The sequence below is a fragment of the Acidimicrobiia bacterium genome, assembly GCA_036271555.1.
In the GTDB taxonomy this organism is placed as follows: domain Bacteria; phylum Actinomycetota; class Acidimicrobiia; order IMCC26256; family PALSA-610; genus DATBAK01.
The window spans coordinates 1-46,670 of record DATBAK010000090.1 but is presented as its reverse complement, the minus strand read 5'-3'; the positions used below and the strand labels follow the sequence as shown (position 1 = coordinate 46,670).

The 46,670-nt window shown below is 70.2% G+C and carries 40 protein-coding genes; 20 read left to right on the top strand and 20 right to left on the bottom strand.

Annotated features, from left to right (window positions below; genetic code table 11):
• Positions 1 to 371 precede the first annotated feature (371 nt).
• Positions 372 to 3,293, bottom strand: a complete 2,922-nt coding sequence (locus VH914_20870) for a protease pro-enzyme activation domain-containing protein (protein ID HEX4493669.1) — start codon at positions 3,291 to 3,293, stop codon at positions 372 to 374.
• A gap of 266 nt (positions 3,294 to 3,559) precedes the next feature.
• Positions 3,560 to 4,858: a PQQ-dependent sugar dehydrogenase gene (locus tag VH914_20865; protein ID HEX4493668.1), complete on the bottom strand. Its 1,299-nt coding sequence runs from the start codon at positions 4,856 to 4,858 to the stop codon at positions 3,560 to 3,562.
• 118 nt (positions 4,859 to 4,976) lie between these two features.
• Here VH914_20865 and VH914_20860 point away from each other — a divergent pair, with 118 nt between their 5' ends.
• From VH914_20860 to VH914_20810, 11 genes are all read left to right on the top strand, one after another.
• Positions 4,977 to 5,783, top strand: a complete 807-nt coding sequence (locus tag VH914_20860; GenBank protein HEX4493667.1) for a c-type cytochrome — start codon at positions 4,977 to 4,979, stop codon at positions 5,781 to 5,783.
• The gene (locus VH914_20855; protein ID HEX4493666.1) at positions 5,780 to 6,631 is read left to right on the top strand and encodes a Rieske 2Fe-2S domain-containing protein; all 852 of its coding nucleotides are present in this window, start codon (positions 5,780 to 5,782) and stop codon (positions 6,629 to 6,631) included. The genes VH914_20860 and VH914_20855 overlap by 4 nt, the downstream gene beginning before the upstream one ends.
• Positions 6,628 to 7,662 (top strand): cytochrome c oxidase subunit II, encoded by a 1,035-nt coding sequence (coxB, locus tag VH914_20850; protein HEX4493665.1) that lies wholly within the window; start codon positions 6,628 to 6,630, stop codon positions 7,660 to 7,662. The genes VH914_20855 and coxB overlap by 4 nt, the downstream gene beginning before the upstream one ends.
• Positions 7,663 to 9,585 carry a cytochrome c oxidase subunit I gene (ctaD, locus tag VH914_20845; protein HEX4493664.1) on the top strand — a complete coding sequence of 641 codons (1,923 nt, stop codon included), beginning with the start codon at positions 7,663 to 7,665 and terminating at the stop codon, positions 9,583 to 9,585.
• A gap of 157 nt (positions 9,586 to 9,742) precedes the next feature.
• Positions 9,743 to 10,360 carry a heme-copper oxidase subunit III gene (locus VH914_20840; protein HEX4493663.1) on the top strand — a complete coding sequence of 206 codons (618 nt, stop codon included), beginning with the start codon at positions 9,743 to 9,745 and terminating at the stop codon, positions 10,358 to 10,360.
• Positions 10,357 to 10,761 (top strand): hypothetical protein, encoded by a 405-nt coding sequence (locus VH914_20835; GenBank protein ID HEX4493662.1) that lies wholly within the window; start codon positions 10,357 to 10,359, stop codon positions 10,759 to 10,761. The genes VH914_20840 and VH914_20835 overlap by 4 nt, the downstream gene beginning before the upstream one ends.
• On the top strand, positions 10,754 to 11,512 hold the full coding sequence (locus VH914_20830; GenBank protein ID HEX4493661.1) for a cytochrome c oxidase assembly protein: 759 nt from the start codon (positions 10,754 to 10,756) through the stop codon (positions 11,510 to 11,512). The genes VH914_20835 and VH914_20830 overlap by 8 nt, the downstream gene beginning before the upstream one ends.
• Positions 11,509 to 12,891 (top strand): ubiquinol-cytochrome c reductase cytochrome b subunit, encoded by a 1,383-nt coding sequence (locus VH914_20825; GenBank protein ID HEX4493660.1) that lies wholly within the window; start codon positions 11,509 to 11,511, stop codon positions 12,889 to 12,891. The genes VH914_20830 and VH914_20825 overlap by 4 nt, the downstream gene beginning before the upstream one ends.
• Positions 12,888 to 13,670: a DUF72 domain-containing protein gene (locus VH914_20820; GenBank protein HEX4493659.1), complete on the top strand. Its 783-nt coding sequence runs from the start codon at positions 12,888 to 12,890 to the stop codon at positions 13,668 to 13,670. Before VH914_20825 ends, VH914_20820 begins: the two co-directional genes overlap by 4 nt.
• A 112-nt stretch (positions 13,671 to 13,782) precedes the next feature.
• Positions 13,783 to 14,421: a DoxX family protein gene (locus VH914_20815; GenBank protein ID HEX4493658.1), complete on the top strand. Its 639-nt coding sequence runs from the start codon at positions 13,783 to 13,785 to the stop codon at positions 14,419 to 14,421.
• Between the two features lie 119 nt (positions 14,422 to 14,540).
• Entirely contained in the window at positions 14,541 to 14,906 is a 366-nt protein-coding gene (locus VH914_20810; GenBank protein ID HEX4493657.1) for a hypothetical protein, read from the top strand.
• On the opposite strand, the gene VH914_20805 is transcribed toward VH914_20810, so the two are convergent.
• Positions 14,885 to 16,390 (bottom strand): CYTH and CHAD domain-containing protein, encoded by a 1,506-nt coding sequence (locus VH914_20805; protein HEX4493656.1) that lies wholly within the window; start codon positions 16,388 to 16,390, stop codon positions 14,885 to 14,887. The two genes, VH914_20810 and VH914_20805, sit on opposite strands and share 22 nt — an antisense overlap.
• A gap of 11 nt (positions 16,391 to 16,401) precedes the next feature.
• A complete protein-coding gene (locus tag VH914_20800; GenBank protein HEX4493655.1) occupies positions 16,402 to 17,628 on the bottom strand; it encodes a 4-alpha-glucanotransferase in 1,227 nt (408 codons plus the stop codon).
• Positions 17,629 to 17,672: 44 nt separating this feature from the next.
• On the opposite strand from VH914_20800, the gene VH914_20795 reads away from it, so the two are divergent.
• The 7 genes from VH914_20795 to VH914_20765 all read left to right on the top strand — a co-directional run bounded on the left by VH914_20795 (position 17,673) and on the right by VH914_20765 (position 30,475).
• Complete coding sequence (locus VH914_20795; protein HEX4493654.1) at positions 17,673 to 19,490, top strand: alpha-1,4-glucan--maltose-1-phosphate maltosyltransferase; 1,818 nt, start codon at positions 17,673 to 17,675, stop codon at positions 19,488 to 19,490.
• 104 nt (positions 19,491 to 19,594) lie between these two features.
• On the top strand, positions 19,595 to 21,271 hold the full coding sequence (gene treS / locus VH914_20790) for a maltose alpha-D-glucosyltransferase (protein HEX4493653.1): 1,677 nt from the start codon (positions 19,595 to 19,597) through the stop codon (positions 21,269 to 21,271).
• Positions 21,272 to 21,311: 40 nt separating this feature from the next.
• Positions 21,312 to 22,652 (top strand): phosphotransferase, encoded by a 1,341-nt coding sequence (locus VH914_20785; protein ID HEX4493652.1) that lies wholly within the window; start codon positions 21,312 to 21,314, stop codon positions 22,650 to 22,652.
• Positions 22,652 to 24,832 (top strand): 1,4-alpha-glucan branching protein GlgB, encoded by a 2,181-nt coding sequence (gene glgB, locus VH914_20780; GenBank protein ID HEX4493651.1) that lies wholly within the window; start codon positions 22,652 to 22,654, stop codon positions 24,830 to 24,832. The genes VH914_20785 and glgB overlap by 1 nt, the downstream gene beginning before the upstream one ends.
• A 2-nt stretch (positions 24,833 to 24,834) precedes the next feature.
• Positions 24,835 to 26,397, top strand: coding sequence for an alpha-amylase family glycosyl hydrolase (locus VH914_20775; protein HEX4493650.1), 1,563 nt, complete (start codon positions 24,835 to 24,837; stop codon positions 26,395 to 26,397).
• Positions 26,394 to 28,505, top strand: a complete 2,112-nt coding sequence (gene glgX / locus VH914_20770; protein ID HEX4493649.1) for a glycogen debranching protein GlgX — start codon at positions 26,394 to 26,396, stop codon at positions 28,503 to 28,505. Before VH914_20775 ends, glgX begins: the two co-directional genes overlap by 4 nt.
• Positions 28,502 to 30,475: an alpha-amylase family glycosyl hydrolase gene (locus VH914_20765; protein ID HEX4493648.1), complete on the top strand. Its 1,974-nt coding sequence runs from the start codon at positions 28,502 to 28,504 to the stop codon at positions 30,473 to 30,475. The genes glgX and VH914_20765 overlap by 4 nt, the downstream gene beginning before the upstream one ends.
• 4 nt (positions 30,476 to 30,479) lie before the next feature.
• On the opposite strand, the gene VH914_20760 is transcribed toward VH914_20765, so the two are convergent.
• From VH914_20760 to VH914_20745, 4 genes are all read right to left on the bottom strand, one after another.
• Positions 30,480 to 31,097 (bottom strand): DUF2795 domain-containing protein, encoded by a 618-nt coding sequence (locus VH914_20760; protein HEX4493647.1) that lies wholly within the window; start codon positions 31,095 to 31,097, stop codon positions 30,480 to 30,482.
• An 85-nt stretch (positions 31,098 to 31,182) separates the two neighbouring features.
• On the bottom strand, positions 31,183 to 31,452 hold the full coding sequence (locus VH914_20755; protein ID HEX4493646.1) for a hypothetical protein: 270 nt from the start codon (positions 31,450 to 31,452) through the stop codon (positions 31,183 to 31,185).
• Positions 31,453 to 31,504: 52 nt separating this feature from the next.
• Positions 31,505 to 32,074, bottom strand: coding sequence for a type 1 glutamine amidotransferase domain-containing protein (locus VH914_20750; protein HEX4493645.1), 570 nt, complete (start codon positions 32,072 to 32,074; stop codon positions 31,505 to 31,507).
• Positions 32,075 to 32,147: 73 nt separating this feature from the next.
• Complete coding sequence (locus VH914_20745) at positions 32,148 to 33,452, bottom strand: MFS transporter (GenBank protein HEX4493644.1); 1,305 nt, start codon at positions 33,450 to 33,452, stop codon at positions 32,148 to 32,150.
• Positions 33,453 to 33,511: 59 nt separating this feature from the next.
• On the opposite strand from VH914_20745, the gene VH914_20740 reads away from it, so the two are divergent.
• On the top strand, positions 33,512 to 34,603 hold the full coding sequence (locus tag VH914_20740; GenBank protein HEX4493643.1) for a GNAT family N-acetyltransferase: 1,092 nt from the start codon (positions 33,512 to 33,514) through the stop codon (positions 34,601 to 34,603).
• A 66-nt stretch (positions 34,604 to 34,669) separates the two neighbouring features.
• On the opposite strand, the gene VH914_20735 is transcribed toward VH914_20740, so the two are convergent.
• Positions 34,670 to 35,008 carry a hypothetical protein gene (locus VH914_20735; GenBank protein ID HEX4493642.1) on the bottom strand — a complete coding sequence of 113 codons (339 nt, stop codon included), beginning with the start codon at positions 35,006 to 35,008 and terminating at the stop codon, positions 34,670 to 34,672.
• Positions 35,009 to 35,153: 145 nt separating this feature from the next.
• Here VH914_20735 and VH914_20730 point away from each other — a divergent pair, with 145 nt between their 5' ends.
• Positions 35,154 to 38,063, top strand: coding sequence for an EAL domain-containing protein (locus VH914_20730; GenBank protein ID HEX4493641.1), 2,910 nt, complete (start codon positions 35,154 to 35,156; stop codon positions 38,061 to 38,063).
• Here VH914_20730 and VH914_20725 read toward each other — a convergent pair.
• The 11 genes from VH914_20725 to VH914_20675 all read right to left on the bottom strand — a co-directional run.
• Positions 38,027 to 38,584 carry a hypothetical protein gene (locus VH914_20725; GenBank protein ID HEX4493640.1) on the bottom strand — a complete coding sequence of 186 codons (558 nt, stop codon included), beginning with the start codon at positions 38,582 to 38,584 and terminating at the stop codon, positions 38,027 to 38,029. The two genes, VH914_20730 and VH914_20725, sit on opposite strands and share 37 nt — an antisense overlap.
• Positions 38,585 to 38,588: 4 nt before the next feature.
• Positions 38,589 to 39,548, bottom strand: a complete 960-nt coding sequence (locus tag VH914_20720; protein ID HEX4493639.1) for an alpha/beta hydrolase — start codon at positions 39,546 to 39,548, stop codon at positions 38,589 to 38,591.
• Positions 39,545 to 40,243: an RdgB/HAM1 family non-canonical purine NTP pyrophosphatase gene (rdgB, locus tag VH914_20715; GenBank protein HEX4493638.1), complete on the bottom strand. Its 699-nt coding sequence runs from the start codon at positions 40,241 to 40,243 to the stop codon at positions 39,545 to 39,547. The genes VH914_20720 and rdgB overlap by 4 nt, the downstream gene beginning before the upstream one ends.
• Positions 40,240 to 40,977, bottom strand: coding sequence for a ribonuclease PH (gene rph, locus VH914_20710; protein ID HEX4493637.1), 738 nt, complete (start codon positions 40,975 to 40,977; stop codon positions 40,240 to 40,242). The genes rdgB and rph overlap by 4 nt, the downstream gene beginning before the upstream one ends.
• 146 nt (positions 40,978 to 41,123) lie before the next feature.
• On the bottom strand, positions 41,124 to 41,855 hold the full coding sequence (locus VH914_20705; GenBank protein HEX4493636.1) for an MBL fold metallo-hydrolase: 732 nt from the start codon (positions 41,853 to 41,855) through the stop codon (positions 41,124 to 41,126).
• 1 nt (position 41,856) lies between these two features.
• Positions 41,857 to 42,654 (bottom strand): glutamate racemase, encoded by a 798-nt coding sequence (murI, locus tag VH914_20700; protein HEX4493635.1) that lies wholly within the window; start codon positions 42,652 to 42,654, stop codon positions 41,857 to 41,859.
• Positions 42,655 to 42,659: 5 nt separating this feature from the next.
• Positions 42,660 to 43,634 (bottom strand): L-threonylcarbamoyladenylate synthase, encoded by a 975-nt coding sequence (locus VH914_20695; GenBank protein ID HEX4493634.1) that lies wholly within the window; start codon positions 43,632 to 43,634, stop codon positions 42,660 to 42,662.
• On the bottom strand, positions 43,631 to 44,569 hold the full coding sequence (locus tag VH914_20690; GenBank protein HEX4493633.1) for a cysteine synthase family protein: 939 nt from the start codon (positions 44,567 to 44,569) through the stop codon (positions 43,631 to 43,633). Before VH914_20690 ends, VH914_20695 begins: the two co-directional genes overlap by 4 nt.
• Positions 44,570 to 44,594: 25 nt before the next feature.
• Positions 44,595 to 44,888, bottom strand: a complete 294-nt coding sequence (locus tag VH914_20685; GenBank protein HEX4493632.1) for a ubiquitin-like small modifier protein 1 — start codon at positions 44,886 to 44,888, stop codon at positions 44,595 to 44,597.
• A gap of 138 nt (positions 44,889 to 45,026) precedes the next feature.
• Entirely contained in the window at positions 45,027 to 45,464 is a 438-nt protein-coding gene (locus VH914_20680; GenBank protein ID HEX4493631.1) for a M67 family metallopeptidase, read from the bottom strand.
• Positions 45,461 to 46,670, bottom strand: a 1,210-nt coding sequence (locus VH914_20675) for a molybdopterin cofactor-binding domain-containing protein (protein HEX4493630.1), incomplete at its 5' end; no start/stop codon positions are given. The genes VH914_20675 and VH914_20680, both read right to left, overlap by 4 nt.

Here is a 46,670-nt window from a genome sequence, read left to right as displayed (position 1 = left end):
GGATCCATCCGCCGACGCGACTGCGACACCGCCTTGGAGCGCGAGCACTCCCGCGGTCGCGGCAACGGCCACGACCGCGATCACCTTGCGGTAGCCCATCGAAACCTCCGGAATCGGCGTCGCCTGAGGAGAAGCCCTCACTCGGTACCACCGTGCGACGCAAGCTGGTGATCGCCGCACCCCCGCGACGGTCGGCGGCAGCTTGCCCACACCGCGACGCGAAGTCAACGACCGCGTCGGCGGTAAAACCGGTGTCCCGTAACGCTTCAGTCAACGGCGACGCGCGTGTTCCACGTTTCGCCATCGATCTGCGTCCGGACGCGAGAAGGGCCGCGGTCGCCCGCGGCCCCTTCTCGCTCCGAACCGCTTCGCTAGCTGATGACGGCGAAGGCGTCGACGTCGATCTTCGGGTGACCGGCCGTCCCGGAGACCGTGAGCACGAGCGTGTGCGAGCCCGGGCCGCCCGAGAGCTTCACGAACCGCACGATGCCGGGGCCGCCCGTGGCGTGCGTGTTCACCGTCGCCGCGGATCCACCGTCGATCGCGATGGTCGCCGAGCCGTTGGTCGACGCGACGTTCGTCACGAACCCGACCTGGGTGCCCGAGAAGGTGAACGTCGCCTTCTTGCCCGCGAGGCTCGCCTCCTTGACGTGACCAGCGGACGCGCCCGCCTGCGCGATGCGAGTCCAGCCGGTCGTGTACGCGATCGCGCCGTTGTTCTCCTCGTACAGGTTCACATGGAAGGTCTTGCCGAGCTTGTACGTGGACGTGTTGCCGACGTTGTCGGTCGCGCGCACACGGAATCGGTACGCATGGCCGGCGGGCAGGGAGAGCACCTTGCTCGTCGTGGTGAGCAGCGCGCCGACGTTGCTGTACGCGCCGCCGTCGAGGCTCTCCTGGAGCCGGTAGTTCTTCACGCCGCTCTGGCTGTCGCTCCCGGTCCAGGTGATCTTCACCGGAACGTCGTTCGCGGTGACCGTCGAGTTCTGGATGAGCGACACCTTGGGAACGGTGTCGATCGTCGGCTTGGTCGCGTCGACGCACACGGGTCCGTAGGTGCTGACGGCCGACTCACCGATGTTGTCCCACGCGCGGACGTAGAGCGTGTGGCAACCGTCGACGACACCGGTCGAACCGCTCGTCGCGCCGTGCGCCGAGGCGGGTCCGGTGTAGAACGAGTTGCCCGATCCCGGCGTGGCCGCCGACGACGGGTCGCCGGGATCGGCGTCCCACTGGGCGGTGTAGCCGGACACACCCGACGCCGGTGAGCCCTGGTCGACGATGCTCCACGAGATCGTTCCACCGGTGACCCAGCCGCTCGTCGACGGACCCGACAAGGTCACGAGCGGCGCCGACGCCTCGGGCATGTTCCAGTAGTTCATGGCCCACGCGAGCTGGAGCATGTTCGGCGTGCCCCAGCCGCTCGCGCGGTCGTAACCCGGGATCGCGTTGAAACCTGCGCCGATCTCGTTGGTCGTGGAGCCCGAGGTGATGTCGTAGAAGGCGTTCTTGCCCTGCGCGGCGTGCGTGTTCGCGGCGAGGTAGAGCTGAGTACCCGCCTGGCCGATCGGCGAGCACGGCAGTGTGCCGCCGCCACAGATGTTGCCGAGCTCGAGACCGTACGAGTTCACCTGGGCCATGAAGCCCGCGAACATGGGCGCGGAGATACTCGTGCCCCCGTTCCCACTGAAGCTTCCGCCGTAATAGACGTTCTGGGGGCTGTTGAACCAGTCTCCGTTCAGCGAGACGTCGGGTAGCGCCTTGGCGGTCGAGCCGCAGAACGACGAGATGGACGACTGGTATGCGGGAGCCGCGTACTTGGCGCTGCAGCCACCGCCGGTCCCACCGCCGTTGCCCGCGCAGTTTCCGACATCGCCCCACGCGGTCTGCGAGACGTACTGGCTCGAGCTGTTCAGCTCGAGGTTCGTCGCGCCGATCGCTAACCAGTTCGTATCCGACGCGGGGAACGACACGCTCACGTGCGAACAGTCGGCGTACGCACCGCGGTCGCCGGACGAGTTCAACAGCGTGAAGCCCTGGGCGATCATCGAGTTGAAGATCGCGTGATCGGTGTTCATCGTTGCGTCGGGCGTGCAGTAGATCTCCGCGCAACCCCAGCTCGAGCTCACGACCTTGGCGTGATTGTCGGTGAGGACCTGGTTGTACATGCTGTCGAACGTCGAGAACGCCGCGTTCACACCGTCGTACATCCAGATGTGCGCGGTGTCGCAGAAGCAGCCGAAGCTGTTCGCGAGCGACATCGCCCACTCGAAGTCCATCGTGCCTTCGTAGTCACCCGACGTCGGCGTGCCGCCGACGTTGATGAAGTTGCCACTGACCGCGAGGTACGGGTACGCGGCCTGGAATCCCAGGACGTCGCTGCTCTGGACCACGCCGGCGCTGATGATCGCGATCGACGTCTGGGCCGGCGACTGCGTGCTCGGGTTGTGGAACGGGTTGCAGCAGTTGCTCTGCTTGTGCAGCGCGTCCTCGTCGTAGGCCTGGGACGTGTAGATGTCGGTCGGGTCGTAGTTGCCGTTGCTGATCGCGGGGACGTTGCCCTTCTTGGCGCGCATCGCCGCGTCGAGCTTCGCCTGGCTGCCGTTCTTCTGGATCGAGCCCGCGGCCTGCACCTGCGGACCCGCCGAGTACCGCGTCGACGGGCCGGCGCCTCCGGCGGCGGACGTGAGCGTCGCGACGTTGTCGAGACCGCCGACCGACGTGACGATCGAGCGCAGCGCGCTCGGCACCACCGGGTCGCGATCGTTCGAGAAGACGCTGCGCCCGTTCAGCGTGTAGTCGTTGAGCGTCACGCCGAACGCGGACTCGAGCTGCGCCGCGGTGCCGTCGATGTCGACCAGCAGGCGGTTCGGGTAGCGCTTGGTCACGGTGAGCCCACGCGCGCGAACCCAGTCGACGACCTTCTGCTCCGACGCCTTCGTCGGCGAGAAGCGCGAGTTCCACTCCGTGGCCGTCAGGAAGTGGCGGTAGAGCGCTGAGCTCCGGTCCTGCACGGCGCGCGCGTACTGCTCGGCGCCGGCCTCGTCGCTCGGCTCGATCCCGAGCGTCACGCGCAGCCGCTGCGCGCGCGACAGGCGCCCGACGAGCTTGGCGCTGTGATCACGCACCGCCAGCGGCGTCTGCGACTTGTCGACTGTCTGGGCCGTGCGCGCGGGACCGCCGTCGCGCGCGGCCGCCTTCGTGACCGCGACTCCGGTTCCCCCTTGTAACGCGATCACCGCGCCGGTCGCGATCACTGTCGCGACCGCGACGAACTTACGGGCGTACGCCATGGATCCCCCTCCGTGTTCGACGCGCGTGATGGAAGCCCGTTTCCGGGCAACCCTCGTACGCACGCTGGACCTGATCCGCTGCGCGCCCCACAGCGCTTCGGCTCGGCGGGAGCTTGACGACCGCGCGACACATTGTCAACAACTGGTACCAACGTTCGCGTGAACAAGGAGAGGGCCAGCGGCGCGCGTTCCAACTCTCTCGCCACACCGTCAACGCAAGTGCGCGCCCGCATCACCGCTCGCGGCGCGCGAAGTCATCGCGCCGACTACTGCGGCGCGATGACTCGAACCTGACCGTGCGTCGAGTCGGTCGTGTACGTCGTGTAGTAGAGCGCCGTCGACTGCGCGTAGGGGGCGAACCGCATCGCGATCGGTCCGCCGAGTGCGATGCCGCGCGCGAACACGCTCGACTTCCAGCCTCCGCCGCGTTTCGGCACGATGCGATAGATGCGATTGCACACGTAGTCGCCGAGGAGGTAGCTCCCGTCGTACGCCGGGGCCCAGAGGCCGTCGGGCACGAAGGCGCCACCCGTGATCGCGCCGCAATGCGTCGTCGCGTGCTGGTACGCGAACGTGGGGTTGGTCATCCCGGCCGGAGGCGGGCCGCAGTCGGTCGTCGAACCTTGCGCGCACGGTCCTTCGCGAACGTTCCAGCCGAAGTTCGCACCCGCGCTCGCCGCGTCGACCTCTTCCCACGTCGCTTCACCGGTGTCGTCGACGAACAGCCGCGTACCCGAGGCGTTCGGGTCGAAGGCGAAGCGGAACGGGTTCCGCAATCCGTACAGGTAGATCTCGCGGCAGATCGTTCCGGACGCGACCGGACCGTGGTTGCAGCGCGCGGTGCCCGCACCGACGAACGGGTTGTCCTTCGGGATGCCGCCCGCAGGCGTGATGCGCAACACCTTGCCCTGCAGCGTGTCGAGCGACTGCGCGATCGGGTTGTCGGGTTCGCACGCGGTCAGTCCGACGCGGTAGTCGCAGCCGCCGTCGCCGACGCTCGCGTACAGCATGCCGTCCTTGCCGAAACCGAGATCACCCGCGTTGTGGTTGCCGTGGAACGACTTCATCCCGTCGATGAGGACCTTCTCGCTCGCGGGATCGATCGTGTCTCCGGTCATGGTGAAGCGCGCGACACGATTGACGGGAACGTCGGCGATGTCGTTCTTGCACTTCGCGAACTTCTTGAACGTGTAATAGAGGTACACGAAGCCGTTCTTCGCGAAGTGCGGATCGACGGCGATGCCGAGCATCCCGCGCTCGCTGTTCGTCGCGCAGACCTTGGCCGAGATGTTCAGCGCGGGTGCCGGCAACAAGGTGCCGTGATCGATCACGCGCACGAGCCCCGCTTGGTCGACGACGAGGATGCGCCCGTCGGGCGTCGGCGCGAGCGCGACCGGTCGATCCATCGTCGCGACGAGCACGTCGGTGAACCCCGCGGGCAGCGTCTCGGCGCGCGTGCTCGGCACCGCCGTCGACCCACTCGCGCCGTTCGTGCCGATCGCCAGCGACGCCATCACGAGCGCCGCGACGAGCGCGACGCCGGACCCACGAGCTCGCCACCTCATCGCAACCCTCTCCCCCGATTCTCCGACCCGACGGTATCCCGTCGCGACGGCGTTTCACCGGCCCGCCCCCTGGGCACACGTCAGGGGCGAACCGCCCCGGTGGGCCCACGGAGGTTGCATGAACGTGTCGCCCGGCGACCGCCCGAGCCGGCGACGGCGAGAGCGACGACTGCGCGCACCGATCGGCGCCCTTTTCGTCGCGCTGCCGTGCGCGATCGGAGTCGTCGTGCTGCTCGTCGTCCACCCGGCGAGCGCGCGTGAGCAGACCTTCACCAACGAGCCGAGCACATCGATCCAGAGCGTGTTCCTGTCCGACTGCGCGGTCTGTCACGGCGCGAAGGGGACGGGCACCGCGCAGGGCCCGTCGCTCGAGGGCGTCGGCGCCGCGGCGATCGACTACTGGGTCTCGACGGGACGCATGCCGCTCGCGCCGAACCACCGGAGCAGCGGCCGCATCAGCCGGAAGACTCCGAAGTACTCGCCGACGGAGATCAAGGAGCTGGTCGCGTACGTCGCGAAGCTCACGGGCGGCGGGCTGCCGATCCCCGAGGTGTCGACCGCGCACGCGAACCTCGCAGCGGGCGGCGTGCTGTACCGGTTGAACTGCGCGGCCTGCCACGCGTGGGCCGGCACCGGCGGCGCGCTGCAAGAGCGCGAGGCCCCGTCGCTGTTCGCGTCGACGCCGACGCAGATCGCGGAGGCGGTGCGCACCGGTCCCGAGCCGATGCCGGCATTCGGCGAGGCCGCGCTCGACCAGCAGCAGCTCGACGACGTGGTCGCGTACGTCCGCGGTCTCGACCACGCCGACAACCGGGGCGGCAACCCGCTCGGCCACGCGGGCCCGCTCGCCGAGGGCGCGGTCGCGATCATCCTCGGTCTCGGCGCGCTGCTGATCGCGGCGCGACTGATCGGAACCCGCACGTGACTCCTGGCGAGCGCGACGCACGGAACGCCGCGCGCATCGTCAGCGGCTGCTTCCTGTTGAGCGCGGCCGGCGCGATCGCGCTCATCGTCGTGTACTGGCGCGGCGGGCAGCCGCAGCTCGAAGGCACGTTCCTCGCGGTCGCGTTCCTCTCGCTCGGAATCGGCTTCGTCGTGTGGGCGCATCGTCTGCTGCCGAACACGCCGCGTGTCGAACCGCGACCGCCGCTCGGCACGACGCCCGAGGAGCGCGCCGAGCTCATCGATGACCTCGACCGCGGCGGGGTGCTCGAGCGCCGGCGCTTCCTGCTCGGCGCGCTCACGAGCGCGCTCGGCGCGATCGGCGTGTCGCTGCTCTTCCCCATCCGTTCACTCGGGCCGCAGCCGGGGAACGCGCTCGACCACACGCCGTGGAAGAAAGGGATGCGCGTCGTCACGAGCGACGGCGAGGCGGTCACCGCGAAGAGCGTGCCGAGCGACGGGCTCGTCACCGTGTTCCCCGAGGGGTTCCCGGACTCCGCCGACGGGCAGGCCGTGCTCATGCGCGTCGACCCGTCACTGCTCGAGGGCGCGCGCGGCGGATCGGAATGGGCGCCCGACGGCCTCATCGCGTTCTCGAAGGTGTGCACCCACGCGGGCTGTCCGGTCGGCCTCTACCAGTCGTCGATCCACCAGCTGCTGTGCCCGTGCCACCAGTCGGCGTTCGACGTGCTGCGCGGCGCGGAGCCGACGACCGGTCCCGCCGACCGCGCGCTCCCCCAGTTGCCCCTCATGATCGACGGCGACGGCGTGCTCCGCGCGCGCGGCGACTTCTCGTCGCCCGTCGGTCCGCGCACGTGGAACCTCTCGTGAGCCGGCGCGCGCGCAACATCGTCGCGACCGGCGTCGCGCTCGCGCTCGCCGGACTGTTGCTCGCGGGCTGCGGTAACTCGAAGTCGCCGAACATGCTCGATCCGAAGGGCACCGAGGCGCGCGACATCGCGAGCGTGTGGTGGCTGATGTTCGGGCTCGCGGCGTTCGTCTACATCGTCGTCGGCGGTCTGATCATCTACGCGGTGCGCAAGGGTCGGCGCCGGTCACGTGCCGAGCGCGATGCGAACGACTCGGTCGAGCCCGACACACCGCGCTTCGACGACCACATGGTGCTCTGGGGCGGCATCGTCGTCCCGCTCGTGATCCTGTTCGTGCTCGCGGTCGTGACCGTCACGACGACGAACGCGTTGCGCCGGCCCGCGTCCGACGCGCTGCGTATCGACGTCGTCGGCAAGCGCTGGTGGTGGGCCGTCTCGTATCCGACGACGCACTTCGTGACCGCGAACGACATCCACCTGCCCGCGGGCCGCCCGATCGAGCTGCACCTCACCACCGCCGACGTGATCCACAGCTTCTGGGTGCCGCAGCTCGCGGGCAAGGTCGACATGATCCCGAATCAGGACAACCTCCTGCGCTTCGTCGCGAAGACGCCCGGCACGTACCGCGGCGAGTGCGCGGAGTTCTGCGGCCTCCAGCACGCGCACATGGACTTCGTCGTCGTGGTGCAGTCGCAGGGCGACTACGACCGCTGGGTGGCGGAGCACGCGCAGCCGCCGGTCGAACCCGCGTCCGAGCTCGCCGACGAGGGGCAGGTCGCGTTCGACTCGGAGGCCTGCGCGGGCTGCCACACGATCGACGGCACCCCCGCACAGGGGAAGGTCGGCCCGAACCTCACCGACCTCGGCGAGCGCCCCTATCTCGGCGCGGGCGCGCTCGAGAACACGCCCGAGAACCTGAAGCAATGGATCACGAACGCGCAGAGGTCGAAGCCCGGCGCGTTGATGCCCCCCATCCAACTGTCGTCGGCGAAAGCCAGCGCGATCGTTGCCTACCTCGAGAGCCTCCAGTAGATGACGACGCTGCAAGAACCGGAACCGGTCGCACCGATCAGCGAGGAGCTCGTCGAGAGGGCGTGGAAGGACGCGCCCGGCATCCCCGGCTTCTTCACGACCGTCGACCACAAGCGCATCGGCATCCGCTACATCGTCACCGCGTTCTTCTTCTTCTTCAGCGCGGGCGTGCTCGCACTGTTCATGCGCGCGCAGCTGGCGCAGCCGAACAGCCACGTGCTGAGCGCGGAGACGTACAACGAGTTCTTCACGATGCACGGCACGTCGATGATCTTCTTGTTCAACACACCTGTGCTCGCCGGCTTCGGCAACTACCTCCTGCCGTTGCAGCTCGGCAGTCGCGACATGGCGTTCCCGCGCCTGAACGCGTTCAGCTACTGGATCTTCCTGCTGTCGGGGATCTTCATCTACTCGAGCTTCTTCACCGGCCACCTGCCGAACGGCGGTTGGTTCGCGTACACGCCGCTCACGAGCACCAACTTCAGCCCCGGCATCAACCTCGACTTCTGGGGACTGGGGGTGGTGTTCGTCGGCATCTCGACGACGGTCGGCGCGGTGAACTTCATCGTCACAACGTTCAAGATGCGCGCGCCCGGGATGACGTTGAACCGGCTGCCGATCTTCGTGTGGTCGATGCTCGTGTTCTCGTTCATGGTGATCTTCGCGGTGCCCGCGGTGACGGTCGCCGCGGGGCTGCTCGAGCTCGACCGCATCTTCGGGACGCAGTTCTTCAACCCCGCGCACGGCGGCAGCACGCTGCTCTACCAGCACCTGTTCTGGTTCTGGGGCCACCCCGAGGTCTACATCCTCTTCATCCCCGCGACCGGCATGATCTCGATGATCATCCCCGCGTTCTCGAGACGCGCGCTCGCGGGCTATCTCTGGATCGTCACCGCGCTCGTCACGATCGGATTCATCAGCTTCGGCGTGTGGGTGCACCACATGTTCGCGACCGGTCTGCCCCCGCTCGCGCTGTCGTTCTTCTCGGCGGTGAGCCTGCTCATCACGGTGCCCAGCGGGGTGCAGTTCTTCGCGTGGATCGCGACGATGTGGAAAGGGAAGGTGAGACTCACGACCCCGATGCTGTTCGCCATCGGGTTCCTCCTCATCTTCCTGCTCGGCGGCATCACCGGCGTGATGGTCGCGGTGCTCCCGTTCGACTGGCAGGTCACCGACAGCTACTTCGTCGTCGCGCACTTCCACTACGTGCTGAACGGCGCGGTCGTGTTCCCGATCTTCGGCGCGATCTACTACTGGTTCCCGAAGATGACCGGCCGGATGCTCGACGAGCATCTCGGCAAGATCAGCTTCTGGACGATGTTCATCGGCTTCAACGTGACGTTCTTCCCGATGCACATCCTCGGGTTCCTCGGCATGCCGCGCCGCGTGTACACGTACAGCGGCGACGTCGGTTGGAACTCGTTGAACATGATCGTGTCGCTCGCGTCGGTGGTGTTCGCGGCGGGCACGTTGCTGACGCTCTGGAACGTGTGGCGCAGCTATCGCGGTGGCGCGCTCGCGGGCGCGGATCCATGGGGCGCGGACTCGCTCGAGTGGGCGACGACCTCGCCGCCGCCCGACAACAACTTCGACGCGACCCCGGTCGTCGCGAGTCGCCATCCCCTCTGGGACCAGCGCCCGCTTCCCGTCGCGCGCTCCGGCCCGGATGACGCGACGCACGCGCTCGGGCTCGAGGGCGCGGCGAGCCGCACGGCCGCGCTCACCGGCGGCATGCGCGCGGAGCCCGGCGCCACGTTCCCGATCCCCGAGGAGACGGTGCTGCCGCTCGTGCTCGCGCTCGGCATCGCCGCGTTTTTCGTCGGGCTGCTCGTGAAGGTGGTGCTCGTCGGCGCGGTCGGCGTCGCGATCGGCGTGATCGGCCTGCTCGCGTGGGCGTGGAAGACGGGCGAGGAGCCGTCTTGATCCACTCGCTCCTTCGTCGGCTCGCCGGCGAGCCTCGACGCTCGCAGGAGCGGCGAGCATCAGCGAGGCGGGTATCCCGCCGAGCAGCGAGCGCGACCGGCAGACACCGCTCGCGCCTTCGGCCGCGTGGGAGAAGAACACGTACGGAGACTTCGTCGTGACCTCGTGGTCGGCGGAGACGTTCCCCACGGTTCTGGTCGAGCCGCCCGAGCCGGTGCGGCGCGGCTACGACAAGGCGTGGTGGGGCATGGTCGTCGTGATCGGCACCGAGGGGATGATCTTCATGGTCCTCCTCGCGGCGAACTTCTTCCTGCGCGCGACCGCGAAGCAGTGGCCGCCGTCGGGCACCGAGCTGCCCGAGCTCTTCCAGACGTCGATCTTCACCGCGGTGCTGCTCGGCAGCAGCCTGCCGATCTTCTGGGTCGACTGGGCGATCGAGAAGGGCCACATGCGCTCGGTGCGGATCGGGCTCGCGCTGAGCTGGCTCATGGGCACCGCGTTCCTGGTGCACACGATCCTCGACTTCCAAGCGCTGCACTTCGGCTGGCGCGACTCGTCGTACGGCTCGGTGTACTACGTGATCATCGGCCTGCACGCGCTGCACGTGATCGTCGGCCTCCTCTTCAGCCTGCTCGTGCAGCTCAAGATCGCGCTCGGTCGTATCGATCGCGACCGCCACCTCACGTTGACGGTGTTCAGCCTCTACTGGCACTTCGTCGACGTCGTGTGGATCTTCGTGTTCTCGTCGCTGATCCTCTCGGTGCACTGGCGATGAGCGCCACGGGCACGGTGAAGCGCGGGAACACGATCCACTACCCGGAGTTCCTGGTGTGGACGGCCGCGTTCGTCGGCGTTCCCGCGTGGATCGCGCACCTCGTGTTCGAGGCCGCGATGGTGCACTTCACCGACGAGCACCACGGCTGGGAGTGGACGCTGCACGCCGCGACCGCGGGCACCGCGCTCGTGACGGTCGCGGGCGTTGCGATCTGCTGGGACCTCTACCGGCGCGCCGAGCACGCGCGCCGCGCCGCACCGCCGCTCGCGGAAGACGACGACGCGTCCGACATCGCGTTGAGCCGATTCCTCGGGATGCTCGGCGTCATCGTCGGCGTCGCGAACGTCGTGCTGATCCTCGCCGAAGGCAGCTACGTGCTCTTGGTGAGGCACGGTGGCTGACCTCGGCGCGCTCACTCCCGTCGGCGTGGTCGCCGTCCTGTACGCGATCGGGCTGACGCGCGCACACGTCGACGCGGGTCGCCGGTGGGCGGGGTGGTCCGGCATCGTCGCGCTGGCGGTCGCGCTCGGACCGCCGATCGACGTCTGGGCGGCGACGAACCTGAGCGCGCACATGGTGCAGCACGTCGTGCTGTTGACGATCGCGCCGCCGTTGCTCGTCGTCGGGCTCGCACCGGAGACGATCCTCGCGGTGTCGCCGCGGGCGCAGGAGCTCCTCGCGCCGTTCGCACGGGCATTCCGCCGCGCGCCGCTCCTCGTGTGGACCGCGGCCGCGCTCGCGCTGCAGACCGCCGCGCTCGGGCTGTGGCACGTGCCGTCGATCTACGACGCCGCTGCGACCCACGCGCCGCTGCACGCGGCCGAGCACCTCAGCTTCGTGCTCACCGGCGTCGCGTTCTGGTGGCTGGTCGCGCGCGCCGGCACCGGTGCCGCGGTGATCACGATCTTCCTCGCCTCGCTGCCGGGCACGCTGCTCGGCGCGCTCCTCACGCTCTCGACCGCGACCTGGTACCCGCACTACGCGACCGGATCCCCGACGGCCGCGCTCCAGGACCAGCAGCTCGCGGGCGTGGTGATGTGGGCGGTCGCGGGCATGGCGTACGTGGCCGCAGGCGCGGTGCTGTTCGTGATGTGGTTGCGCGCGCTCGAGCGCCGCTCGCCGGCGCGCGTCACCGTGGAGGCGATCCGATGATCGCCCGGCTGAACCGCTGGCTCGACGAGCGCCTCGGTTCGTCGCGCGCGGTGCGCAAGGCGGTGAACAAGGCGTTTCCGGATCACTGGTCATTCATGCTCGGCGAGATCGCGATGTACTCGCTCGTGGTGCTGATCCTCACCGGCATCTACCTGACGTTCTTCTTCAACGACAGCCAGCACGAAGTGATCTACCACGGCAGCTACAAGGCCCTCGACGGCGTGCGCATGACCGAGGCGTACGAGTCGGTCGTGCACCTGAGCTTCGACGTGCGCGCCGGGCTCGTGATGCGTCAGATCCACCACTGGGCCGCGCTCGTGTTCCTCGCCGCGATCGTCGCGCACCTGTGCCGCATCTTCTTCACCGGCGCGTTCCGCAAGCCGCGCGAGCTGAACTGGATCGTCGGCGTCACGCTGCTGCTGCTCGCGCTCGGAAACGGCTTCGCCGGCTACTCGCTGCCCGACGATCTCCTCTCGGGCACCGGCCTGCGCGTCGCGAACGCCTTCATGCTGTCGATCCCGCTCATCGGCCCCCACCTCGCGTTCTTCGCGTTCAACGGCGAGTTCCCGGGCACGTCGATCATCTCGCGCCTCTACATCATCCACGTGCTCATCTTCCCGGCGCTGATCGTCGCCCTGTTGAGCGCGCACCTCGCGATCCTCTGGCACCAGAAACACACGCAGTTCCGTGGTCCGGAAAAGCGCGAGCGCAACGTCGTCGGCAACCGGCTGTGGCCCACGTACACGGCGAAGTCGATCGGGCTGTTCGCGATCGTCGCGGGCGTGCTGTCGGCGCTCGGCGGGCTCGCGCAGATCAACCCGATCTGGTTGTACGGGCCGTACGACCCCGCGGCGGTGAGCACCGCGGCCCAACCCGACTGGTACCTCGGCTGGACCGAGGGCGCGATCCGCATCTTCCCGCCGTGGTTCCTGCACATCGGCCACTACGGCGTGCCCGAGGTGTTCTGGCCATCGATCGCGCTGCCGGGTTTGACGTTCGCGCTGCTCTACGCGTGGCCGTTCCTCGAACGGCGCTTCACGCACGACACCGCGGAGCACCATCTGCTCGACCGGCCGCGCGACCGCCCGGTCCGCACGGCGATCGGGGTCGGCGTGCTGATGTTCTACGTCGTGCTGCTCGTCGCCGGCGCGCAGGACCTGTTCGCGCAGTGGTTCAACCTGTCGATCCTCTCGGTGACGCGCACGCTCCAGGTGCTCGTGTTCGCGTTGCCCCTCGCCAGCGCGTTGGTCACGTGGAAGCTCTGCCGCGACCTCGGGCGGGCGGAGCCGCGGCCGTGGGAGGAGGACCCGTTCGAGCCGGATCCGCACGAGGACGACCCGGTCGCCCCGGAAGAGTCGCCGATCACCATCGGATCGTGACCCGTCTCGGCGAGGTCCGCATCGGCACGTCGGGTTGGGTGTACCGCGACTGGCGCGGGCCGTTCTATCCGCGCGACCTGCCGACGAAGCAGTGGTTCGCGCACTACGCGACCGAGTTCGACACCGTCGAGATCAACAACACCTTCTACCGGATGCCGGACTTCGAGACGTTCGACCAGTGGAAGCGACAGGCGCCACCCGGCTTCGTGTACTCGCTCAAGCTCGGACAGTTCGGTTCGCACCGCATGAAGCTGCGCGACGCGCAGAGTTGGCTGCCGAACCACGTCGAGCGCGCGCGCCGGCTCGGACGCGCCCTCGGTCCGACGCTCGTGCACCTGCCGCCGCGCTGGCGTGCGAACGTCGAGCGACTCGACGAGTTCCTTTCGGTCGCGCCGCGTTCGATGCGCTGGGCGGTGGAGCTGCGCGACGCGTCATGGCTGCGCGACGACGTGTTCGACGTGCTGCGCGCGCACGGCGCCGCGCTCTGCCTGCACGATCTGCTCCCGCGTCACCCGCGTGTCCTCACGACCGACTGGACATATCTCCGGTTCCACGGGCCCGCGGCGTTGGAGCAGAAATATGTCGGCCGCTACGGCGGGCGGCGACTCACGCGTCACGCCGACCGGATCGCGTCGTGGCAGGCCGACGGCATCGACGTGTACGCCTACTTCAACAACGATTTTCACGGCGACGCGATCCTCGATGCGCACTGGCTGCGCGAGCGGGTCGCGCGCAACGCGACACGTTTGTCGCCGGGAACCGGCGGGCACGCCAGCTAGATCCTGCACTGACGGTCGCACTCGCTACGGGCCGCGATACCCGGCCCGCGGGCGCTCGCCGCTCCTGGGCTCGATCAGGCTCGATCAGGCTCGATCAGAAAGGACCCCGTTCATGCGCCGTTCTCGTACCGATCGGTCCAGCCGACCGAGCGTCGCCTCCGGTCTCGCGCTCTTCGCACTGCGGGGCGTGCTCGGCGGGTCGCTCGTCGCCCACGGCTCGCAGAAGCTCTTCGGAGCCTTCGACGGTGAAGGCTTGGAGAACACCGCGAAGATGTTCGACGACAACCTCGCGCTCGAACCGGAGCCCTTGATGGCCACGGTCGCGGGGGTCTGCGAGATGGGCGGCGGCGCGCTCGTCCTCGCCGGTCTCGGCGGGCCGGTGGGGCCCGCGGCGATCGCCGGCACCATGACCGTCGCCGCGCGCACCGCGCACGCGGGCAAGCCGTACTTCGCGCAGCGCGGTGGTCCGGAGCTCGCGATCACGAACGCGGCGATCGCGACCGCGCTCGGTATGACCGGCTTCGGCCGGTTCAGTCTCGACGGTCGTCACCGCGGGTGGTACCCGGTCGTCGTGCGCGTCGCCGCGCTCGCCGCGGGCTTCGCGGGCGGCGCCTGGATCGTCTCGCGCGCGCGGAGCGAGCAGCTCGCTCGCGAGCGCGCGCAGTCCGACGCGAGCACGGACGCGAACGAAGATTCGTACGTGACCGCGGGTTCTCTCGCGACCGAGCGTGTGCGACAATCAGCGCGCTGATCCGATCGGATTCGGAAGCATCACCAGCCACCCCCCAGCCGCAACGTTCTCGCCTTCGATCGATACGTCGCGGCGTCAACGACTCGCGCGTTCGCGCGCGTGCCACGGAAGGAGTCTCGATGGACGTACAGGTCGCCCGGAATCCTCAGGGCGAGATCGACGTGGACGCGCTCATGCCGCGTGAACAGCGCGCCGAGGTGCGGGCGCTGATCGACGAAGGCCGCGCGCTGCTCCCGACGATCGCCGAATGGGGACGGCGGGCGCGGCCGCTGCTCGACCAGCCGTACCCCGACGAGGTGTTCGAGGACGAGGCGACGAACGCGGCGGTGATGACGGCCACCGGGCTCGCGGAGCTCAACGACGTCATGTTCCTCATCGCGCTGATCACCGGCGACCCCGAGGCGCCGCCGAGCGCCGCCGTCGTGCACCGGCTCTTCCACCAGTACGCCGACCTCGTCGGCGATCAGGCGCCTGCCCGCGCCTGAGCCTTCTTCATCGCGCGCCGGGCGCGCTTCCAGATCGTGGGCCACTCGACGCGCCGGGCGCGGCGCTCGTCGGCGAATGACGCGGCGAGCCGGCCCGCGGCGAACGCGAGCTCGGGGCGATCGGTATCGGCCGCGGCCGCATGGAGCCACGCCTCCGCGACGACGGTGTCCTGATGGTCGCCCAGCACTTCCTGGAGATCGGCGAGCCGGCGTGCCGCGCGTGCGGCCCGTCGGCCCGCGATCGGGGTCAGCGCCTCGAACGCGTACCGCGCCTGCTTCGCGCGCTTGCGGACCTCGTGGAGATCGGCGTCGGCGGGCTCGTCCGGGAGCCGCCGCACCGCCTTTCGGAGCCGCTTGCACGAACGCTCGAGGAGCGCCGCGAGGTGCAGGCGCGCCGGCTCCTCGGCGAGCGCGTCTCGAACCCGTGGTGACATCGCCGCGTCGACGAGCGCGTCGAGGAGGCGCGCGTAGCGCGCGCCGCGCATCGCGGCGAGCAGATCGTCGCGGTCGCGCGCTCGCTGCGCCCGGAGTCGGTCGAGCAGCTGCCGCGCATCGCCGTGCTCGGCCTCCGACAGCCAGTCGACCTCCGCTTCGAGCCGTTCGAGCAACACGTCGGCGTCGCGAACGCGGCCGAGGTGCTCGCCCATCCACCGCAGCTCCGCGCGCAGGGGCTCGCTCCACGATTCGTCGAGCGTGGGCGCCAGGGTGCGCAGGTCGGAACGCAGCCGTCGCGTCGCGACGCGGGCCTGGTGCACGCCTTCAGGGTCGTCCGACACTCGCACGACGGGGTCGTGGTCGACGAGACGTTGCACGCTCCGCGCGATCGCGAAGCGCGCGAGGCGGGCGAGCGTCGCGTCCGCCGCCGGCGCGGATGGCACGACGAGATCGGGTGGTGCCTGCGCGCGCGGCCCGAGGGCGCGCACGACCTTGGGCATGCCGTCGGCAGATTCGACGCCGACCAACCGCAGGCGGTGGAGGAGGTCGTCGAACTGCTTTCCATCCGCATTCGAGCGCGCCTCGATCTCGACCTCGTGAAAGCGCGTCGTCCGGCCGTCCCGGTCCTCGGTGGTGACGGTGTCGTCGTCGACCTCGACGAGTGGATGGCCGGTGCCGTCGACCACCACGAAGCGACGCCGCGCCGTGTGCACGCGCGCCACCTCGAGCACCGGGCGCGAGCGCGTCCATGCGAGCACGAGGTCGGTCGCCGCCGCCGGCGGTGCACCCGCGACTCCCGCGATGGAGTGCTCGTCGCGCACGAGCGCGTCCCCGACTCGCGGACGCGGGATCTTCACCGTCCAGCCGTCGTCCGACCGGAAGCGCAAGCTGGCCCCCGCGCGCGCCAGCGCGAGGTCGGCAGTGTCGAAGTAGACGGCGTCCTGTTCGACGGTTTCGACCGACCAGTCCGCGATCCCGTCGAAGAGCACCGCCGGTTCGGGCAGGCGCGCCCGCGGGTCGAGCAGCAGCTTGACCTCGCGTTCCTGCACGGCCTACCGGTCTACCCGTTGTCGAGGCGCCCGGAAGCCTCCGTCTCGGCCCGCAGCCGCTTCGCGAGCGCGGGCGTGAGCGCGCCGCGCGGCAGCCGCCAGCGCCAGTTCCCCGTCGCGCGGCCCGGAGTGTTCGTGCGCGCCTCACTGCCGAGACCCAACAGGTCCTGCGCGGGAACGATCGAGATGGCGCCTCGCGACGCGAGCGCGAGGCGTGTGAGCATCCAGTGCGGGTCGTCTTCGACGATCCCGCGCGCGTCGAGCGCGCGCCGCACTCCGGCGCGCTGTGGCTCCGACGCGCCGCGCCACCAGCCGACGGTCGTGTCGTTGTCGTGCGTGCCCGTGTAGACGACGTCGTGCTCGGTCGGCTCGTTCGGCGGGCGGTTCACCATGTCGCCCTGGAATGCGAACTGCATCACGACCGACCCCGGAAGGCCGAGCTCCGAGCGCAGCCGCTCGACCGCGGGCGTGATGAGCCCGAGGTTCTCGGCAACGAGCGCGAGGTCGCCGAGCTCGGCGCGCGTCGCGTCGAACACCGCGCGGCCCGGACCGCGCGTCCACCGCCCGGCGCGCGCGGTGCGGTTGCGTTCCGGGATGAGCCACGCGGCGACGAAGCCGCGGAAGTGGTCGATGCGGACCGCGTCGACCAGCTCGAAGGTGCGGGCGAAGCGCTCGATCCACCAGCGGTAACCCTGGCGCCGCAGCTCCGACCAGTCGTACACCGGCGTGCCCCAACGTTGACCGGTGGCGCTCCAGTCGTCGGGCGGGACGCCGCCGACGAAGCCGGGTCGGAAGATCTCGGGCGTCGCACGGTGATCGGCGCTCCCGGCCGCGACGGCGAACGCCATGTCGCCGAGGATGCGCACACCGCGCGCGTTCGCGTGCTCGCGCACGCGATGCCACTCGCGCGCGAACCGCACCTGGTCGGCGAGCGCGCCGGGACCCGCGTACGCGGCCCACGCGGCCGCCCACGATCCTTGGGTCGCGACGAGCTCGTCGATCTCTGCACTCGTCACTCGCGCGTCAGGTCGCGCGAGCCACGTCGGCGAACCCGCGAACGCGGAGGTCGCGGCGTACGGCGAGCCGTGCTCGTCGGGCGGGCCGAAGGGCAGGATCTGCCACCAGCGCTGCCCCGCATCGGCCATCCAATCGAGAAACTTGAGCGCGTCGTCGCCGAGCACACCGCCGGGTAGTGCGGCCACCGGCAAGAGCACGCCGCCCTCACGCCCGAATCGCACGGTTCGGATTAGGAGGCGACGGTCGCGGGCATGCTCGGTGCGTCATGCCCGAACGGACGCCGAAGGAACCGCGCGCCCCGCGCCTCGTCTTGTCCGACGTGCGACCTCAGGTCGACTGCGCGCGATATGCGGTGAAGCGCGTGAGCGGCGAGACGGTCGACGTCTCTGCTGTCGCGATCACCGACGGTCACGACATCGTGCGCGCCGAGCTCGGCTACCGCGCTGCGGGAACGCGGCGCTGGACGCGCGTGCCGATGCTGCCGACGGTCGAAGACAGCGACCGCTTCGCCGCGAGCTTTTTGGTCGACGCGCCCGGGCTGTGGGAGTTCACCGTCTCCGCGTGGATCGATCGCGCCGCGACGTGGCGCGACGAGTTGCGGCGCAAGGTCGATGCGGGTCAGGCCGACGTCGCGGGTGAGCTCGCGGAGGGCGCGACGTTGCTCGCGGTCGACATCCCCGACGCCGAGACCGGGCTCGCGACCACGGCGAGCGTGATCGAGTCGAAGGTCTCGCTCACGCGCGCGCTGCCGGTCGTCGTCGAGCGACCGATCGCGGCGTTCGGCGCGTGGTACGAGCTGTTCCCGCGCTCCTTCGGCGGCTTCGCGGGCGTCGAGCGCGCGCTCCCCGAGATCGCCGACCTCGGCTTCGACGTCGTGTACCTACCGCCGATCCATCCGATCGGCACGACGAACCGCAAGGGCAGCAACAACACGCTGAGCGCGGCCGCCGCCGACCCCGGGAGCCCGTGGGCGATCGGTGGTCCCGAGGGTGGTCACAAGGCGGTGCACCCCGACCTCGGCACGCTCGCCGACTTCGACCGCCTGGTACTGCACGCGCGCGAGTTCGGTCTCGAGATCGCGCTCGACTTCGCCCTCCAGTGCTCGCCCGATCATCCGTGGCTCAAGAAGCATCCGGAATGGTTCTCGTGGCGCGCCGACGGCTCCATCAAGTACGCGGAGAACCCGCCCAAGCGCTACCAGGACATCGTGAACTTCCGCTTCGACGGCCCGAAGTCGAAGCAGCTGTGGGAGGCGCTGCTCGGCGTCGTGCAGCACTGGGTCGCGCACGGTGTGCGCATCTTCCGCGTCGACAACCCGCACACGAAGCCGTTCGCGTTCTGGGAGTGGTTGATCGCGTCGGTGCACCGCGAGTCGCCCGACGTCGTGTTCCTCGCGGAGGCGTTCACGCGTCCCGCGGTGATGAGCACCCTCGCGAAGCTCGGCTTCAGCCAGTCGTATACGTACTTCACGTGGCGCAACGACGCGCGTGAGCTCGCCGAGTACGTCACCGAGCTCGCGGGTCAGTCCGACTGGTTCCGCCCCAACTTCTTCGTGAACACGCCCGACATCCTGCACGAGTACCTGCAGCACGGCGGTCGGGCCGCGTTCGAGGCGCGCACCGTGCTCGCGGCGACGCTCTCGCCGTCGTGGGGTATGTACTCGGGATTCGAGCGCATCGACAACGTCGCGGTCGCGCCCGGGAGCGAGGAGTACCTCGATTCCGAGAAGTACCAGCTGCGCGTGGGCAAGGTCGGCGGCGCGTTGAGCTCGCTCGTGCGCCGCTGCAACGAGGTCCGGCGCGCGTCACCAGTGTTCCGCCGCGTCGACAACGTCACGTTCCTCGCGTCCGCGAACGACGCCTTGCTCGCCTACGTGAAACGCGAAGGGCGCGATGCGGTGATCACGTGCGTGAACGTCGACCCGGTCACGTACTCCGAGGGTCTGGTCCACGTACCGGAGTGCTTCAGCACGCCGGTCTTCGGTGTCGTCGACCTGCTCTCGGGCGCGGAGTACGAGTGGCACGTCGGTGGGAACTACGTGCGGCTGCCGCCCGGAGGAGCCCACGTCCTGGCGGTCCGATGACCACCGGCGAGCTCATCCTCCCGCGCCACATGATCGGCGACCTCCGCCGGCACCTGTCGACGCACGACACGACCGAGCCGACGCGCTGGTTCGAGTCGGACCCGATGTGGTTCCAGCGCGCGGTGTTCTACGAGATCCACATCCGCGGCTTCTCCGACGGTAACGACGACGGCATCGGCGACTTCCTCGGGCTCACCGACCGGCTCGACTATCTCCAGTGGCTCGGCATCGACTGCATCTGGCTGCTGCCGTTCTACGCCTCGCCGCTGCGCGACGGGGGCTACGACATCTCCGACCACTACGCCGTGCATCCCGACTACGGGACGATCGAGCACTTCGCCAACTTCGTCGAGGGCGCGCACCAACGCGGCATCCGCGTGATCGCCGACCTCGTCATGAACCACACGTCGAGCGACCACCACTGGTTCCAGGAAGCGCGTGATCCCGACTCCGCGCGCCACGACTGGTACGTGTGGTCCGACACCGACGACAAGTACAAGGAAGCCCGCATCATCTTCGTCGACACCGAGAAGTCGAATTGGACGTGGGATCCCGTCGCGGGCCAGTACTACTGGCACCGCTTCTTCTCGCACCAACCGGATCTCAACTTCGACAACCCCGAAGTGTGCGACGCGATGATCGACGTCATCCGGTTCTGGCTCGACTACGGGCTCGACGGCTTCCGCCTCGACGCGGTGCCGTACCTCTTCGAGCGCGACGGCACGAACTGCGAGAACTTGCCCGAGACGCACGCGTTCCTGCGGCGCGTGCGCGAGATGGTCGACACGGAGTACCCGGACCGCGTGCTGCTCGCGGAGGCGAACCAGTGGCCGGCCGACGTCGTCGAGTACTTCGGAAGGAGCGACGAATGCCACATGGCGTTCCATTTCCCCGTCATGCCCCGACTCTTCATGTCGATGCGGCGCGAAGAGGCGATGCCGATCGTCGAGATCCTCGAGCAGACGCCCGCCATCCCGCCGAACACGCAGTGGGGTCTGTTCCTGCGCAACCACGACGAGCTGACGCTCGAGATGGTGACCGACGACGAACGTGACTACATGTACAACGAGTACGCGAACGATCCGGCGATGCGGCTGAACCTCGGGATCCGCCGCCGGCTCGCGCCGCTGCTCGAGAACGGTCGCGACGACATCGAGCTCGCGACCGCGGTGCTCTTCTCGCTGCCCGGAAGCCCGATCCTCTACTACGGCGACGAGATCGGGATGGGCGACAACATCTACCTCGGCGATCGCGACGGAGTGCGCACGCCGATGCAGTGGACCGGCGATCGCAACGCCGGTTTCTCGCGCGCCGACTTCGCGCGCCTGTATCTCCCTCCGCTGATGGACCCTGTGTACGGCTTCCAAGCGGTGAACGTCGAGGCGCAACTGCGCACGTCGACCTCGCTCCTGCGCTGGGTCCACCGTTTCATCGCGCTGCGCAAGGAGCACCCGGTGCTCGGGCAGGGCGACTACGAAGCGCTGCGCCCGGCGAACGGACGCGTGTTCGCGCACCTGCGCACGCTGGAATCCGAGATCGTGCTGTGCGTGCACAACATGGCGCGTTCCGCGCAAGCGGTCGAGCTCGACCTGTCGCGCTTCGAAGGGATGATCCCCGAAGAGATGTTCGGCAAGACGCGCTTCCCGCGCATCGGCACCCTTCCGTACCTGCTGACCCTCGCGGGGCGCGGGTTCTTCTGGTTCACGCTCCAGAGCGACGATCCCGCGAGAACGGGCGGCTCGCAGCGCGAGCCGTCCGACTCGAAGGCTGAGGCGTCATGAGCCGCGAGCGGAGCGAGCGCGACCAGAAGGGCGGACGACGATGACTGACTCGCATCCGGGCGTCGGCACCCTCCCCGCGCTCGACGACTCCCATCTCGTCGACTATCTCTGCGCGCAGCGTTGGTTCGCGGGCACGACGCGCGAGCTCGTCGGCGCCGCACCGATCGACGTGGTGCCGATCGGCGACGGGATGGCGATCGCGCTCGTCGAGGTGCACTTCCGCACCGGCACGCGCGACCTCTATCAGCTGCTCGTCGACGAGCACAGCGGCGAAGCGCTCGATCTCGCGCAGACCGCGGAGCTCGCACGCCGGCTCACGCGCCTGAGCGCGTTCAACGAGACGCTCGACACGGCCGACGGTCACCTGCTCGGGCGCTCGATCCGCCCGCTCGTCGACACCGAGACCGCGGAGGCGCACGCGCTCGACGCCGACCAGTCGAACAGCTCCATGGTCGTGGGCGACGTGATGCTCAAGACGTACCGGCGCATCGAAGCGGGCGTGAACCCCGAGCTCGAGATGCTGCTGTTCTTCGCGGAGCACGGGTTCGACCGCGTGCCCGGGCTCGTCGGGTGGTACGCGTACGAAGGCGCGCACATCGACGCGACCCTCGGCGTGATGCAGTGCTTCGTGTCCGACGTCACCGACGGCTGGCAGCTCGCCCTCGACGAGGTCCCGCACGCGCCGAACGAGTACCTCGACCGCCTCGACCGGCTCGGCGCGATCGTCGGCACGATGCACCAGGTGCTCGCGTCCGACCTCGACGACGCCGCCTTCGCGCCCGAGGACTCGGCACCCGACGGCACCGCGCTGCTCGTCGCGCGCGTCGACGAGGAGATCGACCGGTTGTTCGACGAGTTCTCCGACCGTGAGGAGCTCGCGCCGCTCGTCGGTCGGCGCGACGACGCGCACGCGCAGGTCGGTGCGCTCGCGAGCGCGCTCGCGCCGGCGCGCACCATCCGCACGCACGGCGACCTCCACCTCGGCCAGGTGCTGTGGACCGGCGACGACTGGCTCGTCATCGACTTCGAGGGTGAGCCCACGCGGCCCGCGAGCAGCCGGCGACAGAAGGCGCTGCCGCTGCGTGACGTCGCGGGTCTGCTCCGATCGATCGGCTACCTCGTGTCGACGCTCACCCGTCAGGATCGGCCCGCGCCCGACGGCTGGGAACGCGACGCACGCGAGCGGCTGCTCGCGGGGTACCGGAGCGCCGCACCCGCGAGCCTGCTGCCCGCGACCGACGAAGCGCGGGCGCGCCAGCTCGCGCTGTTCGAGCTCGAGAAGGCCTTCTACGAGGTGCGCTACGAGTTGGACCACCGTCCCGACTGGGTCGGGATCCCGGTGCAGAGCATCCTCGACGTCCTCGAACGCGGAGTGTCCTGATGCCGGCGCCGTCGACCGCGGTCGCCGAGTCCGTCGATCTCCTCGTCGCGCTCGCGCACCACGATCCACATTCGTTCCTCGGCGCGCACACGCCGGACGACGGGAGCGCCGGCACGATCGTGCGCGTGTTCCGCCCCGGCGCGTCCCCGCCGACGATCGTCGTCGGCAAGCGCGAGATCGCGACCGTGTGCACCGACGAGCGGGGCCTCTTCGAGGCGACGATCAAGCGCGCGCGGTCGCCGATCTCGTACCTCGTGCGCGACGCGGAGTCCGGCGTCGCGATCGCCGACCCGTACACGTTCCTGCCGACCGTCGGCGAGCTCGACACACACCTCTTCGCCGAGGGTCGTCACCGCCGGCTCGGCCACGTGCTCGGCGCGCACCGGCGCGAGTCGAACGGCGTCACGGGAACCGCCTTCGTCGTGTGGGCACCCTCGGCGCGTGGCGTGTCGGTCGCCGGCGACTTCAACGGCTGGGACCCACGCTCGCTGCCGATGCGCACCCTCGGCGGCTCCGGGCTGTGGGAGCTGTTCGTGCCCGGCGCGCAGCTCGGCGATCGCTACAAGTACGCGGTGCATGCGCGCAACGGCAGCGTCGTGATGCACGCGGATCCGGTCGCGGCGCGGACCGAGGTGCCGCCCGAGAACGCGTCGATCGTGTTCGAACCGACGTACGAGTGGCACGACGACGAGTGGATCGCGCAGCGCGCGGCGGAACCGTTCGCGCGGCCGATGTCGATCTACGAGGTCCACGCGGGTTCGTGGCGGCTCGGCCTCGACTGGCGCGCGCTCGCGCACGAGCTCGCCGACCACGTCACCGACCTCGGCTTCACGCACGTCGAGCTGCTGCCGGTGATGGAGCATCCGTTCGCCGGGTCGTGGGGGTACCAGGTCACCGGCTTCTTCGCGTCGACGGCGCGGTTCGGCTCACCCGACGACTTCCGCGAGCTCGTCGACATCATGCACGCGCGCGGGATCGGCGTGATCCTCGACTGGGTCCCCGCGCACTTCCCGCGCGACGAATGGGCGCTCGCGCGTTTCGACGGCACCGCGCTCTACGAGCACGACGACCCGCGCCGCGGTGCCCACCCCGACTGGGGCACGCTGATCTTCAACTACGGCCGCAACGAGGTCCGCAACTTCCTGCTCGCGAGCGCGGCCACCTGGGTGCGCGACTTCCACGTCGACGCGTTGCGGGTCGACGCGGTCGCGTCGATGCTCTACCTCGACTATTCGCGCAACCCGGGCGAGTGGATCCCGAACGCGTTGGGCGGCCGCGAGGACTTCGACGCGATCGAGCTCGTGCGCGAGCTCAACGACGTCGTCGCCGCCGAGGCACCGGGCACGTTCGCGATCGCGGAGGAGTCGACCGCGTGGTCGGGCGTGTCGCGCCCCGTCGACGAGGGCGGGCTCGGCTTTCGCTACAAGTGGAACATGGGCTGGATGCACGACACGCTCGAGTACTTCTCGCGTGAGGCGATCTACCGCCGCTTCCACCATCACGAGCTCACGTTCAGCATGGTGTACGCCTACAGCGAGCACTACGTGCTGCCGCTGTCGCACGACGAGGTCGTGCACGGCAAGCGCTCGCTGCTCGGCCGCATGCCCGGCGACCGGTGGCAGCAGCTCGCCAACCTGCGCGCGCTCTACGCCTACATGTGGGCGCACCCCGGCAAGAAGCTGCTCTTCATGGGGGGCGAGCTCGCGCAGGAGCGCGAATGGAGCCACGAGCGCTCACTCGACTGGGAGCTGCGCGACCTTCCCGGTCACGCCGGCGTCGAGTCGCTCGTACGCGACCTGAACCATCTCTACCGGCGCGAGCGCGCGCTCTGGGCCGGCGACGACGACCCGTCGGCGTTCGCGTGGCTCGAGTCGAACGACGCCGATCACAACGTCTACGCCTTCGCGCGCTTCGATCCCGCGGGCGGCCGCCCGGTCGCGTTCGCCGTGAACCTCTCCCCCGTGCCGCGCTACGACTATCGCCTCGCGCTTCCGGAGCCCGGCGAATGGGAGGAGCTGCTCGACACCGACTCGTCGTACTACGGCGGTTCCGACGTCGGGAACGGCGGCGTCGTGCACGCCGACGGCGACGCGCGGAACGGTCAGCCCTGCTCGGCGCGCCTCGCCCTGCCTCCGCTCGGCGCCGTGCTCCTCGCGCCGCGCCGCCCGCCGAGCGCGTAGCGGTGTCGCCACACCCCGAGTGGGAGCACGCACCGCTCGGCGCGGTGGTCGACGGCGACACGACGACGTTCCGCGTGTGGGCGCCGGCGGCGCGCACGGTCGACGTCGTCCTGCGCGACCGCGTCGTACCGATGGAAGCCGAGGCGGGCGGCAGGTTCGCGATCACCGCCCGGGCCGGTGCGGGTGAGCGCTACCGGTTCCGGCTCGACGGCGACGCCGCGCTGCCGGACCCGATGTCGCGCGCGCAGCCCGACGGCGTGCAGGGCCCGTCGCAGATCGTCGCACCCACGGAGCTCGAGTGGACCGACACGGAATGGTCCGGTCTCCGTCTCGACACGCTCACGATCTACGAGCTCCACGTCGGCACGTTCTCGCGCGAAGGCACCTTCGACGGTGCCCGCACGCATCTCCGCGCGATCGCGGATCTCGGCGTCACCGCGATCGAGATCATGCCCGTCGCGACGTTCCCCGGCTCCCGCGGCTGGGGCTACGACGGGCTGTATACGGGCGCGCCCCATCCCGCGTACGGCGGTCCCGAGGGGCTTGCGCGGCTCGTCGACGCCGCGCACGCGACCGGTCTGGGTGTGATCCTCGACGTCGTCTACAACCACCTCGGGCCCGGTTCCGAAGCGGTCACCGCGTTCGGGCCGTACACCACCGATGCGCACCACACGCTGTGGGGTGGCGCGATCGACTTCGCGCAACCGTCGGTTCGCGAGTGGGCGATCCAGAACGCGGAATCGTGGGTGCGCGACTACCACGTCGACGGGCTGCGGCTCGACGCGGTGAACGCGATGTTCGACGACAGTGATCCGCACGTGATGGCCGAGCTCGCGACGCGCGTCCACGCGATCGCGCCGCGCACGATCGTGATCTCGGAGACCGACACCGACGACACGCGTCCGATCGAGCAGTGGGGTCACGACGCGCAGTGGGGCGACGCCCTGCATCACGCGGTGCACGTGCTGCTCACCGGCGAGCACGATGGCTACTACGAGAGCTACGGCAAGGTCGCCGACCTCGCGCGCGAGCTCGAACGCGCCGACGCGCGCCGGCTCGTCGTCTGTGCACAGAACCACGACCAGGTCGGCAACCGCGCGGTCGGCGACCGACTCCAGGGTCGCAAGCTCCGGCTCGCCGCGTTCTGCGCGATCCTCGCTCCGGGCGTCCCGCTCCTGTTCATGGGCGAGGAGTACGACGAGCACCACCCGTTCCTGTTCTTCACCGACCACATCGATACGGAGATCGCGAACGCGACGCGCGAAGGTCGACGCCGTGAATTCGAGAAGTTCACGGCGTTCGCCGGCGAGGACGTTCCCGATCCCCAGGCGGCCGAGACGTTCGTGCGCTCGAAACTCGACCGCAGCGCCGGCGATCCCGCGCACCGCGACTACTACCACTGGCTCCTCGCGCGCCGGCGCAGCCTGCCGGCCGGTCCCGTCGCGACGATCGTCGACGAGGACGCGCGCGTTCTCGAGGTCCGGCGGGGCGGCGTGGTGCTCAAGATGAACTTCTCGGACGTCGAGCACGACGGCGTGCCACCGTGGGAAGGCGTCGTGCGGTGACCGAGGTGTGGCCCGGGCGCCCGTTCCCGCTCGGCGCGCTGTGGGACGGCACCGGCACGAACTTCTCGCTGTTCTCGGAGCACGCCGAGGCGGTCGAGCTGTGCCTCTTCGACGCCGACGATCACGAGACGCGCATCCAGGTGCACGAGCGCACCGCGTTCCACTGGCACTGCTTCCTGCCGGGTGTCGGCCCGAGTCAGCGCTATGCGTACCGCGTGCACGGCGCGTACGACCCCGAGAAGGGGCAGCGCTTCAATCCCGCGAAGCTGCTCATCGATCCGTACGCGAAGGCGATCGAAGGCCCGATCGCGTATCAGGTCGCGAACGTGCTGCCGTACGTGCCCGACGGCGGCGACGACGCGGACTTCTCGATCGACGACGAGGACGACCAGGACGCGATCCCGAAGTCGGTCGTCGTCGACGAGCGCTTCGACTGGGAAGGCGACCGGCCGCCCGCGCGCGCGTGGAACGAGACCGTGATCTACGAGGCGCACGTACGCGGGTTCACGAAGTGCCATCCCGCAATCCGCGACGACCTGCGCGGCACGTACGCGGGCCTCGCGTCCGACGATGCGATCGCGCACCTCTCGGCGCTCGGCGTCACCGCGATCGAGCTGTTGCCGATCCACCACATCGCCGACGAGTCGTACCTCACCGACCGCGGCCTCTCGAACTACTGGGGCTACAGCTCGATCGGCTACCTCGCGCCGCACTCCGAGTACGCGGCGACCGGCAAGAACGGCCCGCAGCTCACCGAGTTCAAGGGCATGGTGAAGGCGCTCCACCGTGCGGGCATCGAGGTGATCCTCGACGTCGTGTACAACCACACCGCGGAGGGGAACCACCTCGGTCCGATGCTCTCGTTCCGTGGGATCGACAACGAGTCGTACTACCGGCTCGCGACGGAGAACCCGCGCTATTACGTCGACTACACGGGCACGGGGAACAGCCTCAACCCCGTCCACCCGAGCGTGTTGCGACTCATCATGGACTCGCTGCGCTACTTCGTCGTCGAGTGCCACGTCGACGGCTTCCGCTTCGACCTCGCGTCCGCGCTGGCACGCGAGTTCCACGAGGTGAACCGGCTGTCGGCGTTCTTCGACATCATCTTCCAGGACCCGGTGCTGTCGCAGGTGAAGCTCATCGCCGAGCCGTGGGACGTCGGCGAGGGCGGCTACCAGGTGGGCAACTTCCCGACGTTGTGGAGCGAGTGGAACGGCCCGTATCGCGACACGGTGCGCGACTACTGGCGCGGCGCGGGTCGCGTCGGCGACTTCGCGACGCGGTTCGCCGGGTCGGCCGACCTCTACGAGCGCGACGGCCGCCGGCCGTTCGCGTCGATCAACTTCGTCACCGCGCACGACGGCTTCACGCTCGCCGACCTCGTCTCGTACAACGACAAGCACAACGAGACGAACCTCGAGGACAACAACGACGGCACGAACGACAACCGCAGCTGGAACTGCGGCGCGGAAGGGCCGACCGACGACGCGGAGATCCACGCGCTGCGTGCGCGCCAGCAACGCAACTTCCTTGCGACGCTGTTCCTCTCGCAGGGTGTGCCGATGCTGCTCGGCGGCGACGAGCTCGGCCGCACGCAGCAGGGCAACAACAACGCGTACTGCCAGGACAACGCGATCTCGTGGTTCGACTGGAACCTGCGCGACGAGTGCAGTGATCTCCTCGCCTTCGTCGCTCGGCTCGTGGAGTTCCGCAACCAGCATCCGGTCCTCCGGCGCACGACGTTCTTCGGCGGTGCGCCCGACGACCGCGGCCTCCCCGACATCTGGTGGTTCCGCCCCGACGGCCGACGCATGACGCGCGCCGACTGGGAGCACACCGCCGGTCCGCTCGGCACGTTCCTGAACGGTGACGCGATCCGCTCCGTGAACGACGCGGGCGAGCCGGTGCACGACGAGTCGTTGCTGCTGCTGTTCAACGGCGGCGGCGGCGACGTCGACTTCGTGCTCCCGCCCCGCCGGTTCGGCGTGCGCTGGGACCTCGCACTCTCGACGGAGACGCCCGACGCGCCGCCGCGGCGCTACGCCGCGCGTGAGGCGGTCCCGGTCGCGCCGTGGAGCATGGTCGCGCTGACCCGCACGCGGTGACGGACCTCCTCGCCACCTATCGGCTGCAGTTGCGGGCGGAGTTCACGTTCGCCGACGCGCAGGCGATCGTGCCCTACCTGCGCGACCTCGGGGTCAGCCACCTCTACCTCTCGCCGATCCTGCAGGCGCGCGAAGGATCCACGCACGGCTACGACGTCGCGGATCCGCGCCAGGTGTCGCGCGCGCTCGGCGGCGAGGCGGGGCTGCGCGCGCTGGCGGCCGAGGGCATGCCGATCATCGTCGACATCGTGCCGAACCACATGGCGGCGACCGACGAGAACCCGTTCTGGCGCGACCCCGCGTTGCGCGCGCAGTTCTTCGATCTCGACCCGCACGGTGGGCACCGCCGCTTCTTCGACGTCGACGAGCTCGGAGGCGTGCGCGTCGAGGACCCCGAGGTGTTCGCGATCACGCACGGCAAGATCCTCGAGCTCGTGCGTGACGGCGTCGTCGCCGGCGTGCGCGTCGACCACATCGACGGGCTCGCCGATCCCGCCGGCTACCTCGAGCGGTTGCGCGCGGCCGGTGTCGAGATCGTGTGGGTCGAGAAGATCCTCGAAGAGGGCGAGGTGCTCCGGCCGTGGCCCGTCGACGGCACGACCGGCTACGAGTACCTCGTCGACGCCGACGCGCTCTTCGTCGACGGGTCGGCGCACACCGCCTTCGACCACCTCGACGACCTCGACGTGCCGGCGTTCGCAGACCTCGCCGCGGCCGCCAAGCGCGAGGCGGTCGCGAGCACCTTCCAACCCGAGGTCGCGCGGCTCCAACGCATCGCGCCGCTGCCCGATCTCGCAGACGCGCTCGCCGCGCTCCCGATCTACCGCACGTACCTGCGGCCCGGGGCGCGCGTCGCGGAGGCCGACGAGTCGGCGATCCGCACGCTGCCCGGGCCCGTCGCCGACGCGCTGCTCGGCCGGGTGCCCGTGCCCGAGGAGTTCGTCGTGCGCTTCCAGCAGACGACGCCCGCGGTGATGGCGAAGGGCGTCGAGGACACCGCGCTCTACCGGCACGTGCGGCTGCTCGCACTCAACGAGGTCGGCGGCCGTCCCGACCGCTTCGGCATGACCGTCGACGAGTTCAACACCGCCGCGCTCGCGCGCCAGGCGAACTGGCCCCGCAACCTGCTCGCGGCGACGACGCACGACACCAAACGCAGCGCCGACACCCGCGCGCGCATCGTCGCACTCACCGCGCTCACGTCGGAGTGGCAGACCGAGGTCGCCGCCGCGCGCGCGGTGATCGCAGAGCTGCGGCGCGCACCCGCGCCCGACGCGCTCGAGGAGCGCTTCATCCTGCAGACGCTCGTCGGCGCGTGGCCGATCGACGCCGACCGGCTCGGCGGCTACCTCGAGAAAGCGTTGCGCGAGGCGAAGCGCAACACGTCGTGGGTCGATCCCGACGTCCTGTGGGAACGCAACGTCATCGACACCACCCTCCTGCTCGTGCACGACCCCCGTTTCCTCGCGCGCTTCCTGCCCTTCCTCGAGCGCGTCGACGACGTCGCGGCGCGCATCATCGTGGGCCAGACCGCGCTGCGCGTGATGAGTCCGGGCGTACCCGACGTGTACCAGGGCGACGAGATGCAGAACCGCTCGCTCGTCGATCCGGACAACCGCCGCCCCGTCGGCTACGACGCGCGCCGGCACGCGCTCGCGTCGCTCCGCGCCGAAGTGCCGCCCGATCGCGAGACCGCGAAGCTCTTCACGCTCACGACGCTGCTCGCACTGCGCGCGCGGCACCCCGACTTCGTCGCGCTCCCCTACCACCCCTCCGATCAGGGCCCCGACGTCTGCGCGTTCGCACGCGGCGACGACATCCTCGTGCTCGTGCCCGTGCACGCGCCGTTCGAGCTGCCGCCGCGGCCACCCATCGACGACTTCACCGACGTGCTCGCGCCCCTCGACGTGGTCTTCGGATCGCGCCGGCCCGCGGTGTACGAGCGCCGCCGCTCGCGGATGACCGGATGACCGCCTAGCGGCGGAGCGAACCGAGGACGCGCCGCGCAAGGTGCACGGTTCCGCCGACGACCGCGCTCGCGATCTCGACACCGAGCCCCGCGATGCCCGTGAGGCGCGCGACCAGGTCGAGCCCTGCGGGCGGCGACGGTGTGCGCGACGGCGCGATCGGCTCGCGTGCCGGTTCCACTTGCGGCGCGGATGTCTCGACGGGCTCCGGTTCCGACACGCGCGACTCGCGGTGACCGCCCAGCGCGCTCCACACGTCCTGCGGCGTGTCGAAGCGCGTGTCGATCGGCAGCGTCCCGAGCGCGTCGATCACCCACTCGGGCGCGTGCTCGGCCTCGGCCGCGTGCAGCAGTCGCCCGCGGTCCCCCGGAAACGCGTGGCCGGGCAGCGCGGCCGCGAGCTCCGAGCGCCGGCGCCGCTCGTTGTCGTCGATGCCGCCACCGACGGGCGCTTGCGCGAACTCGACGACCGACTCCGGCGCGGGCTCGCCATCCGCGGGCGACTCCTGCGAGCGCCATTCCTCCGCGTGCGCCTCGACGGGCGCGCCGTGCGTGAGCGACGCCGTCTCCGCCGCCATCTCGTCGTCGATCCGCGGTGAGTGCTGGGTACTGCGTTCGATGCTCATCGGTCGTGCTCGCAAGCTCGCGCGACACGACGCGGGATGGGAGCGGGCATGGTCGCGCGCTCGCTTCGCTCGCTGCTCGCCGTCATCAGAAGTCGTCCAGCGGATCGCGATCGAGATGCAGGTCCTTCGCGATCTCGTCGACGGGATCGGTCGTGTCGACTTCCGGGAGCTCGCGCTCGACGCGCACCTGGATCGGCTCGCCCTCGAGTTGCTCCTCCGCGGTCACGCCCCAGTCGACCGACCCGCGCGCCTTGTCGCCCGGCGGCGGGAGCCCCTCCTGCGGATCACCGGTCTCCTCCTTGCCCGGCGCGGGCGGGTCGAGATCCGGCATCCCTTCGTCGTCGAGAGTCGGCATCAGCATGACCTCCAAAGTGGCGAGCGAAGCGCGCAGTGAGCGCGACCGGAGATCATGACGTCGTCTCGAGGCTCTGCGCGAACGTCTGCACGAGCTGCGCGCAGAACGCGGGCAGGTCGTCGGGCTTGCGACTCGAGACGATGACGTTCTCGTCGCCCTTGCAGACCTCGACCTCACGATCGACCCAATGACCACCGGCGTTCTCGATGTCGGTCTTCAGGCTCGGCCAGCTCGTGAGCGTGCGGTTGCGCACGACACCCGCTTCGACGAGCGTCCACGGTCCGTGACAGATCACGGCGACGGGCTTGCCCGCCTCGACGAACGCCTTGGCGAACGCGACCGCGTCGGGGATCGTGCGCAGCTGGTCGGGGTTCGCGACACCGCCGGGCAGCACGAGCCCGATGTAGTCGCCGGCCGAGGCCGCACCGACGGCGAGATCGACCTGGAACGTGTCGCCCCGGTCGAGGTGGTGGAACGCCTGCACCGACCCCGCCTTCGGCGCGATCAGCCTCGGGAGTCCACCCGCCGCCTCGACCGCCTTCCACGGCTCGGTCAGCTCGATCTGCTCCACTCCCTCGTTCGCCACGAGGAATGCCACCTGCGCACCGGACAACTCGTCCACGTCGTGCTCCTTGCTCGCGTTCGGGACCGCCTACCCGCAACCGGTGCGACACAAGCGCGAACGCGCGCGACGGTTACGCGACCGTCACGAGCTCGCGCACCGCCTTGGTGAGCACGAAGAACACGGCGAGCACACCGCCGAACGCGCCGATGATCAGCGTCGTCTTCAAGCCGAAGAGCGTGCCGAGCAGACCACCGGTGAGCGAGCCGAGCGGCATCGTGCCCCACACCATGAAGCGCATCGACGCGTTCATCCGTCCGAGCATGTTGTTCGGCGTGATCGCCTGCCGGTAGCTCACCTGGGCGATGTTGTAGATCGGGCTGCCGAGCGACGTGAGCAACAAGCCCGCGATGATCCAACCGAACGCATGGTGGCGCGGTGAGAACGCGACGAAGAACGCGCCGGCCTCGCTCACGACGATCGACAACCAGATGGTGCGCCCGAGCTTCAGCACACGCTCGACCCGCGACTCCACGGCCGCACCGACGAAGAACCCGATGCTGGCGAGCATGAGCACGAGACCGATCACGCCCGCGCTGTAGTGCAGCACGCGCACGAAGTACACGAGCAACACCGCCTGCGTCATCGAGCTGAAGTAGTTCGACGTCGCGGTGCAGCCGGCGACGCACTTCAACACGGGATGCCCGAGCAGGTAGCGCAGTCCTTCGCCGATCTGGCTGCGCATCGACGGCTGCTCGTGCTTCGGTGGCGCGTCGACCGGCGGCTCCGCGCGTTGGATGCGCGACACGCTGCCGGCCGAGAGCAGGAAGCTGATCGCGTCGACCAGCACCGACGTGGGCGCGCCGACGATCTGCACGAGCGAGCCCGCGAGGCCGGGGCCGACGACCTGCGCGCCGGAGTCGCTCATCTGGAGCTTGGCGTTGCCCTCGCCGAGCTGGTCGGAATCGACCAGCGCCGGCAGGTACGACTGGTAGGCGACGTCGAAGAAGACGGTGAGCACGCCGGTCGTGAACACGACGACGAAGAGCTGGCCGAGCGTGAGCCAACCGAGCCACCACGCCAGCGGGATCGAGAACAGCGCGATCGCGCGACCGAGGTCGCCGAACATCAGCACGGGCCGCCGGCGCCGGCGGTCGACGATGACCCCCGCGGGCAGGCCGACGATCAGGAACGGCGCGAACTCGACGGCGTTCAGCGCACCGACCTGGAACGTCGTCGCCTTGAGCGTGGTGATCGCGAGCAGCGGGATCGCGAGCAGCGTCACCTGGCTCCCGACCTGGCTCACGGTCTCGGCGGTCCAGAGGCGCACGAAGTCCCGGTTGCGGAGCAGGGATCGGGCCCCGGGCCGGAAGCGTCGGCGCGGACCGAGCGGCGGCCGCTCGGAGCGCTCCGGATCCGTCAGCGGCGGCACGGTCATCGGTTGAGTCTTCCCAATCGATTGAGAGTTGTCAACCAGTGGGCCTAGAATCGCGCGTCATGCCGACCGCACGGGAGCCCGACGAGCGTCCCCGGGCCACGGTCGCGGAGACCCGGGCCCTCGCCCACCCCCTGCGGCTGCGGATCATCCGCCTGCTGTTCGACCGGGAGCTCACGAACCGCGAGCTCGCCCGGAGCCTCGGCGAGAACCCCGCGACGGTCCTCCACCACGTCCGCACGCTGCTGCGGACCGGCTTCATCGAACCCGCGGCCGAACGCCGCGGGCCGCGGGGCACGACGGAGAAGCCGTACCGCTCGACCGGTCGCTCGTGGACGCTCGCGGTCGACGACGCCGCCGCGGGCGTGAACGTGTCGCAGGCTTCGTTCGAGGCGTTCCTCGCGGAGCTGCGCGACTCCGAGCCGAACGCCGACCTGCGCACGAGCCGCCTCGCGATGACGCTCACGCGCCCGAATCGCATCGAGCTCGAGAAGCGCATCGCGCGCATCCTCGACGAGTACGCGCGCCTGCCGCGCGATCCGGACGGCGACGGCTGCGCGATCTTCATCGCGACCCATCTGCGCGCCGGCTCCGCGCGCGACGCGAGTGGCGAGCGCACCGACGGCGACCCTCCCGCGGTCGTGCTGCGCGAGTGCGCGTCCGACGACGCGACCGCCGCGCTCCTCGTCCGCGCGCAGTGGGCGGAGCTCGGCGCGCGCTACGGGCAGCCCGAGCCCGCACCCGCGTCGATTCGCGATCCCGCGGCATTTACGGCCCCGAACGGGGCGTTCTTCGTCCTCCGCGTCGGCGCCGACGACGTCGCCTGCGGTGGCATCTGCCGCTCCGATGCCGACACCGCCGAGATCAAGGCCGTGTACGTCCTGCCGACGCACCGCGGGCACGGTTACAGCCATCTCGTGCTGCAGGCGCTCGAGGACCGCGCGGTGGCGCTCGGTTACTGCGGCGTGCGACTCGAGACCGGCGACGCGCAACCCGAGGCGATCGCGCTCTACGAGCGCCGCGGCTACGAGCACATCGAGTGCTTCGGTCAGTACGCGGAACTGCCGCGCTCGGTCTGCTTCGCGCGCCGCTTCGAGGCTGCCGTCCTCGAAGACGATCCTTATGGTCGCGCTCGCTGCGCTCGCGGCTCCTGACGCCTCAGCCGCCAAGCCGGGCGGGCGGCAGAGCGACCCGCCCGTTCCTGTGAGAACTCGCGCTCGTTAGCGCTTCTTCTTGCGGAAGCGCTTGCGCGCGGCGCGGCGGTCCATCTCCTCGAGCGCGGCCGCGCCGGCCGCGTTCACGATGTCCTCGGCCTCGTCGAGCAGTGCGGCGGCGGCATCGTCGAGGTTGGCCGGTTCCGGCGTCGGCGTCGGCGCCATCGCGCCGGAGAGACTGCCGTACTGCCAGGCCGCGTCGAAGCGGCGCTTCTCGAACATCGGGCAGTCGGTGGGGCACCGCCACGGTGCCTCGGGGGCAAGGTCGAGCCGGCACTTCCGTACCGTCTCGCCCTGTCCGTAGGTCCGGCTCTCGTAATGCCGGCATTCCGTCCGCATGCCCATAGGAGCGCCATTCTCTCATCCGCGACACCCCCGGGACGCGCCTTCCCCGGAGTCCTCATATCTCGCGCTTGGCTCGGGCGTGATTCCGGCCGATGAGGACGGATCGGACCGTTCCCGTGGGGACGGCCGGACGAGGACGACGCCCGTGAGCCCAGGCCCTGACGCGGATCCGATCGCCGATCGGCGACTCGCCGCGGTCGTGTCGCGCTCGCGGGCGCTCACGGGCGTGCTCGCTCGGGACGGTACGCCCCGGTATTTGAGCCCGGCCGCGCTCGAGCTGCACACGGGCCTCGTCGACCGCGACGTCGAGGACCTCGAGTTCGCGGTCGACCGCATCCATCCCGACGACTTCGGGGTGCTCGCGCACAGCTTCGCGACTGCGCTCGAGCAGCCCGAGCACCCGGTACCGGTCCACTACCGGATCAAGTTCGTCGACGGCACCTGGCGTTCGATCGAGGGCACGCTGACGAACCTGCTCGCGGATCCCGACATCGAGGGCGTCGTGCTCGACGTCAAGGACGTCACCGAGCGCGAGAAGGCCGAGTCCGCGTTGCGCGCGAGCGAGGCGCGCCACCGCCGCGTGCTCGACTCCCTCGCCGAGGGCATCATCCTGTCGGGCGAGGGCGGCCGCATCATTGCGTGCAACCCGGCCGCGGAGCAGATGCTCGGTCTGCCCGCGGACGACATGCTCAGCCGCACGACGCAGGAGCTCGCGTGGAAGCTCGTGCGGCGGGACGGCACCGAGATCCCCAACGCCGAGCGCCCCGCCGACCGCACGCGCGCGACGGGCGAACCGGTTCGGGACGCGGTCATGGGCGCCGCGGACGCCGACGGCCATGTGAGCCGTTGGCTGTCGGCGAACGCGGTGGTCGTCGAGACGAACCCCGACGGAACGCCCGACGTCGTCGCGGTCTCGCTCACCGACATCACCGACGTCGTCGAGAGCAGCGTCGAGATCGAGCAGAACGAACGGCGCTTCCGCACGCTCATCGCGCGCTCGTCCGACATCGTCGCGGTGATCGACCCGGAGCTGCGCATCACGTACGTGAGTGGGGCGGTCGGCGAGATCCTCGGCTACCGCGAGACCGAGCTGCTCGGCGTGAGCGCGGTCGAGCTCATCCATCCCGACGACCTCGAGGACACGTTCGCCGCGGTGGCGCGCTCGATCGAAGGCGCGACCGAGCCCGATCCGCTCGAGCTGCGCCTCCGCCACGCCGACGGCAGCTGGCTCTACCTCGAAGCGCTCGGGGTGAACCTGCTCGACGACCCGCTCGTCGACGGCATCGCGGTCAACCTGCGCGACATCTCGGAGCGCCGGCGCATCGAGGCCAACCTGCACGCCGCGCAGGTGCGGTTCGAAGAGGCGTTCCAGCACGCGCCGATCGGCATTGCAATGCTGCGGGAAGACGGCCACTTCTTCCGCGTGAACCCCGCGTTCTGCCGCATGCTCGGCTACACGGCGGACGAGCTGCTCGATTACTCGTTCACGGATCTCACGCACCCCGACGACCTCGACCACAACGTCGCGCTGCACGAGCGCACCTACCACGGCGACCTGCCGAGCTACGTGATCGAGAAGCGGTACCGGCGCAAGTCGGGCGACTGGATCTGGTGCCGCGTCCACGTGACGATCGTGCAGGACTCGGAAGGCGCGCCGCACTACAGCCTCGGACAGATCGTCGACGTCACCGAGCGCCGCCAGTTCGAGGAGCGGCTCGCGTACGAGGCGACCCACGACGCGCTCACCGACCTGCCGCTGCGCAACCTGCTCATCGACCACCTCGACCTCGCGCTCGCGGGCGCACGCCGGCGCGCGAGCGAGGTCGCGATCCTCTTCATCGACCTCGACCACTTCAAGCGCGTGAACGACAGCTTCGGTCACGTCGCCGGCGACGACGTGCTCGTCACCGCGGCGGGCCGGCTCCGCGAAGCCGTGCGCGAGGGCGACACCGCGGGTCGCTTCGGCGGCGACGAGTTCGTCATCGTGTGTCCCGACGTCGCCGACGCGGCCGAAGCGGTCGCGATCGCGGAGCGCGTGCGCGCGTCGCTCGACGAGCCGTTCTCGGTGCGCGGCACCCAGATGTACGTCGGCGCGAGCATCGGCGTCGTCGTCGCGGGCGGCGAGGGCGAAGCCGACACGATGCTGAAGCACGCCGACATCGCCGCGTACCGGGCGAAGGAGCGCGGCCGCAACCGCGTCGAGCTGTTCGACGAGCACCTGCGTTCGGCCGTCGCGGTACGCATCGAGACCGAGCTCGCGTTCCGGCGCGCGCTCGACGAGGACGAGCTCTGCCTGCACTACCAACCGGTCGTGACGACGCGCGGCGGCGAGGTCGTCGGCTTCGAGGCGCTGGCGCGCTGGGACCGACCCGGTCACGGCATCGTCGGCCCCGGCGAGTTCCTCGCGGTCGCCGAGGACACGGGACTCATCGTGCCGATGGGCATGCGCTTCCTGCGCACCGCGTGCGAGCAGATCGTGCGCTTCGCCGCCGCGGCTCCCGACGGGTCGTGCCCGTGGGTCTCGGTGAACCTGTCGGCCTCGCAGCTCGGTCAGCTCGACCTCGTCGACGAGGTCGCGTCGGCGCTCGCCGAGACGGGCGCGCCCGCGGACCGGCTGTGCATCGAGATCACCGAGTCACTGCTCATGCAGGACACGCCGACGACGATCGACACCTTGCAGCGGCTCCGCGCGCTCGGCGTCTCGCTCGCGATCGACGACTTCGGCACCGGCTACTCGTCGCTGAGCTACCTGCGCCGGCTGCCCGTGACCGTGCTCAAGATCGACCAGTCGTTCGTGCTCGAGCTCGGCCTCGACCCGCAGGGCGCGACGATCGTCGCGTCGGTGATCGAGCTCGCGCACGCGCTCGGCATGGAGTGCGTGGCCGAGGGCGTCGAGCGCGCCGCGCACCTCGAGACGCTCGCCCGCCTGGGCTGCGACGCGATGCAAGGCTTCCTCTTCTCGCGCGCGGTACCCGCGGAAGACGCGACCGCGATGCTCGGCCGCCGCTTCCTCGTGACTCAGCTCAACCACTCGGGCGCGCGGTCGAGCAGATAGCGGCTCACGCTGAGACAGCGTTCGAGCATCTCGCACGGCACCTCGTCGCCGGCGCGGATCCGCACGAGCGAGACCTGTTGGTGCGCGACGATCCGCAGCGTGCGCTCCGGCGCGTCGGTCGCCGACGGGAACGAGTCGGTCGCCGACACCTCGAGCGGAAGATCGGGTCCGCCGACGCCCGCGAGCTCGGTCGCGAGCTCCAGCAGGTTCGGCCCGCTCGGGAGCGGCGGCAACGCCCACGTGAAGTCGAGCGGGAAGTAGTACGTGTCCTCGGGCTCGTCGTCGTCGGGGAGACCGATGACCGCGTCCTCGAAGCCGAGCAGCACGCGCGGGTCGATCACGAGCGAGAGGTAGAGGTCGACCGGTCCCTCGCAGCCCTCTTCGGGGTGGAGGTCGACCTCCCACGTCTGGCGCAGCGAATACGACTCGACGAAGTGGCGCTCGTCGTGCACGTGGAAGCAGTGCTCGACCGCGTGGTCCTTGAGATCGGCGACGAAGCCCGCGATGTCGACGACAGCCATTGCGTCAGAGGGTACCGAACGCCGCGCGCACGGCTCGTCCCACCTCGGCGACGGCGTCGTTCCCCGCGTCGAGCAGTGCGCCGAGACCGAAGAAGCCGTGGATCATCCCGTCGTAGCGCGAGTGCGCGACCTCGACGCCCGCGGCGCGCAGCGCGGCCGCGTACGCCTCGCCCTCGTCGCGCAGCGGGTCGTACTCCGCGGTGATCACCACCGCCGGCGGCAGCCCCGCGAGATCGGCGAGGTCGGCGCGGCCGGCCGAGATCGTCGGGTCCGTGCGGTCGGCGCCGCCGCGCGTGTAGCAGTCGAAGAACCACTCCATCTGGGTGCGGTCGAGGAGCAGGTCGTCGCCGTCGAGCTCGTACGAACCTCGCGTCATGTCACAGTCGACGACCGGATAGATGAGAGCCTGCAGCGCGATCGCGGGGCCGCCTTCGCGCGCCGCCCGCTGGGCGATCACCGCCGCAAGATTGCCGCCCGCGCTGTCGCCCATGAGCGCGAGCCGGGTGCCGTCGCCGCCGAGGTCGGCCGCGTGCTCGGCGATCCAGGTCGTGGCGGCCCAGCAGTCGTCGACCGCGGCCGGGTGCGGCGCTTCGGGCGCGAGCCGGTAGTCGACCGACACGACGAGGGCGCCGGCCGCGTTGGCGATGCGGCGCGCGATCGGGTCGTAGTCGGCGACGCTGCCGATGGTCCAGCCCCCGCCGTGGAAGAAGACGACGACCGGCAGCCCGTCGGTGGTCTTGGCGTCGGCCTCGGCCGGGAGGTAGGCGCGGATCGGCACCGCGCCCGCGGGACTCGGCACCTCGAGATCGGTGACCTCGGCGACGGCCTCGGGATCACCGCATCCGAGCGCCACGAGCATCGCCCAGCCGGTCCGGATCTCCGCGAGGCGCGCGTCCGACACCTCGATGCCACCGGTCGCCGCGACCATGTCGAGCAGCGCGCGCGCCTGCGGGTGCAGCGTCATCGCTCCTCGTCCTCCTTCACGCGGGCGACGAGGGCGCGCAGCGCACGGCCCCGGTGCGAGAGTGCGTGCTTCTCGTCGGCGCTCATCTGCGCGAACGTCCGCCCGTCGCCTTCCAGAGGTTCGAAGATCGAGTCGTATCCGAACCCGTTCGTGCCGTGCGGCTCGCTCGTGATGAGCCCTTCGACCTCGCCCCGCACGACGACCTCGTCGCCGCTCGGCGTGCGCGCGACCACCACCGTCGCGAAGCGCGCGGTCCGCCGCAGCGGCGCGACACCGTCGAGCTCGCGCAGCGCCTTGTTCACGTTGTCGGCGTAGGTGGCATCCGGGCCTGCGTACCGCGCCGCGTAGACGCCGGGCGCGCCGCCGAGCGCGTCGATCTCGAGACCGGTGTCGTCGGCGACCGCGAGCAGCCCGAGCGCGGTGCCGACGCCGCGCGCCTTGATGCGCGCATTCTCCTCGAGGGTGGTGCCGATCTCCTCGACGTCGGGCGCCTCGTCGAGCTGGGTCATCGCGGCGAGCGTCGCCGGGAACCGATCCGGGTGCTCGACGACGAAGCCGATCGGCTTGTCGCCCACGGTGACGGGCGCCGACACGAGCACGCGGTCGAGCGCGTCGCTCAACAGCTCGGACAGCTCGCGCGCCTTGTCGGTGTTGCCGGTCGCGAGGACCAGGGGCAGGCCGAGCGACTGCGTCATCGCGGAGTCGGTGCCACCGCGATCATCTGCTCCTGCGCTTCGACGATCTCCGCAATGCCCGCTTCCGCGAGCGCGAGGAGCTGCGCGAGCTCGTCGCGCGAGAACGCGGCGCCTTCCGCGGTGCCCTGCACCTCGACGAAGCGGCGACCCGCGGTCATCACGACGTTCATGTCGACCTCGGCGCGCACGTCCTCGCGGTATTCGAGGTCGAGCATCGGCACACCGTCGATCACGCCGACCGAGATCGCCGCGCACGCCTCCTGGATCGGGTGGCGCGCGATGAGCTCCTTCTGGAGCAGTCGTGAGCACGCGTCGTGCAGCGCGATCCAGCCGCCGCAGATCGACGCGGTGCGCGTGCCGCCGTCGGCCTGCAACACGTCGCAGTCGACGACGATCTGGTTCTCACCGACCGCGACGAGGTCCGTGACCGCGCGCAGCGAGCGACCGATGAGGCGCTGGATCTCCTGCGTGCGACCCGACTGCTTGCCCTTCGCGGCTTCGCGACCGACGCGCTCGGGACTCGAGCCCGGCAGCATCGAGTACTCCGCGGTGACCCAACCCTGACCCTTGCCGCGCAACCACGGCGGGATGCGGTCCTCCACGGACGCGGTGCAGAGGACGCGTGTCCGGCCGAACTCGACGAGCACCGAGCCCGCCGCCATCTCGGTGTAGTCGCGCGTGAATGTGATCGGCCGGAGCTCGTCGTGCTCGCGACCCGACACCCGTGGACTCAATTGCTTGCCTTTCAGCGGTGGGACGACCGTCGCAGCCTAGGTTTCCGATTTCGTTCCCGCAGGAACGGGCGGGTCGCGGTGCGGGCCGCCCGCGCCGCGGACCGAGGCGTCAGGAGCGGCGAGCGAAACGAGCGCGACCAGAAAGCTCAGATCTTGAGGGTGAGGTTCGGCGCCGCGAGGGTGACGTCGGCGCCGAAGCCTTCCGCCGCCTCCGCAACCGAGCGCGCGGGATCGAGCGTGGGCCAGAGGTGCGTGATCACCAGCCGGCGCGCGGCCGCCGCACGCGCGGCTTCCCCGGCCTGGAGGGCCGACAGGTGGATCGCGACGCGGATGTCGTCGTGCTGGTAGGTCGCCTCCGACAGCACGAGGTCGGCGCGCGGCGCGAAGGCGTCGACACTCCAGTTCGGTCCCGTGTCGGACGTGTAGACGAGCCGTTTGTCGTCGTGCGTGAGCTCGACCGCGACCGTCGGCGGCGGATGGTCGGTGCGCGAGAACCGCAGGTCGACGGGTCCGACCGTCGCCGCGTCGCCCTCGCCGACCTCGCACCAGTCGAACGCGCCACCCCAGTCCCCTACGAGCGCGGTGAGGTTCTTCTGCACGCCTTCCGGCGCGTAGACCGGGAGTCCGAGCCGCTCGAGGCCGTAGCGGTTGAGCACGTGCAGGCCGTAGAGGTCGACGCAGTGGTCGGGGTGCGCGTGCGTGATCACGACCGCGTCGATGTCGGCGACGTCGGCGTGGCGTTGCAGCGCCGCGAACGTGCCGTTGCCGCAGTCCATCCAGATCGTCTTCCCGCCCGCGCGCACGAGATAGCCGCTGCACGCGCCGCCCGCGGGCGCGCCGTACGAACCACAGCAACCGAGGACCGTGAGCTCGATCATCTCACCAGGTCCACGCTTCGACCGTGTCGACCTCGGGGCCGAGGAAACGCGCACCGAGGGCGAGGAACTGACCGACGTCGCCGCTCGTGACGAACGCGTGGCTCGAATCGGCGCGGTTCGGCGGCGCGGGCGCGTCGAGTCGCGCGCGCACTTCGAACGCGGTCTCGTCGGCACTCGACACCAACACGACCTCGGCACCCATCACGTCGCCGAGCGTGCGCGACAGCAGCGGATAGTGCGTGCAACCGAGCACGAGGGTGTCGACGTCGGCGGCGAGCACGGGCGCGAGCAGACGCTCGGCGAGCACGTGCACCTGGTCGGAGTCGACGTCGCCGGCCTCGACGAACTCGACGAATCCCGGGCAGGCCGCGCACGTGAGCTGCATGTCGGGCGCGAACGTGCTCGCCGCGCGTTGGTACGCGCCCGACGCGATCGTGCCGACCGTGCCGATCACCCCGACACGACCGCTGCGCGTCGCGTCGCGCGCCGCGCGCACGCCGGGTTCGATCACGCCGACGATCGGGACGTCGAGGCGCTCGCGCAGCGCGTCGAGCGCGGCGGCCGACGCGCTGTTGCACGCGACAACGAGCATCTTCACCGACCGCTCGACGAGCAGGTCCGCGATCTGCAGCGAGTACTTCAACACCTCTTCCGCGGGCTTCGGCCCGTACGGGAAACGGCCGGTGTCGCCGAAGTAGACGAAGTCCTCGTCGGGCAACAGGTCGATGAGCGCGCGCGCGACGGTGAGCCCGCCGAGGCCACTGTCGAAGATCCCGATCGGCGCGGAGTTCCCGGGCATCGAGGTCACGCTAACCCGGCCGTTGCGGCCGCACGCGCCAGGCGATCGGCGACGGCAGCGCCGATCCCGTCCGCGGGCGGCGGCACGACGACGAGCGTGTCGAGGCCGTGTTCGTCGGCTTCGCGCAACCGCGCGTAGAGCACACGCGCGTAGTCATCGACATCCGCAGGGCTCGTCAGTACGACCACGTCGTTCGGTGTGGCGATTGTCACATCCGCGAGCGAGAGCAGCCCGACGCGACGGTTGGCGGCGCCTTCTTCTCTCACGCGTTCGGCCGCGGTCGCCGCGTCGACGACGAGGACGACGCGCGCGGCCGGCGAGTAGTGACGTTCGAGGGTGCCCGGCGCCGCGACCTCGCCGCGGGTCAGCAACGGGACGGGCCCGCCGACGACGGCTTCGACGGTCGTCTGCGTCACTCCGCCGAGGCGCAGGATCGCGGGGTGCGGGCCGCTGCCGTCGACGATGGTGGACTCGACGCCGACGGTCGCGGCGCCGCCGTCGAGCACGACGTCGACGTCACCGTCGAGATCGGCCCGCACGTGCGCGGCCGTCGTCGGGCTCACGCGACCGAAGCGGTTCGCCGAGGGCGCCGCCACTCCCCCGCCGAACGCTTCGAGCAACGCCTGCGCGACCGGATGCGCGGGCACGCGCAGCGCGACGGTGTCGCGACCGCCGGTCACTGCGTCGGCGATCGTGCGCGCGCGCCTGCGCACGACGAGCGTGAGTGGGCCCGGCCAGCACGCGCGCGCGAGCGCGCGGGTCGCGTCGGTGACGTCGTCTGCGTAGTCGTCGAGCGCGTCCGCCGACGCGAGATGCACGATGATCGGGTGGTCGCTCGGCCGCCCCTTCACCGCGTAGATGCGCGCGACCGCGTGCGGGTTCGCGGCGTCGGCACCGAGCCCGTACACGGTCTCGGTCGGGAACGCGACGAGCCCGCCGGCGCGCAATACGGCCGCGGCGTCGTCGATCGCGTCGGTCACCAGTAGTTGATCTGTTGCGCGCGCGCTTCGACCACGTCGATGTCGTCGGTCCACGCGCCGGACGAGAGGTACTTCCATCCGCCGTCGGGCAGCAGGGTGACGATCGTGCCCGAGTCGATCTCCGCGGCCATCTTCAGCGCGCCCGCGACCGCGGCGCCCGACGAGATGCCGGAGAACACGCCGCATTCGTCGAGCAATCGGCGGGTCAGCTCGATCGACTCGCGCGGACGCACGATGAACTTCCGGTCGAGCACGTCGCGCTCGAAGATCGGCGGGACGAACCCGTCGTCGAGATTGCGCAGTCCTTGCACGAGCTCGCCCGCGGGCGGCTCGACCGCGACGATCTTCACCGCGGGCTTGCGCTCCTTCAGGTAACGGCCGACGCCCATGAGCGTGCCGCTCGTGCCGAGGCCCGCGACGAACACGTCGACCTCGGGGCAGTCGCGCCAGATCTCCGGGCCGGTGCCCTCGTAGTGCGCGAGCGGATTGGCGGGGTTGCCGTACTGAAAGAGGAGCACGTACTCGGGATGCTCGGCCGCGATCTTCTCGGCCATGCGGATCGCGCCGTTGCTGCCCTCTTCGCCGGGCGACGGTGTGACCTCGGCGCCGAAGATCTCGAGCAGCTGCCGGCGTTCGGGCGACACGTTCTCCGGCATCACGATGCGGAGCTTGTAGCCGCGCAGGCGGGCGACGAGCGCGAGGCCGATGCCGGTGTTGCCCGACGACGGCTCGAGGATGGTCGCGCCCGGTTCGAGCGCGCCGTCGCGCTCGGCGAGCTCGACCATCTTCTTGGCGATGCGATCCTTCGACGAACCGCCGGGGTTCTGACCCTCGAGCTTCGCCCAGATGCGGACGTCGGGGTTCGGCGAGAGCTGGTGCAACGCGACGAGCGGGGTCTCGCCGATCAGGTCGAGGATGGAGTCGTAGCGGGCCATACGCGTCGCGTGCTTCGCCGGCCGCTCAGCTCGTCGCCGGCCCGGCTCCTCCGGCGACCGCGGGGATGATCGACAGGATGTCGCCGTCGTCGAGCTTGGTGTCGAGCTGTTCGAGGTACCGGATGTCGTCGTCGTTCTTGTAGACGTTGACGAACTTGTGCAGCCCGCCGGCGTCGTCGAGCAGGTTGCCGCGGATCGACGGGTAGCGGGTGACGAGGTCGTGGAACACCGCGCCCACGGTCGCGCCGTCGCTCGGGACCGACGCCTTTCCGTCGGCGTGCGTGCGCAGGACGGTAGGCAGCTTCACCTCGACGGACACCGGCACAACCTCTTGCTCGCGGGCGACCCAGCCTACAAGCCCGACCTCCCCAGTCAGAATTCCCACCTCTCGCTTCCGTCGCCCGCCTCGCCCGCCGCACCCCGCCCGCCGCACTCCGCTCGCCGGCGCGGGGGAGGGTCAGGACTCGATGGTGATGGGGATCTCGGCGATGGTCTCGTCGCGGATGCGGTAGGCGCGCAGCATGGGGAAGCCGTCGCGCAGCGACACGATCAGGTACAACCACATCGGGTCGGCGGCGAGCTGAACATCCGTCGGCGACGGGTACGCGGTCGTGTGCGTGTGCGAGTGCCACACGCCGACGATGTCGTCGCCGCGCGCCTCGGCCTCGCGACTCACCCGGAGGAAGTCGCGCCCGTCGACCGTGTACGTGCGCGCCGACCGTGCCGCGTTGACACACGGCACCGCGTCGGTGACGCGCCCGTCCGACTCCGAACCGACGAGCCGTCCGGTCAACAGCCCGCAGGCCTCGTCCGGGTATCCGTCGTAGCAGTGCCCGACGATCACCGCGTGTTGGTGCGACGTCAGCCGCAACAGCGGCCCGGCGAACGAGCTCATGCCGAGGCGGAAGCCTTCGCGTCGCGCAGCGCCTGCCACACCCGTTCCGCGGTGCACGGCATGTCGAGGTGGCGCACACCGAACGGCGACAGCGCGTCCACCACCGCGTTCTGCACCGCCGGCGTCGAACCGATCGTGCCCGACTCACCGATGCCCTTCGCGCCGAGCGGATTCAACGAAGTCGGCGTCTCGGTGTTGCTGACCTCGAACGACGGCAGCTCCGCGGCACTCGGCATCGCGTAGTCCATGAGGTTCGCGGTGATCGGGTTGCCGTCGGCGTCGTACTGCACGTGCTCGAACAACGCCTGCGCCGCGCCCTGCGCGATGCCGCCGTGCTGCTGCCCGGCGACGAGCAACGGATTCAGGATGCGGCCGCAATCGTCGACGGCGACGTGGCGTACGAGCTCCACGCGCCCCGTCTCGGTGTCGACCTCGACGACGGCGACGTGCGAGCCGAACGGGAACGTCGACTCACCCTGGTTGAAGTCGAGCTCGTGCGCGAGGCCCGCTTCCATCCCTTCCGGCCGCCGCGCCGGGTCCAGCGCTGCCGACGCGAGATCCGCCCACGACACCCGGCTCGCGGGAACGCCCGTCACTTCCAAGCCGTCGTCGCCGACGACGATGTCGTCGGTGCTCGCCTCGAGCAGATGCGCGGCGAGCAGGCGCGCCTTGTCGAGCACGATCCCGCTGGCCTGGAACACGGCCGTCCCCGCGGTTTGTAGCGAGCGCGATCCCATCGTGCCCTGACCACGCGGGATGACCGCAGTGTCGGACTGCACGAGGCGCACCTTCTCCATCGGCACGCCGAGCACTTCGCTCACGATCATCGCGAACGCGGTCTCGTGGCCCTGCCCGTGCGAGCTCGTGCCGACCTTCGCGGTGACCGTGCCGTCCTCGTTCACCTCGATCGCGCCGTACTCGGAGAACAGACCCGGAGCGGTGATCTCGACGTACGACGCCACACCGATGCCGAGCTGCTTCACGTCGCCGCGCTCGCGCCGCGCACGCTGTTCCTCGCGCAACGCGGTGTAGCCGGACGCCGCGAGCACCGCGTCGAGGGCGCGCTCGTACTCGCCGTTGTCGTAGTTCGCGCCGGTCACCGTCGTGAGCGGGAACTCCGACGGCTGCAGGAAGTTGCGACGACGGATCTCCGCGGCGTCGATGCCGAGCTCGTCCGCCGCGATGTCGAGGATGCGCTCGAGCAAC

Excerpts from the sequence above, each read along its gene's own strand:
- VH914_20870 (HEX4493669.1), bottom strand. The coding sequence starts at position 3,293 with ATGGCGTACGCCCGTAAGTTCGTCGCGGTCGCGACAGTGATCGCGACC.
- VH914_20865 (HEX4493668.1), bottom strand. The coding sequence starts at position 4,858 with ATGAGGTGGCGAGCTCGTGGGTCCGGCGTCGCGCTCGTCGCGGCGCTC.
- VH914_20860 (HEX4493667.1), top strand. The coding sequence starts at position 4,977 with ATGAACGTGTCGCCCGGCGACCGCCCGAGCCGGCGACGGCGAGAGCGA.
- ctaD (HEX4493664.1), top strand. The coding sequence starts at position 7,663 with ATGACGACGCTGCAAGAACCGGAACCGGTCGCACCGATCAGCGAGGAG.
- VH914_20835 (HEX4493662.1), top strand. The coding sequence starts at position 10,357 with ATGAGCGCCACGGGCACGGTGAAGCGCGGGAACACGATCCACTACCCG.
- VH914_20825 (HEX4493660.1), top strand. The coding sequence starts at position 11,509 with ATGATCGCCCGGCTGAACCGCTGGCTCGACGAGCGCCTCGGTTCGTCG.
- VH914_20815 (HEX4493658.1), top strand. The coding sequence starts at position 13,783 with ATGCGCCGTTCTCGTACCGATCGGTCCAGCCGACCGAGCGTCGCCTCC.
- VH914_20810 (HEX4493657.1), top strand. The coding sequence starts at position 14,541 with ATGGACGTACAGGTCGCCCGGAATCCTCAGGGCGAGATCGACGTGGAC.
- VH914_20795 (HEX4493654.1), top strand. The coding sequence starts at position 17,673 with ATGCCCGAACGGACGCCGAAGGAACCGCGCGCCCCGCGCCTCGTCTTG.
- treS (HEX4493653.1), top strand. The coding sequence starts at position 19,595 with ATGTGGTTCCAGCGCGCGGTGTTCTACGAGATCCACATCCGCGGCTTC.
- VH914_20785 (HEX4493652.1), top strand. The coding sequence starts at position 21,312 with ATGACTGACTCGCATCCGGGCGTCGGCACCCTCCCCGCGCTCGACGAC.
- glgB (HEX4493651.1), top strand. The coding sequence starts at position 22,652 with ATGCCGGCGCCGTCGACCGCGGTCGCCGAGTCCGTCGATCTCCTCGTC.
- VH914_20760 (HEX4493647.1), bottom strand. The coding sequence starts at position 31,097 with ATGAGCATCGAACGCAGTACCCAGCACTCACCGCGGATCGACGACGAG.
- VH914_20755 (HEX4493646.1), bottom strand. The coding sequence starts at position 31,452 with ATGCCGACTCTCGACGACGAAGGGATGCCGGATCTCGACCCGCCCGCG.
- VH914_20745 (HEX4493644.1), bottom strand. The coding sequence starts at position 33,452 with ATGACCGTGCCGCCGCTGACGGATCCGGAGCGCTCCGAGCGGCCGCCG.
- VH914_20740 (HEX4493643.1), top strand. The coding sequence starts at position 33,512 with ATGCCGACCGCACGGGAGCCCGACGAGCGTCCCCGGGCCACGGTCGCG.
- VH914_20735 (HEX4493642.1), bottom strand. The coding sequence starts at position 35,008 with ATGGGCATGCGGACGGAATGCCGGCATTACGAGAGCCGGACCTACGGA.
- VH914_20725 (HEX4493640.1), bottom strand. The coding sequence starts at position 38,584 with ATGGCTGTCGTCGACATCGCGGGCTTCGTCGCCGATCTCAAGGACCAC.
- VH914_20720 (HEX4493639.1), bottom strand. The coding sequence starts at position 39,548 with ATGACGCTGCACCCGCAGGCGCGCGCGCTGCTCGACATGGTCGCGGCG.
- rdgB (HEX4493638.1), bottom strand. The coding sequence starts at position 40,243 with ATGACGCAGTCGCTCGGCCTGCCCCTGGTCCTCGCGACCGGCAACACC.
- VH914_20705 (HEX4493636.1), bottom strand. The coding sequence starts at position 41,855 with ATGATCGAGCTCACGGTCCTCGGTTGCTGTGGTTCGTACGGCGCGCCC.
- murI (HEX4493635.1), bottom strand. The coding sequence starts at position 42,654 with ATGCCCGGGAACTCCGCGCCGATCGGGATCTTCGACAGTGGCCTCGGC.
- VH914_20690 (HEX4493633.1), bottom strand. The coding sequence starts at position 44,569 with ATGGCCCGCTACGACTCCATCCTCGACCTGATCGGCGAGACCCCGCTC.
- VH914_20680 (HEX4493631.1), bottom strand. The coding sequence starts at position 45,464 with ATGAGCTCGTTCGCCGGGCCGCTGTTGCGGCTGACGTCGCACCAACAC.